The sequence below is a fragment of the Stenotrophomonas lacuserhaii genome, assembly GCF_039674585.1.
GTDB classification, from domain to species: Bacteria; Pseudomonadota; Gammaproteobacteria; order Xanthomonadales; family Xanthomonadaceae; genus Stenotrophomonas; species Stenotrophomonas pennii_A.
This window is the reverse complement of sequence record NZ_JBDJNU010000018.1, coordinates 1-57,486: the sequence shown is the minus strand read 5'-3', so window position 1 is coordinate 57,486 and position 57,486 is coordinate 1. Positions and strand designations below refer to the sequence as shown.

Below are 57,486 nucleotides of genomic sequence, written 5' to 3'. Positions count from 1 at the left end.
CGCTACCAGGTCACGCCACATCGGGAACCCCGCGCCATGCGGGCGGACGCCGCACCGCCTCCGGTAGCGCCGAGCCATGCTCGGCGGCACTGCACGCGGCGCGCGTTATAGCCTCAGCTATGAAAACCAGCTTCGCCTGCGCAAATCGCGCGGTGACGCCACACGCCGCAACCCCGGTGCTAAGCTTCGCGTCCCCTTGGGGAGTAGCCTGTTTCCTGCAGAAGGAAACGCCCGTATCAACATGCTCGGCCAGTGCGCCGTGGTGCGGGCAGCCATCCTGGTTGGCGAGACCAGCGGTCCGCGTGCGCAACGACAGGTTGGGCGCGAACGTGGGCCGTCGTGTCCGTCCTCGCCCGACCTCCCGTGATCCTGATGTCCCCTGTTTCGATTCTGTTGATCGGCTTTGCCATGTCCACCGACGCCTTCGCCGCAGCAATCGGCAAGGGCGCCGCCATGCGCAGGCCGGTGTTCCGCGATGCGCTGCGTGCCGGCCTCATCTTCGGCGCCATCGAAGCCATCACCCCGGTGATCGGCTGGCTGCTCGGCCGCGCCGCACTGGACTACGTGGAGGCCTTCGACCACTGGATCGCGTTTGGCCTGCTGGTTGCGCTCGGCCTGCACATGATCGTCAACGGCGTGCGTCCGCAGGCCGATGAAACCGACGAGAATCCCGCACGCCACCACGGCTTCTGGCACCTGGCGGCCACCGCCTTCGCCACCAGCATCGATGCGATGGCGGTCGGGGTCGGACTGGCCTTCATGGATGTCCATATCGGGGTGATGGCAGCGGTCATCGGACTGTGCACGCTGACCATGGTCACCGCCGGCATCATGCTCGGGCGCGCCCTCGGCAACCTGGCCGGCAAGCGCGCGGAAATCATCGGTGGCATCATCCTGATGGTCATCGGTACCACCATCCTGTACGAACACCTAAGCGGCGCAGCCTGACCGCTAAGCCTCCACGCGGTCTTCCCACCAGCGTTGTGGCCGACGCGTGGTATCCACGCGCAGATTGCTTGTACGCCGATGGCGGATGATCACCATGGAATCAACGGAGGGTCGGTAACAGTCGGCCAACGCGATGGACGTTCGATCCGGGGCGGGCAGCGCGGCCAGCGGTCGGCACATCGGTGATGCGGGAGGATCCAGCCGGGGCGACGACCCGGCCGGCCGGGCCACCGCCACCAGTTCCCTGCTCATGAAGACGCAACCACGCCGGCGGAATGCCGCGCGCGCGGGCTGGCCCTCCCTGAGCTCGCGGGTGAGCGCATCGCAGGATTCATCGTCGATCGCGGCCAGGTAGAAAAGCTTGTTGTGCGGCTGAAGCGCCATGAACGGTCCGCGCTCCACGCACTCTCCCGTGCAGAAGCGGATGATCGCTTCGACGGCCTGTGGATCGCAGACCATTCCGTGGTCCATGCAGTAGCCCAGGTAGTGATCCACCATGCCCTGCGCCACCGCCTGCACGCTGTCATGCACATGCTCCACCCGCTTCCGGTCGACGTAGCGGATACCCTCTTCCTGCAGCCAGGCGCGCATCTTCGGCACGTCGTTCAACACGTCCCAGCGGCGGCCGTGCGCGGCCTCATCAAGATGGCGGCCGCGTGCGAACTGATGCGATACCACCCCCAGTACGCTCCCGACCAGTGCATCCCCGAGCAGCCTGCTGGTGCCGTTGCAGAGCAGCGAGAGGCCGGCACCTGCGCCGCCCCCCACCGCAACCGCCAGCAGGGGGGCGAGCGGCGCATCCACGGGGACGTTGAGCACGCCGTGCAGCGCGCCGCGCAGCGCTGATGCGCGTGCCGGCGCGTGCCGGGTGACGTTCGGCGGCTGTGGGGTGGAGTCGGGTGAAGCGACCTGCATGGGCGGGCATCCGCAGTAAAGACATCTGGTATACCGGCGCGCCCGTGCGGGTGCCACCAGCGAACGCGCATCGACGCGCCGAGCGCGGATCAGTCCCGCGGCGTAGCGTAGGCCGCCAGGAACGCACGCAGCGACGCAGGCTTGATCGGTTTGGTCAGCAGGCGATAGCCACGGTCGCGGGCCATGCGCTTCAGTTCGTCGCGGCCATCGGCGGTCAACAGGGCACCGGGCAGGTCGCTGCCGGCCGCCTCGCGCAGCGCCACCAGCGTATCCAGTCCGTCCAGTCGATCATGCAGGTGGTAGTCCACCAGCATCACGTCCGGATGCTCGGCGATCTTCTCCAGGGCCTGGTCCACGGTACTGGCCGTGATCACCCGCACCTGCCAGCGGCCGAGCAGCGCGCGCATGCCATCGAGGATCTCTTCGTCGTTGTCCACGCACAGCACGCGCATCCCCGCCAGCGAATCCGGGCGCGCGGGAAGCGCCGTCGCCGTCGGCTCCTGTTCGCCGGCTCCGGCTGTCGCCACCACGCGCGGCAGGAGGATCGAGAACATCGACCCGCTGCCAACCCGGCTGCGGGCATTCAGGCGATGGTCGAGCAGGCGCGAGATGCGCTGGCAGATCGACAGCCCCAGCCCCAGGCCCTGTTCGCCCCAGTCGAACGGCTGCTGGTAGCGGTGGAATTCATCGAAGATCTGCTGCATGTGGTGTTCGGGAATGCCGGGGCCGGTATCCCATACCTGCAGCTCCACCTCGTCGCCGCGCAGGCGCACCGCCAGCACGATCCGGCCCTGCCGGGTGTAGCGCAGCGCATTGGCCAGGAAGTTCTGCATCACCCGCCGCAGCAGGCGGCGGTCACTGCGCACCCAGGCCGGTCGTGCGAACAGGTCCAGGCGCAATCCGCGGCCCGCGGCAACCGGCGAGTACTGCCCCGCCAGTTCGCGCATCAGTGCGCTGGCATCGAACTCGCCGATCACCGGATGCAGCCCGCCGGCGTCCAGGCGCGAGACATCCAGCAGGCCATCCAGCAGCTCCTCGGCGGCGCGCAGCGAAGCGTCCACGCGCTCGGCCAGGTGGCGCTGCTCTTCATTGTTGGCATGGCTTTCGCGCAGTGCCGAAGCGAACAACCGGGCGGCGTTGAGCGGCTGCAGCACGTCGTGGCTGATCGCCGCCAGGAAGCGCGTCTTGGACTGCTGTGCGGCCTCGGCGGCATTGGAGCGTTCGGCCACGCGCTGTTCCAGCGTTTCGTTGGCTTCCAGCAGGGCCTTCTCTGCGTGTTTGTAATCGGTGATGTCGTTGTAGCTGGTGACATAGCCACCGCCCGGCAGGGCCTGGCCGCGCATCTCGATCACCTTGCCATCGCTGCGCGTGCGTTCGAACACATGCGGCGAACCGGCGCGCATGTAACGGATGCGGCGGCTGATCTGGCGTTCGATATCGCCTTCGCCGAGTTCACCGCGCTCGGCGTTGTAGCGGATCAGGTCGGCTACCGGGCGGCCCACGTACAGCATGCCGTCGGGGTAACCGAACATGTCCTGGTAGCGGCGGTTCCAGGCGGTCAGGCGCATGTCCGGGTCGACCACGCTGACCCCGGCGCTGATGTTTTCCAGCGTGGTCGACAGGATCTCGCGGTTGAAGCGCAGCTCCTGTCCTGCTTCGTCCAGCACCGCCACCACTTCACCCAGGTCCATGCCCGAGCCGCGCAGCAGGCTGGTAAGCAGCAGGCGCGCGGAGGCCGCGCCGATGGAGGCGGCCAGCAGGCGCTCGGTGAACTGCACCCATGGCCGGTCCGCTGGCACCTGGGTCTGCAGTTCGCGCCCCAGCGACTGCGCCTGTTCGAAGAACGAACGCCGCGCGTGGCGTTCGCCCACCACCCGCGATGCCAGCGCCAGCAGGTCGCCAACATGCACGTGGCCCGGCCAGCCGCTGGCGACCGAGGGTCGCTGCGCGTACGGGTCCAGGAACGGTGCCGCGCGCAGGCGCTCGTCCACACTGGGCCGCCAGCGCGCCGACACCAGCATCATCGTTGCCGCGTTGACCAGCAGCGACCAGAACGTGCCGTGGGTCAACGGATCCCAGCCGTTCATGCCGAACAGCTGCTGCGGACGCATCCAGGCCACGCCGAACGGCCCGTCGTTCAACCAGCCCGCATCGATCAACCCGGACTGGGTGAGCGCAGGCAGCAGCAGGGTGTAGATCCAGGTGGCGAAGCCGAGCACGATGCCGGTTTCCACGCCGCGCCGGCTGGCCCCGCGCCAGTACAGTCCGCCGATCAGGCCGGGCGCGAACTGCGCCACCGCCGCGAACGCCATCAGGCCATAGGACGCCAGCGAGTTGTCGTTGCCACTGCTGCGGTAGTACGTGTAGGCGATCAGCGCCAGGAACAGGATCGCCAGGCGCCGGATCCACAACACCCGCGATGCCACGTCCGCGGCCTCGCCGGTGCCGCCACTGCGCCGCAGCAGCACCGGCATCACCAGGTCGTTGCTGATCATGGTGGCCAGCGCGATGGACGACACGATCACCATGCCGGTGGCCGCCGAGAACCCGCCGACATAGGCGATCAGCGCCAGCGCGTTGCGTCCTTCATGCAGCGGCAGCGCCAGCACCATCGCATCGTCGGCCACCGTGCCGCCGGTGCCGAACAGGGTGACGCCGGCGGTGGCGATGGGAACCACCATCGCCGAGATCACCACCAGGTAGCCGCCGAACATCCAGCGCGCGCGGCGCACGTCGCGCACGTCCCCGCACTCCACTACCGCCACGTGGAACTGCCGCGGCAGGCACACGATGGCCAGGAAGCTGAGCAGCGTCTGCGAGATGAACCCCACCGGCGGCAGCGAGGTGAACAGCGTATGCGCCGACTGCACCACCGCATCGGTGCGCTCGCTCAACCACAGGTAGGCGAACACGCCCACCGCCACCATCGCCAGCAGCTTGATCACCGACTCCAGCGCGATGGCCAGCATCATGCCGTGGTGGTGTTCGGTGGCATCCACCTGGCGGGTGCCGAACAGGGTGGCGAACAGCGCCATCAGCAGCGCCACGTACAACGCCGGATCGCTGAAATAGCCGGTGGCTCCGCTGTCGCCGGTCAGCACCTGCAGGCTCATGGCGACGGCTTTGTACTGCAGCGCCAGGTAGGGGACCACGCCGATCAGGGCAATGATCGCCACCAACGCGGCCAACCGCCGCGAGCGGCCGAAGCGTGATGAGATGAAGTCGGCGATGGAGACCACGTTCTGGCTGCGCGCCACCAGCGCCAGGCGCTCGATGATGCGCCAGCCGAACAGCATCATCAGCAGCGGGCCGACATAGATCGACAGATAGCCGACCCCGCTGCGCACGGCGGTGCCGACCGCCCCGTAGAACGTCCACGACGAGCAGTACACCGCCAGCGCCAGGCTGTAGACCACCGGCCGCAGCCAGGGCCGGTCCGGATACAGCGGGCGTCGGTCACCCCACCACGCTACGCCGAACAGCAGCGCAGCATAGGCAACGGACACCAGCAGCAGGATCCAGCTCGACACTCAGGCCCGTTCCGTGGTCAGCAGATGGCGACAGTGTAGAGGGTTCCGTCGCCGCCCCCCTATCGCGGGTCTATTCCGCCGGCACGCCCATTTCCTGCAGCAGTGCCGGCGCCGGATACACCTTGGCCAGCAGCCAGCGCAGGTAGCGCATGTCGACGTGGACGGCGCGTTTGAAGCGTGGATCGAACCACCAGCTGGCGCTGACCGACTCCCAGTTGCTGTCGAAGTTCAGGCCGATCAGTTCGCCCTTGGCATTCAGCACGGGGGAGCCGGAGTTGCCGCCGGTGGTGTCCAGGTTGGTCAGGAAGTTGACGGTCTGGGTCTTCAGTGCCGGGTCGGCGGTGCTGCCGAAATCACCCTTGGCGATCGCCGCCAGCAGGGGCCTGGGCGCATCGAACGGATAGGCGTCGGTGTTCTTTTCGACGATGCCGGCCACGGTGGTCACCGGGTCGAAATGCACGCCATCGCGCGGGCTCAGCGCTTCCACTTTGCCGTAGCTGACGCGCAGGCTGCGGTTGGCGTCGGGATAGAGCGCACGGCCCTGCTTGCCGCGCCAGGCGAACAAGGCCTGCATGTAGGCCGGGCGCAGGCGCAGGCCCTCGCCCTCGCGGGTTTTCTTCTCGTCTTCGATGCGCAGCTGCGCCGCCACCAGCGGGCCGGCCAGGGCCAGCAACGGGTCCGGCGCCAGCGCCCTGCCCTCGCGCGCCGCGGCAAACCGCGACAGCCGCTGCGCTTCATCGCCAAGCGTGGTGCGCGCGTACAGGCCATCCAGCGCCGTCGCCAGCGACTGCGGCGTACGCCCGAAGGCGGCATCGAATTCGGGCAGGCGCTGGGCGTCGGGCAGCTGCTGGTAGCGCACCAGCAGCGCGCTCAACAAGGCCTTCTCCACAGCCGGGTCGTAGCGGCGCTGCGCCTGCTTCAACACTCCTTCGATCAGCGCCTGGTCGCGCTGCTGGAAGCCGGTTTCGCGCTGCGCGTCCGGCTTGGCCGATTCGATCCGCAGCCGTTCCAGCAGCAGCGCCGAGCGCAGCAACTGGGTCTGGTTGGCGACCAGGTCCAGCAGCAGGTCACGCTCGCCCACCGCCGCACCCTGCGACAGGGTGCCCAGCAGGGCCTGGATATCGCCGCGATAGCGCGGATCGGCGTCGGCCAGCATCGCCTGTTCGTCGGCGGCGCGCTGGGTCTTCGCATCGCTGCGCAGCAGACCCTCCAGTTCGCCGGCGGCGCGCTTGCGGTTGTTCTTCAGCGACTGCAGCTGCGATGCGTAGCGCGTGCGCGCCTGCGCGTCGTCCCGGGTCGCCGCTTCGATGGTATCGATCATCTGCTGGAACAGCGCGACACGGCGCGGCAGCACGGCGTCGATCTGGCTGGCGAACTCGGCTGCCGTGCGGTGGCGGTAGGTGATGCCCGGGTAACCGGCGAGCATCGCGAAATCGCCCTCCTTCGGTCCCTGCAGCGACATCTGCAGGTGGGCCGGCGGCTGGTACGGCACGTTGTCGGCGCTGTAGGCGGCCGGCTTGCCGTCCTTGCCCACGTAGGCCCGCAACAGGGTGAAGTCACCGGTGTGCCGCGGCCACATGAAGTTGTCGATCTCGTCGCCGTAGTTGCCGATCGCCCGCGGCGGTGCGTACACCAGCCGCACGTCGCTGAGCTCCAGCTGCGAAATCCGGTAGAAATCGGTGCCGTAGTACATGTCGGCCACGCTGCAGCGCACGTTCCCTGCGCGTTCGCAGTCCGCCACGATCTGTTTGCTGGCCGCATCCACGGCATCGAAATACGCGCGGCCGGTCTTGCCCTTGGCCTGCGCCAGCACCTGGTCGGTCACTTTGTCGAAGCCCACCGTGACCAGCACCCGGAAATCCGGATTGGAAGGACGCTCATCGGCGCGGTCACGCGCGATGAAGCCATCGTCGATCAGGTTGTGCCCGGCGCTGCTGTTGTACTGGATGACCCCCATCGCCACGTGATGGTTGGTCAACAGCAGGCCATCGGAGGACACGAACGAGCCGGTACCGCCACCCGCGCGCACCACCGCGCTGAGCGGGGGCGCAGTGACCGTCGCCAGCGCGCCCGGATCGCCCTTGAAGCCGGCCGCCTTCAGCGGCTTGGCCAGCTCGGGCAGCTGGGACGGCATCCACATGCCTTCATCGGCATGTGCGCCTGCCGCCATGGACAGGCCCAGGGCCAGGGAGACGGGAAGGGTTCTGCGGAGGGACATGCGGGCATCCGGCGGATCAGGTGAGCCAGTGACCTTAGCCGCTGTGTGCCCCACACGACAACCGCCGGAGGTTGGGCCGCGGGTCGTCAGTCGGGCTGCCCAGACAGCTGCACGGTGCTCGCGCCATCGCCGGGGTCGGTCACCTGCAGCGTCCATGCCGCCTCCCGCCACCAGACCAGCGCGCGCAGCCGGCTTACATCGAAGACACCATCGTCCTCGGCACGGTCCACTTTCAGCACCACCATGTCCGGCGCAAGGGTCTGGGCATCAGCGGCACACGGCAGCAGCGGCGACGGCTGCGGATCGGGGCCCAGGTAGAGCGCATCACCGTCAACGGCGGCGGTCAGCTGCAGCCAGTTTTCGCCCCACTGCCCGCTCGGGTCGATCTGCGCCATATCGAAGCGTTCGGGCGGCGGAGCGCTCGTCGAAGCCAGCAGGTCACGCAGTTCGGCGATGCCGTCGGCGTCGAGCAGCTGGTCGTTTTCCCATTGCGCGATGCAGCTTTCGATGGCGGCGCGATGAGCCGCCAGCGGCCCTGCCTGCCCCGGGTTCTGGTCAGGAAGGCGTTGTGGCGGCGACGGGGGAGGTGTGGAGCCGATGGAGGGCATGGGATGGACCGGATGGGTGAGCGGAGTAGCGTAAGGCCATGGGTCGGGGCCTGGCGGCACCGACGATGCCGATGAGCGATACCTGTCATCGCGCAGGCTCAGGCTCATGGGAGCGGGAACAGGCGCGGCGGGTTCCGGTGTGGCCGGATGGCGCCGCCATGGCCCGGGGGGTCGCCGTAGCCCATCTTGATATCCACGCCCGGCAATGTCTCCGCTGCCGAGCGCATCAGCAACTGGCAGTTGTTCAGGCAGGGCACCCGGTCCGAGAAAAGCGCCACCGAGCCGGTCACGCGGTCCAGCATTTCCGGCTTCTGCCACACGCCCGGCAGCTCCGCCTCCACCGCGTCGGCGACTTCGTTGAGGAACTGCGATTCGGTGCAGCGCCGCACCGATGAAAGATAGACATGATCGCCTACATGCAGCTCCGTACCCCCTACGTTGACGTGGGTGCGCAGCAGGCGTTGCAGTTCGGCCTCGCTGCGGATCCAGCGCAGTTCGGTGTCCGGGGCGCCCCGGGTCGCGCTGCCCGGCAGCTGGACGCGCGGTTCCACCACGTAGCGCCCGAAAGGATGGTCCTCGGTCATGACCCGGTGCAGCAACGCCTGCGGAGCTTCAAAATCGGCCTCTCCCGGTGTGGTGACGCCTTCGTGGCCCGGTCGCAGGCGCGCAGGCACCATCACCTTCTGCACCTTGACCCCCTCCACCTTCGAAAACCCGTGCCTGCCCCCCAACTGAGCGTTGGAGACGAACGCCTGCTGGTCCCAGGCGAGGGGACGTCCGTCGATCTGCAACGCGACGTCGGCCACCAGGATGTTGGCGGTGCCCAATGCCTCGCGCGCAGAGAATGCCTGCACGAAGACCGAGAGCTCCCTGGGTGCACTACGGGACTTCCAATGTGCCTTGATGAAATCGCGCAGACGCGCATCGTCGCTGGCATGGCTGCCGGGTGGATGGTTTCCCCCCCAGTAACTCGCCACCGTGCGTGAAGTGTCCTTTTCCAACCAGCCACGCGCGTCGGCACGTGCCTGTGCGAGCGCGTGGTCCAGCGCGGCTACAGCGTCCCGTCGCAGGGAAACGGCCGTGTCGCGAAGGGTCGACTGCCGCTCCAGGTCGTTCTGGTCAGGACGGCGCGCGCTGGCCGGGCAGGTTGCCGCGGTCGGGCAGGCGGGCTGGGCTGCGGCCTCCAGCAGGGCGCGGCGGTGCGGTTCGATGCGTGCCGTCGGCGCGGCCGTTTCAAGCGAGCGCAGCCGCTCGGCTACCGCGCTTCCCAGTCCCTTGGCGTTGCGCAGATCCATCGCCGATTCAGTGCCGACCACCGCACTCACCGCCTGCTGCCATTTCGCGTAAGGCTGCGCGTGACCGCGGACCTGCACGCCTTCGGCGTGGAACACCAGGGTATGCGTTCGCCCCCCATCGGCCAGCGCCATGTGCAACTGCGGACTGCCATGGGTATGCAGGACGCTGACCAGTTTCCACTTGGGCAACAGGGCGCCAAGCACGTCCTGCAACAGCGTCAGCGCTTCCACGGAGACTACCCGCCCCTCCAGCAGCGCCTGCCGCAGCGTGCGCTCGCCCAGCCGTGCCGATGCGTCGGCGATGGCATCAACCAGCGGCTGCGGCCGTTGATAGCGCAGGATGGCATCGGTGTGGTCGGGCAGGCCCTGGCGCACCTCTTCGGCCAGGCCGCGATCAAGGCCGAACTGCAGTTGCAGGGCGGCAACTTCCGGCCTTGCCACGTCCATGTCATCGGTCAACGTTCGCAACGCCGCCTGTACGTCGGTGCGCTGGCGCTTCACCGTCTGCTGCAGGTGCGCGGTGACCGGGGCGACCAGCGCTGCAGCCCCGGCACCCGCAGGCTGCTTCAGCGCCGCCGCGACGGCGTCCGGGTTGAGCAGCGCGATCACCTGCTCCAGCGTCGGCAGTTCCGCCTCGAGCTGAAGCCGGAGCAGCGGCTCGGCGCCCGTGCCGATCACGATGCGCCGCTGGCCGGTGTCCGCCGAGCCGGAATACAGCTCGATACGCCGACCCTGCCCCAGCACGGGGTCGTGGGCGAGTGCGCAGAGCATGGCCATGCGTCCCATGTCGCCGAGATCCGGTTCATCAAAGGAGACCTTGCCCGCCCCGATGCGACCCAGCACCATCTGCTGCGCGCTGTCACGCAGGTCGCGGCGCAGCGTGGCACTGACCTGCCCGCCGACCGGGCCATGCACGCTCAGCGCGCGATTGATCGCTGTGTCGTCAAGCAACCGCGTCGCCGGCACCGCAAGCCGCAGCACGGCCAGATCGGTCGTGTCCGCGGCGACCACGCCGCCGCCGCGCAATGCTCCGCGCGGACGCTGCGTCACGTGCCACGCGTCGTCCGCACGGGCCAGCAGCAGATCACTGCGGACGCGGCCACCGGGCGCCATCAGGTAGCGGCCGCCCCCGAGTTCGGACCGCACCTCGCTGCGGAACCAGCGTCCGTCGATGTGGACGAACTGCGCACCCTCCAGGTCGTACACGCCATTGCCCTGGGTGCTCAGGTGGCGGAGCTTCGGGTCGTCGAGATGCTCTGCCAGGTGCGCGTAGTCCGCGCTGCGGCTGGGCTGCGCCGGTTCGACCCGCCACTGCAGGGTGGTGCGGTCGTAACGCGCCATGCCCCCTGCGGGCTGGCCGCTGGCAGGATCCAGCAGCACCGCCTGGCCCGAGGCGCGGATGTCGCCACCTGCGGGGATGCGGTAATCGGCCTGCCGGGTCTGGATGTATCCCGGGCGGGTCGCACTGGCCTGCTGACGCAACGATCGCGGAACGCCGGCAGCCAGCAGCGGCCGCTTCATCGCAACCGCCAGTGCCGTGCCGGGGGCTGCATAGCTGAACAAGCGCAGCAGCGCGGTTTCCGCTGCCAGCTTGGCGGCCTGGCCGGAAACGCCCCTCGGGGAAAGCAGCGGCGCCAGTGTCCGGGCCGTCATCGACAACGCTTCAAGACGCAGCGGCAGCAGATTCTCGGCGAACTCGTACACCCCGCTCAGCACGGCGAGGATGTCTTTGCCGCGTTGCTCCCGGTCTGAGACCACCAGGTCATCGGCTTCGCGCTGCAGGTGGTCGACCCAACGCCGGTAGCAGGCATCAAGGGCATCGCCCTGATCCGGGGTTACCGAAAGTTCCGACCAGGTGTCCGGGGCATCCACGTCGTGGCGGTGGCTGGCGTCCGGCAGATGGGTTTTCAGCCAGTCGCGCATCGCCTCGCCGGCCAACAGGGCGTTGAGCTCGGCCTCGTTGTCGGCGGACAGGAACGGGCTCGGGCGCAGGCCGGCCACGTAGGCCTCCACGTGGCCATCTTCGGTACGTACGGCCAGGCTGCCGGGCAGTGCGGATGTCCGGTCGAACACATACATGTCATCGATCACGGCATGGGTGGTCCGCGTGAGCGGCCCAACCTGCGCCTGCTGCACCCTGCCCTGGTGCTCCGCCGCCCGGGATCCCGGGTGCATCAGCATCTGCCGCAGCACGGACGGACCCTGCAGGCGGTGATGGGCGAACGCCAGCTGTTCCTCCAGCGCGATCCGCGCCGGGAAGGTGTGGTGGAAGGCGCGCAAACGGAGGTCGCCCGGGCTGCCGCGCCGGCTGCTGTCGAACTGCTGCTGCAAGTGCCGCCGGTACGATCCATCCAGGTCCAGTCCGCGGATCCATTCGCGCATCAGCGCGGGCGTCAGAGAGGGAAGCGCCTTTCCCTGGGCATCGAACGCCTGCGCCCCCGCCCCGAACGGGATGTCGACGAAGCCGATGTTGCGGGTGGCCAGCTCGGCCAGGCTCAGATCATGCGGGATCGGCGGCAGCTGCCTCGCTCCGGCCGGGTTGTGCGGCAGGCCGACCGGCTCCGGTCGGAAGCGGACCTCCTGCCAGCGCACGCGGATATCGGCGGGCGTGGCGTGGATGCCGATACCATCCAGGTGCGCCCGCAGGCGCTCATCGATATGCCGCTGCAGCTGGTCGCCCGTGACGTAGTCCTGGGGCGACTGCAGGCCCGGCACCGCCGGCGCATCGACCAGCGCGTTCAGATAATCGATCCACGCCGTGGCCAGGCCGAGTGTGCGCGCGGCGTCCTGCACCGGTGCCTGCAGCAGGCCGTGGGCGGCCAGCTGTGCCAATGCATGTTCCACTACGCCGGCCCCGCCCAGGTAGGGGCTGACCAGCTCCACCAGCGACCGCACCGGTTGCGCCCGCTGCGCGCCCGCACGTCGGATGTCGATGCCGCCCTGCAGGACACGTTCAAGGACTTCTTCGCCGGTACGATCCGCGTCCAGTGCGGTGAACCCAAGCGTGACCGCGCCCCGGCCACCGCGTGCCGGCTGCAGGCGCTCCAGTGGGATCAATCCATACAACGCCGCACGCAGCACGGGATGGGCGTCCATGTCGCGCACCAGGGTGTCCAATCCGCCGGCGGTGTACTCAAGCAGGCCGATCCCGGGCAGCATCACCACGATAGGCCCGGTCGCGCTGCGCGGCGAGGTGTCGGTGGCATTGCCGGTGATCACCACCGCACCGGGTACGGCAACCCCGCTGCTGCCGTCCACCAGCAGTCGCATGCCGAAGCGACCGACTGCATGCGCGGCGGCGGGCGTGCCGTGGCGGTCCTGCTCCACCAGCTGCGTCACCAGGTCGGCCGCGGCCGCACTGAGGGTATTCCGGGCTCTCCCTGACTCTGCCTGCTCCTGCAGGTGATCGCCCCAGGCCCGTGCCAGTTCGGCGCGAACGGTGCAGGGCTGCCCGCCGCGCGCCGTTGCCTGCAGGTCCAGGTAGTCGGCGATCGCCGATTCCTGGCCGTCGCCTGCGGTCTCCGGCATCAGGCCCAGCCACAGCCGCAGCCGCGCCTGCGCCATGGCCGGCGCGTTGGAAGCCGGCGACACAACGGCCGTCAGCGCCTGCGGCTCGCCAGCGCCGCCCGCGACCGGTGCGGCTGCGTCCGCGCGCAACGGCATGGCGATCGCTGCCATGCCGCCGGAGAAACCGGCGAGGTCCACAGGCGCCACTGCCAGCGAGCCCGGTTCAGTAAGCGCACCGGTGCGTGCCTTCCGCGGCAGGTCCGGCGCGAAGGCGTGTCCGGCACTGCCCGCCGTCGCGCCCGGATGCTCCGTAGCGACGCGGTTGAGCGCCATCGCCTGCTGGACCTTCCCTGCCCGCGCCTGCGCGATCAGCGGTGCCGGATTACGCAGGTTGTCCACGCGTGCGCGCGCGATCGCGATGGCATCCACACGCCCGGGCCCGGGCGCAATCGAGCGCGCATGCAGCAGGCGCAGGCCGGCCTTGGCGCAACGACGCTGGTACGTACTGCGGGTGTCTGCCGGGCCTGCACCGATCTGGTCGATCTGTCGCTCCACGATGGCGCGGTAGTCCGCCCGTGCGATGTGCTGCGCCAGTTCGAACAAGCCCACCGAGGCCGGACGCAGCGGCGGGGCCCGGTCGGCCGGGAACGCTCCGCGCAATGGCCCGCGATCGGCTGGCGCGGTACCGGCCGCCACCGTCGACTGCGGCGGCGACAAGCCAACGAACAGCCGTGCCAGCGCTTCGGCCACGGCCGCGCGGTCGCCTGCCGGGGGCATGGCGAGCGGCGGCAAGGGAGCCGTCCGCAGCCCCTCCAGCGACGTGTCGATGCAGCCCTCGGCTTCCAGCAGCGCCTGCGTTGCCTGCCGGGTCACCGCCAGCAACGAGCGGTCGTTCGGTCGGTCCGCCCATATCGCGTACAGGGCACCCCGTTGCGCGCCGCTCCACGCCGGCAGCAACGTCTGCAGCAACGTATCGGCACGCTGACGCAGCCCATCGGACTGCACCTCACCGGTCTGCGGCGCGGTGGCATCGGACACTGCAGCCTGTGCGGTGATACCCAGGAATCCCGCGCTGCCCGCCAGCATCGCGGGCACCGCGACCGCCGGCATGAGCGTGGACAGCACGGCCGCCGTGCCCAGTGCCGCGGTCGCCAGGCCGACCTGCGCCAGGCCGCTGCCCGGCACGGGGGAAGCAATCAACTCCGTACGCAGCGCCGCCCATTGCCCGGCGTCGTGCAGCGCGCGCAGGCGGATTTCGCCACCCTGCCCATCACGCGGCAGGGCCAGTGCGCGCACCCACGTGGCAAGCGGCAGATCCTGCGCATGCAGGCGGATATCAGCGGTCAGTTGCTGGCGTTGCGCGTCCTGCAGGGTGGGAAACAGTGCCAGCAGCAGCTGATCCAGCACGTAGGGCACCAGCGCGCGCGACGCGCTTCCGTAGGCCGCGGCCAACGCATCGCCGAACGGCGCATGCAGCCATTGCAGTGCTTCGCGCAGCTGGTGTTCGTCATGCCCCGCCTGCGCGCCATGCTGCGCACAGGCGCACAGATGCTGTTGCAACGAGAGACCGGAAGAGGTCAGCGGCAGTGCCAGCAGCTCAGCGGCCAGCCACGCCTGGTGCAGCGAGGCGGGCGCGGGTGCTCCGCTCGCGGTAGGCCGCGGCAGGTTGGTTACCCGCTGCGGCAAGCAACGCAGTTGCGCGCGAGCGGCTGATGCGATCGGGTCGCTGGGTTTGGCGCTTTGCGGAACGCGCGGCGATGAGAATGCAGACGGGCGCTGGGAGATGACGGAATTCATGGAACGATCCGATGGGAAAGGCGCAGGCCATAGCCGGAGCGCGAGTCTCAACGTCGCCGCTCTTTCCGCCTTTCAATTCCCGCCCATCGAACGCATTGCCCGGTTTGACCCCGGGCGGCCGTTCACCTTGAACGCGGCGCCGCTACTTTTCGCGGCGCCAGTTCAATGAACCGCGGTTTTCCACCGTGCTCGATTCCACTTCGATATCGAAGCCACGACTGAGCAGGTACTTCAGCGTCAGCACCGAACCGCTGCCCACCAGCGAAACGCCGTAGCCGACATACAACTTCGGCGAAATGAACTTGCCCACCCCCAGCACCGACCCGCCCAGCGCGCGCGACTGGCTGACGCCGGCATCGTCCAGGCCCAGCTTCGCCCCCAGCTGCGAAGCCAGCAGGCCGCTTCCTGCCGACAGCGCAGCGGACGCGGCGTTGACCTGCTGGGTCTGGTCGCTGGTGGCACCGGTCAGGCTGCGGCCCAGCACCAGGTAACCGAGCGCCTCGGACTGCGACATGGAGGGATCCGACCACACCTGTGCACGGGGTTGCATGGCGCGCCCGGTGACATCGATGCCGGCGGTGATATCACCGATCCGGCGTTCGGCACGCAGGTTGATGCGCGGGTCGGACACCGGGTTGTAATTCCAGGTCAGCTGGCCGCGGGTGATGGTCAGGTCCTGGCCGTAGGCCTTGTAGCGACCGCTCACTTCCAGCCCGCCATTGGCGGTCATTTCACGGCCCGGCTTGGCCCACACCTGCATCCTGCCGGTCAGGGCGCCCTTCAGCCCGAAGCCGGCCATCTTGACGTTGTCACCAAGGCTCACGGTCAGGTCCATGTCCAGCGGCGAGGTCGCTGTTTCTTCGGGGTCCACCGGATCGAGCACCACCACGTCTGCCGATACGGACGTGCCGCGGTCAAGGCGTTCCAGGTCGATGTCCGCTTCCGGCACCCGCACTTCGCCCTTCAGCTGCATCGTGGTGCCGGCCAGGCTGAAGTCGAGGTTCGGGTTCGCCACCACGCGCAGTTCGCTGGTGTTGGACAGCAGCACGTTCTCGCCGTGGATATGCAGCTGCAGCGGCTGCGCATCACCGAACCACGACAGGCCGCCATCGACATACAGCGTGCCCTTGCCGGAATTGGCCTGCGCGGTGATCTTCGCCGAGCCATCCGGTTGTGCGGTGAAGTTGCCCTTGCCCTGTTCGAAGGTCAGGCCCAGCGCCGGGAACTCGCCCTTGAAGTCGCTCAGCGTGGCTTCGCCGCCGAGCAGGGGCTGGCTGCGGGTGCCGCGCAGGCTCACGTGTCCTTCGATCAGGCCGGTGGGCCGCACGATGTCCGGCGAGAACAGTTCCAGCCAGTACAGGCGCGCCATGTTGAGGTACAACTCGCCGTTCAATGGCGCGCTGGCATCCCAGCCGGTCTGCACCTTGGCATTGACGAAGCCATTGCCCTGGAAGCCCATGCCGAGGAAGCCATCGATCCGCGCCGGGGTCATGTCCAGCTTGACCGAGAACTGGTCGTACTTCAGCAGTTCACCGCGTGCGTTGTCGCCCAGGCGCACGCCGCCTTCGGCCGATCGCACCTCCACGTTGCCTTCCCAGGCGTTGCCACGCGGACGGATCTGCGCGTCCATCGTCACTTCGCCGCGCAGGTAGATGCGACGACCGGAGGTCGGCGGCAGCCACGGCTGTACCAGGGTCAGCGGCAGCGCATCACCGCGTACCACCAGCCCTTCGCGCGGCCAGTTGGCATGCACGCACAGCGCGCCGCCGGTGGCCGGCGCCAGGCAGGTTTCGCTCAGGCTGTAGTTGCTGCCGTTCACCGCGAAATCCGACGCGCTGCGCAGCACCCAGGGATCGCCCTTCTGTGGCGCCAGCCGCAATGATTCCAGCGTGCCGCGCCATTGCTGGCCCTGTTGGCGCACGCTGCCCTGCAGGTCCAGCGCGCCCATCTCGTTGCGGCCCTGCGCGGTCAGCCGCAGGTTGCTGACACTGCCCTGCGCATCCACGTTGACGCTTTCCAGCAACATGCCGGCATTGACGCTGCGGCCCTGCAGCGCCAGCGTGCCGCTGTCGCCGCTCCACGGCAGGCGTCCCTTCAGGCTGATCGCCTCCGCCGCGTAGTCGCCCCAGCGCAGGGTGCTGCCCACCAGGTCGGCGGTGATGTCCGGTGCGTCGCGACGCCCGTTGACCTGCACCGTGCCGCGCAGCCCGCCGTCGGCGCCGGGCAGCAGGTCGCTGAGCTGCAGCGGCTCGAAGCGCGCGTCGATGTCCAGGCGGTCGCCGACCTTGCCCGATGCCGTCACCCGGCTCGCCCCGATCGCCAGCTTCAGCTGGCCTTCGCCCTGGCTGCCCTGCAGTGCGAACCGGCCCTGTGCATCCAGTGCGCGCTGGCGCAGGGTGCCCTTCAACGAGGGCAGGTCGACGGTCGCTTCAATGATCCCGGTGGTGTCCGGCGCCGCATTGGCCGGCACCGGCAGCTGGCGGCCGGTGCTGGCGAAGTTGCCGGACAGACGACCGTCCCAACCCGGCAGGAAGTAGCCGGGATCGAACCCGTCGAGCGTCGCGTTGGCATCCCATTGCAGCTGCGGGGCCCACGCCACGTTGCCTTCAACGCCCAGCGTGCCGCCCGGCGTACGCGCCTGCAGCTGCTCGATGCGTGCCGCGTTTTCATTGCCGCGCACGTCGAACTGCAACGCCGCCTGCTGGCCATCGCGCGTGATGTCGGCGGTGCCGACCGCCGCCCACGCCTGCAGCGTCCCGGCCAGGCCCATGCGCGCTTCCTTCAGCGTCACCGGCACCGCGACGCTGCCGGCGGTGTTGGGATCCGTCGCTGGCGTATAGGTCAGGTCAGTGGCGACGATCGAGAAATGGAGTTTCTGGTTGTTCTGCTCGCGGAAGTCGGCGCTGCCCTTCAGGCGCACCTGCCCGCCGAACGCCTTGACCACCAGCGGTGAAACGTTCAGCACCTGGTCTTCCAGCTGCACGTTGGAGGGCGCCAGTTCGATCCGCTGGTCGCCGAGCTGCGCGACGCCCTGCAGGTCGGCATTGCCGCCCTTGCCGGCGGCGCGGACGTCCAGCGTGAGCGGTTCCAGGGTGGAGGCTGCGAGCGCTGGATTCAGCAGGCGCACGTCCAGCGCGTCGGTGCGCACACTGGCCTTCCAGGTCGGGTCGCTGCGCCCATCGAAGACCAGCGTCGCGTGCAGCGGGTCCGGCGCGCGTCCGGCCACCGCCACTTCCATATGGCCCAGGTCACCGCGGGCCACCAGTCCCAGGCTGGCCGGGGTACGGCCGCGTGGCGCCGGCAGGATGGCGGTGACACCGAGGTCGGTGTCGTAGTCGTTGGCCGGAATGTAATGCCCGTTGATGCGGACATTGCCCATGTCGCTGTCGACAAGCAGCTGATTGGCCTTGAACTCGCCATTGGCGATTTCGAGCCCACCACCGATGCGCGCGATGTCGATGGTCGGCTCCCCCCCGGTGGTGACGCGCAGGCCGTTGACCTGGATGACGTCGGCCTGGATGGCCAACGGCATTTCGATCTGCGGCAACGAACCGGGCCAGGAGGGAAGTTCGAACGGCTCCTCGCTCCTGGCCAGGTTCAGCGTGGCGTTGTCCAGCTCCAGCCGGTCCAGCAGCAGCTTGCGGCCCAGCAGCGGGCGCAGGTCCGGTTCCAGGTGCGCGCGCTCGGCATGGAAGTGGATGTCGTTGTAGCGGAAATCGACGTTGTGCAGGGTCAATGGCCCTGCCACCGGGCCCTCGGCCTTGTCCCAGGTGAAACTGGCCCCTGCCGGCAGGCGGGCGATCACCTGGGCCAGCAGTACGTCACGGCCGGCCACGGTCTGCAGCAGCCAGTAGAGCGCCAGCAGCGCGACCAGCACCAGGCCGAGCACCCCCACGCCGGACCACGCCCAGAAACGGCGGCGGCGATAGAAGCGCCGCCGCGGCACTGGCGGGTGTGCGTCGGGTGCGCTCGGCGGGGTCGGGTTCGGCGTGCTCACAGGTCAGCTCCGATGTTCAGGTAGATCTGGAACTGTGAATCCGGATCGTTCAGGCCATGCGCGATGTCCACCCGTACCGGGCCGACCGGTGACTTCCAACGCACGCCGAATCCGACACCGGTATGCAGATCGAGGGTGTTGTCGAACGCGCTGCCGGTGTCGACGAACACCGCGGCGCCCCACGGCCCGTCGTTGAAATAGTGTTCGTATTCGGCCGAGCCGACCACCAGGTGCTTGGCACCGAGCGCGAACTTGTCTGGTTCAGGCGTGCGCGGGCCCACTTCACGCCAGGCATAGCCGCGGATGCTGCGGTCACCGCCGGCGAAGTAGCGCAGGCTGGGCGGCATCGCGACCAGGTCGCTGGTCCAGGTGGTGCCGCCTTCGCCGCGCAGGATCAGGCGGTTGGTCTCGCCCAGCGGCACGTACCAGCGCAGCACCATGTTGGCCTGCACGAAACTGGTATCCGATCCGGCCCCTTCAACGCCGCCGCGCATCGTGGCACTGCCACTGATGCCGCTGCGAGGGAACAGGCGGTCATCGACATTGACGTAATCCGCCGCGATCTGCGGGTAGACCAGAGTGGAATATTGATAGACCGCATCGGTGAACTCGGTACCGGATGCGTAGCCCCAGCGTTCGCGCAGCGCGTTCATCGACGCGGTGGCGGTCCAGAACTCATTGATCTGGCCACTGCGGCTGGCAATCAGTTTCAGGTTGCGCAGGTCGATGTAATCGGTCTGCTCGTCGTAGGCGCTGGCAGCGAACGTGTACCAGCCATCAAGCCAGCGGAATGCGGGGATCCGGTAGCTGGTGGTCAGGCTTTTCCGCTTCTGCGCATAGTCGAGCTGCGTGTTCATCTTGTGCCCGCGGCTGTTGAGCCAGCGCCGCTCCAGCCCGCCGCGCACACCGGCGCCGCTTTCGCTGCCATAGCTGAGGCCGGTGGTGTAGATGCTCCGTTTGGCCCGCGTCAGGTTGACGTCCACTGGCACGTTGCCGTTCTCGTCGGCGTCCTCCGGTTTGGGCTGTATGTCGATGGTGCTGAAGTAGTCCAGCTTGGTCAGCGACTCGCGCAGCCGGTCCAGCTTGCCTTCGTGGAAATAGCTGCCCTCTTCCCAATACACCAGCGGATCGAACAGCTTGTCGACGAAATAGTTCTGCTTGAAGGTGATCGGCCCCATGTTGTAGCGGCGCCCGCTGTCCCACGCCAGGTCGATGTCGGCGGCGTTTTCGGCCCGCGTGACCTGGACCTGATGCTGGGTGTAATCGGCGTCGAAATAGCCGCGCTCGGCCAGGCGACGGGTCACCGTGATCTTGCTCGCTTCGTACAAGGTATGTTCGAAGGCGTCACCCTTGCTTGGCTTGAACGCGTCCAGATCATCCTGCAGGTAACGGTCGTACATGGCCGGGCCGGTAATTTCGATGTGCTCCTTGCGGACCCGTACCGGCTCGCCTTTCACGACATTGATGACCACCCTCAGTTTCTCACCCTCGCGCGGCGCTTCCACGGTGATGGTCGGGTTGTAGAACCCGAACGGCTCAAGCGCTTCGCGGGTTTGCCGCTCCGCCTGCGACAGCAGATACTCCAACCGGGATTCTCCCTGCACCTTGCCGATCGTGTCGAAAAGCGTCAGCGAGACCTCGATGTTCTCGATGATCTCGGCGTCGTCACCTTTATCCAGGCCGTGGATGTCCACCTTTTCAATCGTGCCGCGCGCATGCGCCAAGGGGCTGGCCAGCAGGGCAAGGCAGATCAGGGGAAGGGCGATTTTCGGTAGCTGCATCGTCACAGCATAGCCGGGGGCGGCGGCATCGGGAATGAAGAGAACAACCTCGCCGCGCCCGGCCCGGGCCTGGCGGTCAGATGTCGATGCTGAGGGGGGGGACCCCGGTCTCTTCCTCGTCGCCCAGCATGAGCCGATCCTTGAACGCCACCCACGCCCAGCCCGCGATGGCGGCCTGCATGTCCGTGATCGGTTGCGGCAACGGAGTGAGCGCTCCTTCCCCTGCCCCGGTATCGTCAGGAACACTGATATCGGCGTCAGCGGTGCCCCGGCCCTGGGCCAGCACGCGCTCGGCAAGCGACAGGGGACCACCCGTTTCCTGCGACGGCATCGAAGCGGGGGACCTTGCAGCAGCGATCGGGTTCATTGCGATTCCTTGAAGTGAGTGAAACGGCGTGTCTGGTTGGCGGCATCCAGCGCCTCCAGCACATCGGCGCTGTAGTTGCTGGCGAGGAGGTTCAGGCGGTCCTGCACACCAGGCAGCGCCTGGCCCAGAGCAAGCTCCACGTCTTCCAGCAGGCTGCCCTGCAGGTCCAGCTCCCATGCCAGCGCGCCCAGTTCCAGCAGCGGCAGCTGACGGTCCGCCGGCCGGACATCGAGCGCATGCAGGCGCGGATCGGCGCGCAGTGCCTGCAGCAGGATTTCGTGCTGCTGCGGAACATGCAGCACGGCCTGGGTGGCGTCGTCGGCCTGCGCCGACCGGTGGATGAATGCACTGCAGATCGGCTCGATGACGACATCCGGTGCGGCGTTCATCGCGTGCAAGGTGGCATGGACGTGGTCGCGCACCGCCGCGGCGAGCGTCAGCTGCTCCCGCCGCACGCCTTCGATGACGTGCTGCAGGGCGCCCAGTGCATGCAGCACGCCGTCCCGGTAGCCTTCGAAGGCAGCGGCAGCGCGCAGCTCACGCCCTTCCAACCGGGCCTGTTCACGCTCGCGCGTCACTTGTCGACGCGAAAACGCCTCGACGCGGGCAAGGTCGATGCCCTGCTGGACGCTGGCCGCCTGGATGACATTGTCGACGGCGCGTTCCAGCAGGCTGTCAGGATAGGTCTTCAGCATGGTTCCAGGCACTCAGGAAGCAGGTCATGTCAAACGGATGATTGGCGCCGGCGGCTGCCTCCGGCAGCGCCGGCAGGCCTTCGAACCACAGGGCGATACGCGCATGCAGCCAGTCTGGAAGCTGGCTGCGCAGCCCTTGCTGCAGCTGCTGCCCGCCCCAGGCCAGCAGCATGTCCGGTGGCGGCGGATACGGCCAACGGACAGAGGCTTCGGGAAATCCCAGCCGCAGGAAGGCGTGCAGTGCGGGCGGCTGGCTCGCCAGCCAACGGGCTCCCAGCACCTGTCGCCGCTGCCCGGCGCACGCCAGCAGCCAGGCCGCCGTGGGGATCCGCCACCAACCGCGGATCACGCGGTCCACCAGCGGTGCAACCGTGCCCACATCCGCGGGCGCGGGTGGCAAGCGATGGACGTGGCAGAGCCAACGGTTCAAGGCGCTGCGCTGCGAAGCGGACAACGGCGCCTGCGCGGCCTGCCAGGGCCGGTAGTAGGCGAGCGGATCATGCAGGATGCGCAGGCGATCATGCATGGGTTGGTCCGGACGCATCCCGGCGACGGCGGCGGAGGCGATCCACCACGTCACGGGCGCGTGGGTCGCCACGCTTCAACAGCCAGCCGCCAGCGGCGGCCAACAGCAGCAATCCGATCGACGGCAGCAGCAGCCACATCCACACCGGCGGCGGCGCGTCGGCCGGCGTCACTGCCAGGCTGCGCGGCTCGGCAGCCGGGGTCAGCACCACCGACACGTTATCGTAGGCAACATCGACGAAGGCATTGCGCAGGAAGCGCTTGGCCGTGGCCAGCAGCACCGCCTGGTCCATGTCGGCCGAATGGGCAAGCACCGCGGCGACATGCATCGCCGGCGGCCTGCGCTGCTGCAGGCTGCCCTCGACCGGGCCGGCATCGTAGCTCACGTGCACGCGCGCGCGCTTCACTCCGACCAGCGTGGTCAGCGATTCCTCCAGCCGCTGTTCGATGGCAGACAGCAGGCGTGCACGCTCTGCCAGTGGCGTACTGACCATCGCATCGGCGGGAAACAACGCGGAGATCTGGGTGCGGGGTGCGGAGGGAAGGCCTTTCAGCTGCACCAGGTCGATGGCCTCGGCCAGGTCGTCCGCACCGACGCGCACCACGAAGCCGGCCTTGCCCTGCAGGCGCTTTTCGGCGGGAATGTTGTGGTGGAGCAGCGCCGCCACCACTTCATTGGCCTGGCGCTCGTCCAGGGCCTGCAGCAGTTCGGAGCGCGCGCAGCCGGCCAGCAGCAGGCACAGCAGCGCGGTCAGCATGCGACGCGTCGTGAAACCGATCATGGCTCAGCTCTTCACCAGCGTTTCGATGCCCTTGGTCGCGTGGCTGACCAACGATGAACTCAATGCGATCTGTTTGGTGTAGGCATCCAGCTGCAGCTGCAGCGCATGGATCCGGGCCGGGTCGCTGGCGACCGCCGGATCATTGGCCGCGGCCAGGATGGCGTCGCGTTCGCGGCCCGCCCACACATAGCTTTCGGCGAAGGCCTGGTTGAAGCGGCTGGAAAGCGGAACGGGCACGCCGTCCACTTCTGCAATATCGAAGTCGCCGGCGGGTGCGGTGGCGATGATACTCATGGGGGATTTCCTCGTCGCGAAGGACGGCCCACGCTACGCGCAGGCCGCAGGGCTCAGGGCTCAGGGCTCAGGCCAGGTTGCGGATGACCGACTTGCTCTGGTCACTCAGGCTCTTGGTCGAATTCGACTGCAGCATCCGGTACATGTTGTATTCGGACAGCGCGGCCTGGTATTGGGCGAGCATCGCGGGGTTGCTGGCGTTGCCGTCATCGCCCAGCTCTTTCATTATCTCCTCCATCCTCGTCTTCAGGTCGTTCACACCGTCGTCGAACATCTTGGAGTGGTTGGACATCCATCCCTTCCAGTTGTCCGAATTGCCGGTCCCGTCGCCCGGGTCTTCCCATCCGCTCGTGGTGATGGGCAGTGTGCTGTTCATGGTGATCTCCAGTCTGGGTAGTGATTCAAGGCGCCGCCTGGGATGCGGCAGCGCGGGCGTAGTCCCAGCGGCCGCTGCCCACCGACAGCAGCTGGCCCGGGGAATAGCGGTAGGAACGGCCCTGCAGCAGGTCGTCCCACAGCTGGGGTGCCAGGCGGATGCGGCGCGTCCCCCACTGCTGGTGGAACGTACGCGCGGCGCCGGCCATGGCGTTCAATCCGGCATCGTCGAGGAACACGTCATTGACGATGCTGACCCGCTCTCCGCGTGGTTCGCTGCGGGTGCTGATGCCCAGTACACGCATCTGCTGTCGCGCCAGGGCGATCAACTGCTGGTCGCTGATGGCCGACACCCGCGCCTGCTTGAGATACGGCGCGTGGGGTGCCAGCACGGCACCGACCTGCGCGGTGCGTGCGGCGGTCAAGCGGCCGCTCAGCACCACGTCCGGGCGTGCCGGGTCATCCAGCCTCACTACCACCGGCTCCATGCCGGCGGCGATCAGCGCGCGTTCCAGGCGCAGGGCCTCTTCGCGGCGCAGCAGATGCGTGTCACTGCGCCGCTGCGCGCGGCGGCTGGCACGCTCGCCCCAGCTGCGCGCCGAAGCGCTGTCACTGAAGGCATACAGGTGTCCATCGTTGCCAGCGGCAATCGTATAGTCCGCCGGTGCATTGGACAGCACACTGGCCAGGCCGCGCACGCGTGCTTCCGGCTGGTGCTGCCAATGGAACCATGCGGCCCCTGCCCCTGCGGCGAGCAGCGCACCGATGCCAAGCAGCAGTGCCGGACGACGGCGGACGGGACGCGCGACGGTATCCGCTGCCGCAGCGACGGGAAACTCCATCGGCAGCGCGGGTGGCACGAACGCAAGCACCTGCGCCGACCACTCGCCCGGTTGTTCGCGTACGGCGAAATGGATGCCGGCCACCTGGATCGGTTGCTGCAGCGGCAGCGCACGCCATGTCCAGCCGGCGTGTTCGTCCGCGCGCTCGCCCAACTGCAGCCCGCCCTGCGTGCCCGCTGCCTGCAGCGCGAAGGCGGCAGCCGGCAGGTCCGCAGGGATGAAATAGGCGCGGTCATCGGCATCGAGCAGCTGTGCGGCACGGCCATTGGCCAGGTCGTCCTGCGGGCCCACATGGAATACGGTTGCACCGTCGGCTATGGAATATTCGACGCCGCTCAAGCTGCCCGCAAGGATTCTCAGTACATGCAACATGGGATGATCAACAGAGGGTGACGTGCCGTGGTTGGCGCTGGCTATGCTGCGGGCGCATACGCGGCGGCGATATAAGCCGAGTTGTAAATACCGCCACCGTGAGGTGTCGAATCAGTGCGCGTAGCGTCGCCGCACGGCGCGGACGTAGGCCTGCGTTTCGGCAAACGGCGGGACCCGGTTCCCATGCCGACGTACGCTGCCTTCGCCGGCGTTGTAGCCCGCCAGGGCCAGGTCGAGGTCCTGGTCGAAGTGGTCCAGCAGCCATGCCAGGTAGCGCGCGCCACCGCGCAGGTTCTGCGCGGGATCAAGCCGGTCACGCACGCCGAAGCGCGTGGCGGTTGCCGGCATCAACTGCATCAGGCCTGCCGCGCCGGCAGGCGAAACGGCGAGCGGGTCGAAGCCGGATTCCTGCTGGACCACCGCCTGCAGCAGCGCCGGCTCGATGCCGACCTCTGCGGCGACCTGCCACAGCAGCGGCTGCCATCGCGAGGCGTCCGCGCGGTCCCCCGGTGGACGTCCCAGCGCCTTGCGGGGGGTGGACGGCTGAAAGGCAAGCAGCCCGCGCACGGGTTCATCGGCCACCACCAAACGGCCGTCGGCGGACACCCCCGCGTAGAAGGATGCCGCCTGCACGGAAGAGGCGCCGGCAGCGAGCAGAACGCCCGCGGCCAGGCGCCCCGCCCGGGTCACCCGGCGACGCACTGCAGCCGGCGCACGGTCGCCTCCAGTTCGGCCACCGTGCGCGCGCCGGCCAGTGCATCGGCAGTGATGACCACGTCGAACCGCTCTTCGATCGTCACCAGCAGATCGGCCATTTCCAACGAATCCATGCGCAGATCTTCCACCCGTCGGTCTCCGCGATGTATATCCATCGCGGAGACCGAGCCGGTGACCAGGGCGATCAACTGCCGCACGCCCGTGCTGGTTTCATCGGACCCGCTCATGCGCGTCTACGAAGTGCGATGCGGATGGCTGTTTACCTGGCTCGAAGGCCGTTGCCAGCCGGCCGAACGCTGAGGCGCGATCAGACTTGTCCATGTTGAACCCGCGCGCACTGCTTGCAACGGTCTCCTCCTCGTCTTCATCCTGTTCAACAGAGCGAGCCGAAACGAGATTGTCCGGTATGGGGTGAGCACCACCATTGGCGACGTGCTGGTAGCGCGCGTTCTGCCTGAGGTCGCTCAGCAGGCTCCCCAACAGTGGATGGACAGGCGCTCCAAAGCGCCCCGTGCCGCTGCTGCGCTCGTTGCGCGGCGGGTCCTCGCGCGCTGTTTCGTCCTCCTCAACCTGCTTCTCGACTTCCAGATCTTCAACCTGCATTTCTTCGGTCTCCGAGTCGACTTCGATCATATCAATACCCTCGTCCAGCGCTTGTTCCTCCAGATCATCCACCTCCGGCAGCGCCTTGATCGTCAGTGGCACCGCGTCTGCTGTCTTTTCCGGACGCGGGTCCTTGTTGCCCTGGAAATTCCAGCCATCCTGGTGGACGGTCTGCTTTGCGTTGTTCTCGATGTGGATGTTGGGCGGCTTGATCGCGCCCAGTACGCTGACCAGATGCTTGACGAAGTCATTGACCGGCTCCGCAGGCTTGCCTGCCGGCGGAGGCTTCGGCTCTTCGGCGCTCTCCACGAACTGCGGCAACAGCGGCGCGTCCTGCAACAGGCCACTCGCATTTGCGTTGTTCATCCTATGGGTGAGTGCCGAGAACCCTTGGGCGTTGATGAGCTCCGGCAACCGGGCCCGCAGCGCCTCAGACGACATCCCGGGATTCTTCCGCTCCAGGGCGTGCACCAGCGCGGGGGCCAGATCGGCCAACAGCCGGTCCTTGACGACTGAATAGCCTATGGCAGCGACCGTCGTCTCGATGCCATCCTTCAGCTTCTTGATTTCCCTGCTCGAATGATGTGCGAAGGCGCGATAAACGCCGGAATAATCACCTCTTGCCGCCTTCAGATAGCCCTTCAGCTGCTTCTGCAGTGTTGCGTGGGCCTTCGGGTCGCCTATCAGTTCCGGCATGGTCAGCAGGCGGCAGGCATCGAGGATGGCCGTGCCACCTTCCGACCTGGCGTGATTTCTCAGCAGGGTTTCCACCTCGGGCGGCGTAACGCCCAGCCCGGCAAGCACGGTCCGCGCGCAGTGCTCACGCGACATGCTCGATTCATCTATCTGCGCCCTGCTGAACAACGCGTCGGGCGGCGTTGCCCCCTGCGGTGTGCGAAGCCCGTCGATCGCGCCAGCCCGCTGGTCCCACTGCTGTATCAGCGGCGAAAGTTCGCGCGCGATATCCTGGCCGTGTTGCCCCTGGTAGCGGGGCGATTGCTGGCCCAGGTCAAGCGGGTGGCTTCGCTCCATCTGCTTCGCGTAGTCCGCACGATGCAGGCCATCGCCGCCATCGCTGTCGCCCATGCCAAGGTCGCCGTCGAAGCCCGAAGCGTCATGCATTTGCCCGAGTTCATGGAGACTGTTCAGGCTGTCGAGCGATGGGGCGTACCGCAGCTGGAAGCCCGCTGCTTCCCCATGGGACTGCGGCGATCGTGCCGCACCAGGCGTGGGTGGCATGGAGCCATTTCCGACGCCGACGTTGTCGAACCCATCTGCCGCGCTCTGGCGCGCGTGACTGAAATTAGGGGTCCGCAGGGGCGAGGATGAAACTTGATTTTGGTAGGGCATATCTAATCTCCTGTCAGCCGGCCAATGCCTGTATGAACGCCCGATCCGCTTCAGTGACGGCGTCGATGGTGCTGCTGAGGATCTTCACCAGCGAGTCCCACATCTGCAGCTGCCGCTGGTATTTTTCAGGCATCGCGCGATTGATGAAGTTGAAGCGCTCCATCATCACTTCCTTCTGAGCCATCAGTTCATTCAGCGCACTCGCGCTGATCGGGCCGACGTCGGCAGGAAACACGTTCTGCAGTGAGTTGATCAGGTCCGGATCGATGCTGATCTGCCAGCCGCCGCCAGGCTGCACCTCGACCACGCTCAGGCCTTCGATACCCAACTCCGCGAGAAACTGCCTGGCGGCCGCTTCGGTGCCAAATACTTCACCGAACCCCTTGGTGGCCCACGTCGTCCTCAGCTTGTCGAACTCCCCGCGCAAGGCAGTGAAGTCGACGTGGACCATGCCGTCTTTGTCCGGCTTTCCAAGCTGGTCCCTGAGGTCGGCCAGGATATTGGTCAGTTCCTTGTAGAAGGCGACATACCCCGCCAGCAGCCCGCTGTATTTGCTGATCCAGTCGCGCTCAAGGCGGGCTATCAGATCGGCGATTTCCTTGAAGAAGTCGCTGTGCGATCCGTCCGCCGCTTGTTCCGCGTCCTCGATCTGCTCGGATGGAAGTACGCCATGCAGAGCCTGTCGGGCGTCCTGCATGATCTGCCGGGCCTGCAGATCGTCCGGGTCGGCGTCGGCCATGGCGGGCCACGGCGAATGGCGCACCGCGTCGACAACCAACGCGCGCTTCCTGTGCTGGAACAGCGCCTCCTGGTGGGTTGCCAGCTGAAGCAGCGATTGCTCATCGTCGGCCGGCACGCTGCTGCCCGCACCGTACGTGGCGAGGTGCAGCAGCAGCGGCGAGGCGGGAATGCGTGGCGAGGATGTCGCACGCTCGGTGGCGGTTTCGATGGGCGCCTCGCGTCCACCGCGGAAGGCGGGCGGCGGCGCGATGCCGACGGACGTGGAACTTGGCTCGGTTCTCATGGGATGCTCCGTGACAGGGAGGCCGGGGCGCAGCGGCGCCACCGGTCAGGGAAAGGACGGCGTGCGGTCAACGGCGCATGTTGCCGATGACATGCTTGGCCGCGTCCTGGTTGTCCTGGGCCAGGGTGACCAGGGTGTTGAACATCGCCTGCTGGCTTTCGCTGCTCTTGTTGGCGTCCTGGTTGATCTTGCTGCCGAGGTCGACTTCGATGTCCTTGTTGATGCGGTCACGCTCGGAATCAACCGTATGGCCCGTGGCCTCCAGTTCCAACGGGGTTCCCGCGGCGTTGCCTACGCCGACGCTGGTCTGGGTGACGGCCTGGCCTGCGTTGGCCACTACGCCGGTCTTGGTATTGCTGACGGCGAGTTTTGTTTCGCGTACCGCGGACGTTTCCTGCAGCGTCTGCGGACGCTGCCGCAGCGTTTCTACCTGGGGCGGACGCGCGGTGGCACCGGCCGGCGCGTTGTTCATGCCCACCGCAGTGTTGCTGTTGGCATGGCTGGCATCGGCCGTCGTTGCGTCGGCCGTTGTCTTGTTGCCGCGAAGGTTCTGCACACCCTTGTAGGCCGCAGCCGCGCCCAGGCCAACGCCACCGGCGGCGACCAGCCCGCCCACCACGGCGGTGACGATCTTGGCGGACTGGGTGGCTTTCGCCGATGCCACCATGCTGTCGGTCATCGCGCCCAGCGACTGCACGGCCAGTTCGACCATCGCCACCGCCTGTTCGCGCTGGCTGGCGCTCATCTTCATCAACAACGCCACCAGCAGGAGGACGAAATCGGTGCGCGCATTACCGCCCCGCCCCAGCTTCAGTTCCTCGTCGGGCCGCTGGGCCAGTGCGTCCAGCACGTCGCGCGCGGCCGGTGCATCGCTCAGCAGGGCGTGCAGCGCTTCCATGCCCGGCGGCACGCCGTCGGCGGTGCCGGCCAGTGCGCGCACCTCGGCAGGGGTCGGCAGCACCAGCTGTCCATCGGCCGTGGCCAGGTTGATCAGCGTCTTCGCCTGCTCGACCAGCAGCGCAGGCGGGAGGGTGTCAGCGCCGGCAACGGCAATCGCGGCGCTCCGGTGCAGCACGGCGAATGCTTCCGCGGTCGCGCCGGGTACCATCGCCGGATGCTGGCCGGCAATCAACGGCAGCAGCGCTCCCAGCCCGGCAAACCCGGCCGCCGACGCAGCCGGCGCAGCGAGATCGGGGGCGGCGCGGCGTGCGGGATCCTGCCGCGATCGTTCGTTCTTCCGGGCCACGCTGTCGGCAGCGCGTCGGGCCTGCGCTTCGTCCTGCGATGACGGCACCGGGGCCGAATCCAGCGCGGGCGCGAATCGCTGCGCTACCTGCTGCAGCACCGGCTGCGGGAGGGAGGAGATCTGTGACATGGAAAGTTTTCCTGTAGAGGGTGAAAGAAAAGGGCGCGCTCAGGCGCGGTGGCGCATATGGCCGATGACGTGGGCAGCGGTGTCCGCGCGGTCCTGTTGGACCTCGCTCATCTGCGCCACCAGTTCAAGCGCGAGGCGATGGGTCCGGCTGCCTGCCTCGGCGATCATCCGCATCATGTCCTGCAGGACCTGATCACCGAACAGGCTCTCCTGGATCATCTTCAGCAGCTTCTTGACCTCGATCATGATGCCGGCGACGACGATCTGTCCGACGTTGTGCACCGTCTGTCCGATGGCGCCTGCCGCCTGGGCCACGAACTGCATCACCTTTGACGCCTGTTCGATCATCCGCGCCGCCGCCGTCGCGGTGGTTTCCACCACGCCCTTGGCTGCGAGTGCTGCCGTCCTGCTTGCGGCCGCCAGGTTGCCGGTGACCAACATCGCCGCGATGATCGCGACCATGACAACCACGGTGGCGAGGATCGACCCGATCTGCCTGGCCAGTGCCTCAGCAACACCGAATGCGATCAGCGCACTGGCTATCACCTTGCCAACCTGTTCCACCGCCTTGCCGACAACAGAGAAACCCGTGGTCATGCCCACGATGCTGTCGATGGTGAGCATCATGCCCATCACACCGCCGGCGATCAGCGCCACGTTGCCGTGCAACGCGCCCACCACGATGGCGCCGATGCTGGCGATCGCGCCGACCGCAGCGCCGATCCAGCCGAAGATCTTGCCGGCGCAGCCGGTCTTCTTCTCGGCATCGCGTGCCCGCTGCAGTTCTTCTTCATGCTGGCGGATGCGTTCCTGCTCCTTCGCCTGGCGCGCCTTGATGGTCTGGATGGTGAATGCGCTCATGTCCTTCATGGTGCTGTCGGCGTGATTGCCCATCAGCTTGCTGATGATCGCCATCAGCATGGTGAGCGTGTCGGCGGCGTTCAACTTCCGCTCCGTCTCACCGCCAACCATCGGCTGCCCGTGATTGAAGCCGCGCAGTCGAGCCTCCTGCTCATCCAGCTCGCCGAGGGTGGCGTCGAGCAACGCGACGGCGTCATTCAGCGCCTTCGAAGCGGCGTCGAAACGACCCTGCGCCTGCTGCAGGACCTCGCGTGCGGAAGCGAGCTCGGCCTGCTTGGCCGCATGAGCCGGGTCGGCCGGGTCCAGGGCATCCAGCTCGGCCTGCAACCGCTGGACGTTCTCATGCGCCAGTTCCAGTGCGCCCTGCTGGGCACCGGCCTCGCCCGCCGCGGCCTCCGCCGCCGTCTGCGCCGCCAGGGCGGCATCCAGCGCCGCCTGCATCTCGGCCGACAAGTAGCCCGCCTGCTGCGCACGTGCCTGCAGGTTCGAGCGGTAAGCCTGCAGCCGCTGCTCGATCCGATCGAAGCGCTGATCGCCAAGGGCTTGCTGCAGATGGCCCAGCCACAGGGTCAGCAGGCTCTCCGGCGGCAGGCGCCGGCCCTCATCGCCGGCCGCCTGGTGCAGCCGGGCCAGGTCCGGCGCGCGCAGCGCCACCGCGTCGTTGTGGGGCGGGGTGGCGTCCGGGCCCTGCGGGGCCCGGGCGGCGAAGGTTGCGAATACCTCTGCGGTCACCCGCTCCAGTTGCGCGACGGGCAGACGGACACCGAAACCTCGGGCCGCCTCGATGGCCGATTCGTGGCCGCTACGACGGAGCACCAGCGGCAGGGGCGGCGCAGGCGCGAGGGAAAGGGATGCGGTCATGGACGTTCCTCGTGGGATTGTGCCGGCCGGAGCCGGGGGCCCGGCCCGCTGGGCGGGGCGGTGGGCCAGTGGGTGGTTCAGCCGGGCCAGTATCCCGATCGATGACCACCCCAACTTTCAATTTCCGCCCCTGTGCGCGCGCCCCCGGCGCTTGGCAGCCCAAGGCCTGACAGGCATCGCTCAGGCTTCGGTGTCAGTGGGCGGCGGGGTTTCTTCCAGGAGCACCAGATAGGCCTGCGAACGCGTACCCAGATCGTTGCCACCGGCCCGGCCCGCCACGGCTTCGAAGCAGTCCCGCGCCTTGCCGAGCCGCCCCAGCGCGAGATGGCATTGGCCGACGTGGAACATCGGACGGTCATCGGTCAGGTTCAGCGCCTGTGCCACCGCGTACATGCCGATGGCCTTCTCGTACTCACGCTTGAGGTGCAGCACCGCCCCCATGCCAAGGGCGTAGTCAGCGTTGTAGAAGTCGTACAGGCACAGGAAGCGGAAGAAGGCTTCGGCTTCGTCCAGCTGCCCGTTCTCGTAGTAGCGATGCGCGATGGCATACACCCCTTCCAGGGTGTCGCGGCTCACGCCCTTGAGGTCGGCAACCGTGGCACCCTCGCGCAATCCCTCCAGGATCAGCCGGGTGATGTCTTCTTCTTCGGCAGGTGAAGCGGGGGAGCGGGTCGGATCGTTGTCAATGCTCATGCAGTGCTCCAGTGATGGGACAGGGATGGTTCAATCGGGCGGATCGGACGGCCCGGCGTCGGTGTCTCCGCCGGGCTTGCCGGCGCGCTCCACGTCGCGCAGCCAGCGGACGATCTGCATCACCGGATCCACGCTGCGGTCGGGCACGAAGCGATAGCGGGGGGTACTGGCGTAGATGGCGCGTGCCAGCTTGATGTCGCGTACCACCGGCACCCCGGTGGCCTCGGCCAGCGCGATCACCTTGCGGGCCCGGGCGCCGCGCTCGCGCACCGAAACGAAGGGCATGGGCGTGTCGTCGTCCATCAGGAAAATACCGATGGCGATATGGGTGGGATTGGCCAGCACCACGGTGGAACCGCGGGTGTCGGCCTGTACCTGCGCCGACAGCTCTTCGTTGACCTGCTGCCGGCGCTGCTTGATCTCCGGTTTGACTTCGTTGTCCTTCCGCTCGCGTTTGACCTCGTGCTTCTCCATCTTCATTTCCCGGATGAAGAGGAAATGGTCCAGCCAGCCTGCGAGCAGGTACACCGGGGCCATCGCCAGCAGCAGACCCAGGCCGAACACCAGCGCCACGTGCCGCCAGACGCCGGCGAGCTGCGCATCGCTGGCCTGCACCTGGCCGAACAGATCGGTGCCCCAGATGCCCAGCGCCAGCCAGGCGAACACTCCGCAGCACAGCATGTACAGCACGGTGCGCAGCAGGTCCTTCAGCACGCGGGCGGAAAACAGGTTCTTGAAGCCGTTGACGGGGTTGAGCTTGTTCAGGTCAAAGCGGATCGCTTCGGTGGCGATGCGTCCCTTGCTCATGCCCAGCGAACACGCCACCACGCCCAGCACGGCGGCCAACAGCACCGGTGCCAGCGCCAACAGCAACCCCTGCAACGCGGCCAGCGTCGCGGCGGTAGGGGTGATGGAGAACCCCCCCCGCACGATGTCCACGTACAGCTGCGCCAACGGCGACAACGAGCTGAACAGCGCGATCGCCGGCAGTCCCAGCCACAGCACCGTGGCGGCCACCAGGTCACGGCTGTTGAACGACTTGCCCTTCCTGCCCTCTTTCTCCAGTCGCTGCGCGGTCGGCTTCTCGGTTTTTTCGCTGGCACCCGAACTCATCCCGGTGCCCCGGGCAGCAGGCCGCGCAGCGCCGGATACTGCCGCCACAAGGCGGGTACCTGGTCCGTCATGGACAGCATGAAATAGAGCAGCATCGCGGCGAAGGCGAGCATGGACTTGACCGCCAGCGATACCGAAAATGCGTTGAGCTGCTGGGCGAAGCGGGAGATCACGCCCAGCAGGATTTCCACCAGCAGCAAGAGCAGCAGTACGGGCGCGGCCATGCGCATCGCCGCCGACAGCACGATATCCACGAACGCGTGGAGGCTGGCCAGCTCCGGCAGGAAGCTGCCTCCCATCGGCACCAGCACATAGCTGCCGTGGATCGCCTCCAGCAACGGCACCAGTCCGCCCGCCACCAGGAACACCACCGCGCTCATCATCTGCAGCAGGTTGGCCATCTCGGTGGCCTCCACCCCGGTGAGCGGGTCGAGCATCGCGCCGACGCCAGCGCCGCGCTGGGTGTCGATCACCGAACCGATGGCATGGAACACGTGGTAAGGCAGCGCAAGCAACAGCCCCAGCACGCTGCCAGCCATGGCTTCACGCAGTGCGGCCAGCGCCAGCGACGGCATGTCCGCCGGGCGCTGCAGCGCTTCGGTCACCGGCCAGACACCGATCAGCACCGCCATGGCCAGCACCGTCCTGACCATGCGCGACGGAACCGCGCCACTGGACAGGTACGGCAACCACGCAAAGCACGCCAACAGCCGGGCCAACCCGAGCGTGGCAGGCACGGCGTACTCGCCGAGCGCCTGCAGCAACGCACCATCCAGCGGGGTCATGCCGATCTGCATCAAACCCCCAGCGCGCGGCCGAACACCAGGCTGCCGAAGTCGATCAGCGTGCGTGCCATCCAACCCAGCATCACCAGCACCGTCACCACCACGGCCAGCATCTTGGCGCCGAACGGGAGGGTCTGCTCCTGCAGCTGGGTAACGGTCTGGAACAGGCCGATGAGCAGGCCCACCACGGTCGCCACCATCACCGGGCCCGCCGACAGCATCAGCACCAGCATCAGCGTCTTGTTGCCGATGGCCATCAATTCGTTCATGGCCGTGCACCCTGGCCGCGGCCCGCCGATGGACGCCCCCGGATCATGCCGGCACATCCAGGTATTGCAGCACCAGTCCCTGCGACAGCAGGCTCCAGCCATCCAGTACCACGAACAGGATCAGTTTGATCGGCGCGGAGATGGTGACCGGACTCATCATCATCATGCCCAGCGCAAGCAGGATGCTGGACACCACCAGATCCACCACGACGAAGGGCAGGTACAGGTAGAAGCCCATCAGGAACGCGTCTTTCAGCTCGCTCAGCGCGTAGGCCGGCAACAGCGCGAACAGCGAGCGCTCCTCGGCGGCGAGGTCGGCCGGCGGAACGTCCGCGCCGTCGGTGACCTGCGCGCGCTCGAAGAAGCGCAGCAGTTCCGGGTCGGCATGCCGGGCGAGGTAGGCACGGTATTCGCCCAGGCTGCCGTCAAGGAAATCCGCGGTTTCCTGCACCGTGGTCAGCGGCTGGCCGAGCTCCTGGTACGCCGTCTGCACGGAGTTGACGATCGGATGCATGACATAGAAGGCAAGGATCAGCGACAGCGCATTGATGACCATGTTGGACGGCACCTGCTGCAGGCCCAGTGCGTTGCGGATCAGGGTGAACACCACGCTGAACTTGATGTAGCAGGTACCCACCGCCACCAGGAAGGGCAGCATCGCGGCCGCTGCAAGCATTGCGATCAACGACACATCGTTGTTGATGTGCACGACGCTCATGTCAGCCTCGGGACCTGCGCAAGCTTCACGCCCAGGCGGTCGCCCACCTGCACCAGCTCACCGGTCACCAGCGGGCGACCGTTGTGCAGAAGCTGGACACGCTCGATGGCCTGCTCAGGCAGGGTCACCACACTGCCTTCCTGCAGCCCGGCCAGCTCGCCCAGCGACAGCTCGAGGCGGCACAGCAGCACCTGCAGTTCCAGTGGCAGATCCTGCAGGTCGGCCACGTCCAGCATGGGATCGTCTGACTGCAGCGGGGACCCGGGCGTAGCAAGGCCGGCATGGGGAGGGGAATGGACAGTCGTCACGAGCAGGGAATCCGTCTGGAGGTGGAAATCGAACAGCGGGCGGCGGCCTCGCCACGCACGCGCTGCAGGGTCGGAGAGCAGAACGATGTCGCCGCCACGCAGGCGCCGCAGCTGCCGCAGCGTCACGGCGGTCGCGCCCAGTTGCAGGCGGAGGGGTAACGCCAGCGCGGCGGGTAACCGCGGCGCCTGGGTCGGCCGCGGCAGCGGTGCAGTCCAGGATTCGATCCACACCGCGCCTTCCGCTGCAGGCACGGTCGGCAAGGCACGGACTTCGGGCGCTGCGGTAGACGCCGGCAGCCCATGCGCGCGGTCGTAGCGAAGGGCGCCATGCGCGAACTGCAGCGGGTGCTGCACGCCGGTCAGGCCGGCCAGTGCCAGCGGATCCATCGCGGTCCAGTCCAGTCCGACAAGGCCCGGCAGGTGCACGGCCGCCCAGGCGTTTGCATCGACGTGGCAGACCATCGCCCCTCTGGCCGATACCAGCTGGAAGCGCAGGCAGGGCGAGGACGGCAGCGGGCTGATGTGCGCATCCGCGCCGCAACCGCACAACGCCTGCTGCAGCTGCTGCATGCGCAGCGTCTGCGGGTCGATCCGGGCCAGCAGCGCAAGCGGCCGGCTCATTCTTCGTCTTCCGGCACGTAATCGGCCTGGCGGCGTCCGGACGTGCCATCGTCCGCGCTGTCTGCGGCAGTGAGCTGCAGGCTGCCCGGCGCCAATGGGTCGCTGGCGGCCAATGCGCTGCCGATGGCGCGCTGCGCGGACTCACTGCTGCTGCGCAGGGTCATCGGTGGCAGTTGGCCAGGCACTGCGGCGGGGATCCAGCTGGCGGTGACCTGGTGGCCCGGCCCCCAGCTGCTGAACGGCACGCTGACCGTCGCCATGCGCTGCGCCGGGGCGGCTGCCGGCAGCTCGGCCCGTGCAGGATCGGGCTGCGCCGCCGCCGGGCCGTTGCCCTGCCGGCGGACCGGGCCGGTGTGGACCTGGGCGGTCGCGGGCCCTGCAGCGTGCAACAGCGGCATCGGCTGTTCGGGCGCAGTCCGCGGCTTTTCAGGTTGCAGTGACGTTGCGGCGGCGGCGCGGTCGGCGCGGTCGGCGATGAAGGGCGCGTCGGAGGGTGGCGGTGTTGAAGGCGTTGGCGTGGCGGGCGCCGTGCCGCTTGCCGGAAGACGGCCATCCACCAGCGCGGGAAGCACGTCCTTGATGGCAGGCGGAGACGCCGGGGACCGCAGCGGAAGCACATCCGCCGGCCCAGCGGTGTCCTCGACCAGAAGCACGTCGCGCGACGGCGACCGCGACGCCTCCGCCGTCCGCTTGCCAGCCAGGCGATGGCTGTCGGCCCTCGCGGCCGGCGGCATTGCCGATGGCCGCACTGGTCGTTCCTGCCCCGCTCCGGCTGAGTCGTCGACGCGGGACACGTCGGGTGCCGGCATCGCCGGCAATCGCACCGAAAGGTCGTGCCGACCCGATGCGAGGCCACCGGCGCCTGCTGCTGCATCGGCAACGCGCGTGGCCGCATCCAGCGGAAGTCCCTTGCCATGGCGCACCAGTTGCGGTGCGGCGTCGACCCTGCCGACCACGGCGAACGGATTGCCGTCCGGCGTGGGAAGGTCGTCCCGCAGGTCATGCGGGGTGCCGGTGCCCTCCGGCTGCCGCGCCCTTCGTTCGGCGGACGCCCCGGCCAGCGGGTCGGTGTCCTGTTGCGCACGGCGCGACAACGGCACCAGCGCTGCGACCGCGGTGGGGTGATCGTGGGAGCGCGCCGGGCTCAGCGCGGGGATCGGCGACGACATGTGAGCTCATCCAGTTGTAGGGTGTAAAGGCGAAGCTCGCGACGCCGGCTGGCCTCGCGATGCTGGCGGTGGTGCCAGTGCTCGAGCTTCTTCTGCTTGCGGAACTGCAACGCGGCGCGCTGGCGTTGCTGCACCTCTGCGGCTTCGCACTGCGCGGCGTCGGCCTCCAGGTCGCCGGCGGCGTGTCCGGTTTCCAGCGCATGCGCGCGCGCGACCGCGAGGATGCGCAGGCGATCGAACAGCAGGCTGCGGCTCAGGCCGGTTTCCGGTTGCAGCACGGCGCGGTCCAGGGTCTCGCTGGCCGACGCACGAAGCCCTGCCGCTTCTTCGCGCCGTGCGGCGGCGGCCTGCTGCTGCGACTGCGCAGACAGCAGTGACAACTGCCGTTGCGCCTGCTTCAATCTGACCAGTTGCCGTCCACGCAGCTCAGCGGGCGAGTTCATGCAGCGCCTCCAGCGTGCGCGGCAAGGCGCTCCGCTCCTGCTGTCCCTGGCGCAGGAACGCCATCAATGCAGCTTCGCTGGCCACCGCCTTGTCGTAGACCGCGCTGACCCCCGGGGTGTACTCGCCCAGGTCGCGCATCAGCTGCAGGTCCTCCAGGGTGCCCAGCAGCCCGCGTATCCGGGCGGCGGCCTGCTGCTGCGCCGGCGCTGCCAGGCTGGCGAACAGCCGGCTTCCGCTGCGCAGCACGTCCAGCGCCGGCAGGTGCCCGCGACCGGCCAGGCGGCTGCTCAGGTAAAGGTGGCCGTCCAGCAGGGACTTCACTTCTTCGCCGATCGGATCGGCATCCTGTTCGTCTTCCAGCAACACGGTGTAGAAGGCGGTGATGCAGCCCGTTTCCGTGCGCCCACTGCGTTCCAGCAGGCGCGGCAAGGCCTCGAATACCGATGCCGGAAAACCGCGCCGCGCGGGGGGCTCGCCCGCGCCGAGTGCCAGTTCGCGCAGCGCGCGCGCGTAGCGGGTCACCGAGTCCATCACCAGCAGGACCCGCAGGCCCTGGTCGCGGAAATGTTCGGCGATGGTGGTGGCGATCAACGGCGCCTGGCTGCGCAGCGCTGGCGCGGTATCCGAGGTGGCCTGGACGATCACCGTCCGTGCCGCCCGGGGCGAGTGCCGAAGCCGCTCGACCAGCGCGGCCACTTCACGACCACGCTCGCCGACCAGCGCAACGACGCTGACATCCGCGTCGGCGTTCTCCAGCAGCATTTCGGCCAGCGTGGTCTTGCCCGCGCCGGCGCCCGCGAAGATACCCACCCGCTGCCCTTCGCCGCAGGTGAGCAGGCTGTCCACGGCGCGGATGCCGGTGCACAGCGGGGTGTCGATCGGCCGCCGGCGCCGGTAGTCCACCCCACGCGCATCGATGCGCCGCGTCACCGCCTGCGAGACAACAGCTGCGGACAGCCGCTCGACCTCCACCCCCTGGCCATCCAGCACACTGCCCAGCAGCGCGTCGGAGGCGGTGATCGTCGGTCCGTGTCCGGTCGGGATCACCAGGCACTGTGATGACAGGCCCGCGCTGTCGCGCAGCAGGCCGATCGATGCCATGCCGTGATCCAGGGCCACGACGGTTCCCGAGCCGGCAGGCGCATCGTCGTGGGCCGCCGTCTGCAGCCGACACACGTCGCCGATCGCCACCTGTGGCAATGGCGCGCGCAGCATCGATCCGATGATCGCGGTGGGGTGCGCGGCAGGTCGCCAGAGGGACCGCAGCCGGGTCATCGAAGGGCCTGCAACCGCGCAAGGCACTGGTGGAAGTCCTGCAGCGCTTCGGCAAGCCGGGTCGGCTGCTGCACATGGTCCGGGTGCAGCAGTCCGCCGACCCTGCCGTCTTCGCGCAGGACCATCGCGCCAGCATCCCAATGGGCCACCGGACGCATGACTTCCGCGAGCAACGGCTCGGCCAGCACGCCGCTCGCGCGCGCGCCGACTTCGTCAATCGCCCCCCACATCCAGACCTGCTCGCCGTCGCGCGGGTCGAGATAAATATCGCCCACATCGTCGAAAGACATGACGATGGTGGAATGGTCATCGAACTGATAATCGCCGGAGTTGGCGCCCAGTTGATCGAGTGCCTCGCAGAGGGTTTCTTTCAGCGTCATAGTGATCTCACGACATCAAGGGATACGGCATCGGAAACTTCCGAGAAGGAGAGCACTGCGAGCCCCGGCAGTCGGGTTTCGACGAAGCGCTTGACGAAGCGGCGCACATCCGGAGCGACCAGCAGCACGGCCTCTGGTCGACTTGCCAGCAGCGGCTCGAAGACGATCACGATGCGATCCAGCAACTGCTCGGATTGAGCGGGATCCAGATTGAGGAACGCCGCACCCTGGCTCTGGCGTATGCCGGAACGCACCAGCTGTTCGGTATCCGGCGCCAGCAGCACGGCTGCTATACGGTCATTGCGGGCATGCTGGGAAGAGATGTAGCGCGCCAGCCCGCCGCGCACGTGTTCCACCAGCAGGATCACGTCCTTTTCGCGCTGGCCCCACTGCGCCAGCGTTTCAAGGATGATCTTCATGTTGCGGATGGAAACACCCTCGCGTTGCAGGCGCTGCAGCACCTCCGATACGCGCTGCACCGGGATGTGCCGATGTACTTCTTTCAGCAGCTCCGGGAAGCGTTTCTCGGTGTCGTCGAGCAGATGCTTGGTCTCCTGGATGCCGAACAGCTCGCCGATGTTGCGCATCAGCGCCTCGTGCACCAGCTGCTGCAGCTCCTGCTGGTCGCTGCGGGTGCCCATGCCCATTGCATGCAGCTGGTCCCGCATGGCGGCGGGCATCCAGTACCGCGGCGGTGCCTCGTTGATGCCGGGCAGCTCGATGGCGCTGTCCAGCATGGCCAGTTCATCGCTGTCGGCCAGCACGCGTACGTGGTCCAGTACGATATCGGCGCTTGCAGCGGTGATTTCATTGATCATCACCACCACGCGATGGCTGCCGTCGTCATGCTCACGCATCAGCATGTAGGGCAGCTGCATGCCCACGCGCAGGTGCAGGTCTTCGCGCAGTTGGCGCTCCAGTCCTGCGCTGCGCCACTTCGCGTGGTGGGCGGGCGGCAGCAGCAGCAGCAGCGGAACCGTCTCGTTGACCTGCCTGCTTTCATTGGCCAGCTGCGCCGGAGCGCCCGGCGGCAGCGGCTTGCCATCATGGCCGATCACGCGGCCGGCGCTGTCGGTGGCAGGCTGTGACGTCGCCTCGTCCACGCGCACGCGCCAGGCTGCCAGCGCGAACAGTCCGGCCGCCAGGGCGAGGAAGATCGGCAACGGGAAGCCCGGCAGCAGGCCCAGCAGCAGCAGCAGGATGCCGGTGATGAACAGCACTTTCTGGCTGCTGAAGAGTTCCTTGATGATGCTGGAGCCCAGGTTGCCTTCTTCGCCGCCTACGCGGGTCACCACGAAGCCGGCGCTGATGCAGATCAGCAGCGCGGGAATCTGCGCCACCAGGCCATCGCCGATGGTCAGCAGGGTGAACACCCGCATCGCTTCCTGGAAGGACATGCCATGCTGCAGCATGCCCACCGCGATGCCACCGAACAGGTTGACGAAGACGATCACGATGCCCGCGATGGCGTCGCCCTTGACGAACTTCATCGCGCCGTCGTACGAGCCGTACAACTGGCTTTCCTTCTCCACCTCGCGTCGGCGCAGCTTGGCCCCGGCGGCGTCGATGGATTCGGCGCGCAGGTCGGCATCGATGCCCATCTGCTTGCCCGGCATGCCGTCCAGCGAGAAGCGCGCCACCACCTCGCCGATACGTTCGGAGCCCTTGGTGATGACGATGAACTGCACGATGGTCACGATCGCGAAGATCACGAACCCGACCACCAGGTTGTCGGCCACCACGAACTCGCCGAACGCCGACACGATATGCCCGGCATCAGCGTCCACCAGGATCAGCCGGCTGGTGCTCACCGACAGGGCAAGACGCATCAGCGTGGTGAACAGCAGCACCGAAGGGAACGTGGAGAAGTTGAGGATCCGTTCGACGTAGAACGAGCTGAGGAAGATCACGATGGCGATCAGCAGGTTGACGCCGATCAACAGGTCTACCAGGAAGGTCGGCAGCGGAACGATCAGCATGCCGATGATCACCGCCATCAACACCACCAGCGCCAGCTCCGGACGCAGCAGGGTCCGCGCCACCTGGCCGAGGTTGTGTGCGGGCTTGGTCATCGTGGCCATCAGACGGCCATCCAGTGGCGTGCGCCGGCCTGCTGGCGCTCCACTTCCATCGCCGCCGAAATCAGCGCATCCAGTTCCTGCTGGGCCTCCACCTGCTGTTCAACGGCCTGCCACAGCCCGTGCGGTACCGCCTTCAGGAACCGCCGCATGTTCTGTGCGAAGCGCACTTTGTCGGCCGCACCCAAGGCATAGGTGACCTGCAGGAATACGGAATCGAACAGCTGCCGCAGCCCACCGCCCTGCCGTACCAGCGCGAACAGGGCCGCCAGCAGGGCCGGCTGCGTGACGCCGATGCGCGGCATCATCTCTGCGTCCCAGCAGCACGCCAGCAGCAGGTGGTCGGCGGAACGGATCGTGGTGAGTTGCCGCACGCGCTGCAGCAACTGGCCGAACTCGATGCGGCTGCAGGAAGGGTCCAACGCAGACATGTCCGCGGCCATGGCATGTTCGATGAAGTCGACCACCCGGGTGCGGCGCTCGAAGCCGTACAGGGCGATCCATTCCTCGTAGCTGTCCAGCGGTTCGCCGCTGCCCAGGAACTGGCGATAGGACTGCCGCAGCTGGACCGGACTGGCGGCCAGCCGGCCGGCGTGCAGCCGCGCCTTCAGCGCGACGTTGAGCCCCGCCCGCACCGCCTGGCGCTGCGCGGGGCTGCCATCCATCAACTCCTGTTCCAGCTCGTCCAGGATATCTGCAAGTTCTTCCAGCTCGCCGCTGGAGCGCAGCGTGCGCAGTACGGCCACCGCGTCGCTGGGATCAATGAACAGCGCAGCCAACAGGCCCCGCAGGGTCACAAGGTCGACCGAGGACAGCTGCTTCAGCTGCAGCCGCAGCGCCGCCACCTTCTCCGGCCCCTTCGGGTCCAGCACATGGTCGAGCCAGGCCTGCGGGAGGTGGCTGCCTTCGTCGGCGTCACGCGCACGGTTGCGCCGCATGCTCGATACCAGCCCGGCCAGGTCATCGCTCATCGCCAGCGCCTGCTGCAGGACGCCCGGCTGGTGCAGCCCGGTGCGGCGCATGGCCGCGGTGGACGAGGCGGGCTCGTCTTCCGCGAACGCCGTGCTGATGGCAGGGGGTAGCGACCGCTGTGGCGGCAGCGCGGGACGGGCGACGCTTGCCTCAATGCTGGCCATCCATCGCCTCCCGGATGCTGTCGCTGACGTGCTGGTACTGCGCCGGCAGCGGCAGCGCCAGGTCGTCGACGCTGTCGAAGCCATCCCTTGGCGACAGTTCGCCCCGGGCACGCACCCGCGGCTGGATCAGGAACACGCGGACCGTTTCCTGATGCCGGCGGCTGCGGTGGCCGAAGATGTTGCCCAGCAACGGGATCCTTGCCAGACCGGGGATGGTGGCGCGGTCGCGGGCCTCTTCATGGCGGGTGTAGCCGCCCACCAGCAGGCTGAGCCGATGTGGCACGCGCGCCACGGTATCAATGGTGGTGCGGTTGATCACCGGCAGCCCCTCTACGTCGGCGCCACTGGAGGCGCCGTCTTCGATCTTCAGCTGCATCTCCACTTCCTCGTCGGCAGAGACGCGTGGCAGCACGCTGATCATCGTGCCGTAGGTCACCGCCTCCAGCGAGGTGGCGCGCTCGGCCTGCAGGCGCGCGTAGAACGTGCTGTTGCTGTCGAAGTGGGCGAGCACGTTTTCCTGGGTCAGCAGCACCGGCCGCGACACCACGCTGGCGTGGCCCTGTTCGGACAGGGCCGTGACCGAAGCCAGGAAGCGTTCGCCATCCAGCGTGGACGTCGCCCCGTTGAAGCCGATCCCGAGGCGGCCGCTGATGCCGACCTGCCCACTCCATTTGACACCGATCGCATCCAGCTGCTTTTTATGGACGTCGATGATCCACAGGGACAGTTCGACCTGCTTCCGCGGCAGGTCGAGTTCGGCCACCAGCTGCTTGACCTTCTGGATACCCGCCAGCGTGCCGCGCACGATCAGGCTGTTGGTCTCCGGATAGGCGACCACGATGGTGGGGGGCTGCGCCTCCGCGGACGCGGCACGCGCCGCGCTGCGGATATCCTGGCGTTCCGGTGCGTTGCCCTGGCGCGCTGCCGCGGCGGCATCAGAAGCGGGATCTTCGGCGGCGGTGTCGGACGATGGCCGGCGTACGATGATGCCGCTCACGCCCGAATCGGTCAGCACCCTGGCCAGGGTTTCGGCCATGCCGGGCAGGGTACTGTCCTGCCCGCGCATGCCATAGCGCCGTCCCTGCGCGAAGCTGTTGCGCAGGGCGATCACTTCCACGTGTTCGGCACGCGCGTCGGCGTGGCGGTAGAGCTCGTCCAGGTAGCGGGCGGCATCCAGCACGATGCCCACGTAGATCGGCGAACCGGACACGTAGAATGTGCCGTCACTGCCGGCACCGCGCAAGGCGTGACGCGCGTCGGCCAGCCGGGTGCGGCGAAGGAAGTCTTCCAGCACCGCGACCGATGCATGTTGCATGTGCCCGATGGCGCTGCGTGTCTCGCTGGCGTCGTGTATGTACAGCGTCTGCCCGTCGCTGTACCAGATCAGGCCGACATCGCGCGCTACCTGGTCCAGGACCGCGCGCGGATCGCGCAGCGGGAAGCTGCCCTGCACGCGCTTTTTCTGCGCCTTGGTGCTGACGATGACCGGCTGGCCCATCTGGGCGGCGACCGATTGCAGCAGCAGCGACACCCCGTCGCCGCGCGAGACGAAGGCCGTCTCCGCGGAGAGTTCACTGCGATGGCGGATCGCGGTGTTTTCAAGCGGTACGTCGTCATTGCGGGCCGACTGGGCGAGCGTCGGCAGCGGGAGCGAGCCGGCCGCCAGCAGCGCAAGCAGGCAGAGGGAAGAGCGTATGGATTTCACAGGGAATGAACTGATTGATAGATGGAACTGGGCGACCTGCCCAACAGCGATTTGATCTCGCTGCAGAAATGCGACGGCGACGAGAAGCCGAAGTCCGACGACAGGCGGGTGAAGGTGTGTCCGGTGTCGGCGTAGCGATGCAGCACGCGGCCTGCGCGCAGCAGCCGGAGTTGTTCTTTCAGCGAACGGCCGAAGGCGCGTCGACCGATACGCCGGAACTGCGCGACGGAGAGACCATAGCGGTCAGCGAGTTTCTGGACCCCGTGATCCGGGTTTTCCAGTACGAAGCGCACCAGCTGGTAGACCTCGCGCCGCGCCCAGCGTGCCGCGACGGCTTGGAACGCCGACGTTTCGCCCAGCAGTTCGCCCAGCAGCCAGTGCTGCGGCGCCTGTGGCTGGTCCAGCATGCTGCGGAGCGGCAGGATGGCGGCACTGCGACGGTCGCCTTCGAGCGTGCGCTGCAGGCCCTTGGCGTGGTCATGGAAGGCAAGCAGGCGCGTGGCGCTGTCCGGAAACGGCAGCACCTGGACGTTGCAGCCCTGCAGCACGAGCTGGCGTTCGCCAGTGGCCAGCAGCAGGCTGCCGCCGGGTTCGATCACCCTGCGATGAGGGCCATCGACCGAACCGCGCGGTGCGCCGAGTTCGACATACGCCGCCTCGCAGCCAGCGACCAGCAGCACGGATTCAGCGCGGGGCACCACGTGGGGAACGGGGAGAGCCTGCGCTTGCGACAGCGGGGAGAGGCGGGAGTACGACATGACGCACATGGTGTTGCGTCATGCCGCAGACGGCTATGAGCCGAATTGCGCTTTTACGTGGGGGCTGCAGGGCGGCCCCCCACGTTGGCCGGGATCCGGCTGTATCCGGGTTACAGCTGGGCCAGCGAGGCCACCGCATCGAAGCGGTCGGACAGCCGCTTCAACAGCGCCAGGCGATTACCCCGCACGGCCAGGTCGTCGGCATTGACCATGACCTGATCGAAGAATGCGTCCACCTGCGGGCGCAGGCGTGCCAGCCGTTCCAGCACGCTGACATAGTCCTTGTGCTGCAGGCTGGCACCGGTATCGTCGATGGCGGCGGCGACGGCTTCGGCCAGCGCGCGCTCGGCATCTTCCTGCAGCAGGGACGGATCGACCTGCCCCGGGATGTCGATGTCGGCCTTGCGCAGGATGTTGCCGATGCGCTTGTTCGCCGCCGCCAGTGCCGGCGCCTCCGGCAAGGCTGCAAACGTGCGGATTGCGTCAATACGCCGGTCGAAGTCATACAGCGACGCGGGCTTCAGTTCGGCCACCGCGTTGAACTGCGACGCCGGAACGCCCTTGTCGGCGTAATAGCCACGCAGGCGTTCGATGATGAAGTCGTACAGTTCAGCCACGTCGGCCTGTACGTTGCGCGCGGCGAGCGCCGTGTTGGCCTGCGCCAGCAGCGCGCGCAGGTCCAGTTCGAAGCCGCTCTCGATGACCGTACGCGCCAGGCCCAGCGCGTTGCGGCGCAGCGCGAAGGGATCCTTGTTGCCGGTCGGCTTGAGGCCTGCGGCAAAGCCACCGGCCAGGGTGTCCAGGCGCTCGGCGATCGCCAGTACCTTGCCCAGCGGCGACAGCGCTATATCGTCACCGCCGAAGCGCGGCTGGTAGGACTCATCGATGGCCAGCGCGACCTCCGGCGACTCGCCCCCGGTCAGCGCGTAATGGCGGCCGGCGATACCCTGCAGTTCGGGGAATTCATTGACCATGCGCGACTGCAGGTCGTTCTTGGCCAGCTGCGCGGCGCGCCGGGCCAGCACGGGATCGGCACCGACCTGCGGGGCGATGGCATCGGCCAGCGCGACCACGCGCGCGACCTTGTCGGCCACGCTGCCCAGCCTGGCCTGGTAGGTCACGGTCTTCAGGCCATCGCCCATCGACTCCAGCCCCTGCTTGAGGTCTTCGTCGAAGAAGAACTTGGCATCGGCGAAGCGCGGACGGATCACCCGCTCGTAGCCCTTGGCGACCTCGGCCACGTCCTTGGATTCGATGTTGGCGATGCCGATGAATTTTTCGGTCAGCTTGCCTGCGTCATCCAGCACCGGGAAGAATTTCTGGTTGATCTCCATCGTTTCGATCAACGCTTCCTGCGGCACCGCCAGGAACGCACGTTCGAAGCTGCACAGCACCGCCGACGGCCACTCCACCAGGTTGACCACCTGGCCGAGATTGTCCTCGGTGATGCGCGCACTGCCTCCCGCTTCCGCAGCGGCGGCCTGCACCTGCGCGGCGATGCGTTCGCGGCGTTCCTGCGGATCGACCAGCACGAAGGCCGAGCGCAGCGATTCGATGTAATCCAGCGGCTGGGTCAGCCACACGGTCTTGTCATGGTGGAAGCGATGGCCGCGGGTCATGCGGTCGGCCTTCAGCCCGAACAGTTCGGCGTCGACGATGTCCGGGCCGTGCAGCAGCACCAGCCAGTGCACCGGGCGGGCGAAGCCCCACGCATGGTCACCCCAGCGCATCGGCTTGGGGATCGGCATGCCGGCGATTGCCTCGCGCAGCACCTCCGGCAGCAGGTCGGCGGTGCGCGCACCCGGCTTCACCGCGCGGTGCACGAAGCGCTCGCCCTTGGCGTCACTGGTTTTTTCCAGCGCGCTCCAGTCGATCCCGGCCTTGGCCGCGAAACCCTGCAGCGCCTTGGTCGGCTGGCCGTCGGCATCCAGTGCGATGTTCAGGTACGGGCCCAGCACTTCGCTGTGCTGTTCGGGCTGTTCGGTGCCCACGCCCGGCAGCAGCACGGCGAGGCGGCGTGGCGTGGACAGCGGGCGCGCATCGGCCAGGTCCAGTTCGACGCCGCGCTTGCGCAGGCCCTCGACGATGCCGTCGAAGAACGCCTGGGACAGGCCCGGCAGCGCCTTGACCGGCAGCTCTTCGGTGCCCAGTTCGATCAGCAGGGGAGACAGGTGGCTCATCGGTTCAATCCAGTTGGGGGCGCAGCGCGCGACGCGGCCGGCGCCCGGTGGTTCGGGAAGGTGCGGGACTCAGGCCTGCGCTTTGGCGCCGGGGAAGCCCAGCTTCTCGCGCTGTTCGTAGTACGCCTGGGCAACGCCCTGGGCCAGCGCGCGCACGCGCAGGATGTAACGCTGGCGCTCGGTCACGCTGATCGCACGGCGCGCATCAAGCAGGTTGAAGGCATGGCTGGCCTTGGTCACCTGCTCGTACGCCGGCAGCGGCAGGCCCAGTTCGACCAGCTTCTTCGCTTCGCGTTCGCAGGCATCGAAACGGTGGAACATTTCGTCGACGTCGGCGTGTTCGAAGTTGTAGGTGCTCTGCTCCACTTCGTTCTGGTGGTAGACATCGCCGTAGGTCACCGGGGTGCCGTCCGGACCATAGGTCCACACCAGGTCGTAGACGTTGTCGCAGTTCTGCAGGTACATGCACAGGCGCTCGAGACCATAGGTGATCTCGCCCAGCACCGGGCGGCATTCCAGGCCACCGGCCTGCTGGAAGTAGGTGAACTGGGTCACTTCCATGCCGTTGAGCCAGACTTCCCAGCCCAGGCCCCACGCGCCCAGGGTCGGCGATTCCCAGTTGTCTTCGACGAAACGCAGGTCATGCACCAGCGGATCGATGCCCAGCGCCTTCAGCGAATCCAGGTACAGCTGCTGGATGTTGTCCGGCGCCGGCTTCATCGCCACCTGGTACTGGTAGTAGCGCTGCAGGCGGTTCGGGTTGTCGCCGTAGCGGCCATCGGTGGGACGCCGCGAAGGCTGCACGTAGGCGGCATTCCAGGTCTCCGGGCCGATCGCGCGCAGGAAGGTCGCCGGGTGGAACGTGCCGGCGCCCACTTCCAGGTCGAGCGGCTGGATCAGCACGCAGCCCTGCTGCGCCCAGAACTGGTTCAGGGTCTGGATCAGGCCCTGGAAGGTGATCGGAACGGTCGGGGTCGCGGACATGCGGTCGTTTCTTGGCCGGGCAGAGGGGTGCGCTAGTATAACGAGCGACCACCGCCGGGCGCTGGACGCGATCCAGACCACGCGGCGGCGGCGTTCAACGCACCAGGTGGCAACCAAGGACACAGGACGATGGAGCAGCACCCGATGGCGTCGTCCCCGTATCCGGCAGCGGTATTGCCGCCCGGCCGGCTGCTGTTCGAACAGGTCGCCACCGCGCTGGTAGCCGACGGACTGGTCGCCGACAGCGACCTGGAGCGCGTGCGCTTTTCCGCCCAGGGCGCGAAGAATGCCAGCGAAGTGCATCCGCTGGTGCTGCTGGCCAACCTGAAACTGGCCGCCAGTGGTGGCGGCGAACTCGGCCTGGAGCGGCTCACCGACTGGCTGGCCAAGCGCACCGGCACCCGCTACCTGCGCATCGACCCGACCCGGGTGGACGTGGCCAGCGTGACCGCGCTGGTGTCCCACGCCTATGCGCGCCGGCATCGTTTCCTGCCCCTGGCGGTGGACAGCGAGCGCGTGCTGGTGGCCACCAGCGAACCGCTGGCACAGGAATGGCGGCGCGACCTGCAGCACCTGACCCGGCGCACGATCGAACTGGCGCTGGTCAATCCGCTGGACCTGCACCGCTACACCATGGAGTTCTACGGGGTCACCCGTTCGGTGCGTGGGGCCCGCGGCGATGCCCGTTCGGAAACCAGCAGCACCCTGCCCAGTTTCGAGCAGCTGGTGGAGCTGGGCCGTGCCGGCGACGTCAATGCCGACGACCAGCACATCGTGCACATCGTCGACTGGCTGCTGCAGTACGCCTACGAACAGCGCGCCTCGGACATCCACCTGGAGCCGCGGCGCGACATGGGGCGCATGCGGTTCCGCATCGATGGCGTGCTGCACAAGGTGTTCGAAGTACCGCCGGCGGTGATGACCGCCGTGGTCAGCCGGATCAAGGTGCTCGGCCGGATGGACCTGGGCGAACGCCGACGCCCGCAGGACGGCCGGATCAAGACCCGCTCGCCGGGCGGCCGCGAAGTGGAAATGCGTATTTCCACCATGCCCACCGCGTTCGGCGAGAAGTGCGTGATGCGCATCTTCGACCCCGACGCGGCCTTCAAGAGCATCGACCAGCTGGGTTTCAGCGCGCAGGAAGCAGCCGGCTGGAACACGCTGGTCGAACAGCCACACGGCATCGTGCTGGTTACCGGTCCAACCGGCTCGGGCAAGACCACCACGCTGTATTCCACGCTGAAACGGCTGGCCACGCCCGACGTGAACGTGTGCACGGTGGAAGACCCGATCGAAATGATCGCGCCGGAGTTCAACCAGATGCAGGTGCAGACCAACATCGACCTGGATTTCGCCAGCGGCGTGCGCACCCTGCTGCGGCAGGATCCGGACATCATCATGATCGGCGAGATCCGCGACCTGGAAACCGCGCAGATGGCGGTGCAGGCTTCGCTGACCGGGCATCTGGTGTTGTCCACCCTGCACACCAACGATGCGCCCTCGGCGATCACCCGCCTGCTCGACCTGGGGGTGCCGCATTACCTGCTGGCCTCCACCCTGAACGGCATCCTGGCCCAGCGGCTGGTGCGCACCCTGTGCACGCACTGCAAGGTGCCGCACGTGCTGGACGCGGCCGACTGGGCGGTGCTGGCTGATGGCCAGATGGCATATCCAGATGCCGCCACGCCGTACCGGCCGGTCGGCTGCCTGGAGTGCCGGCGCACCGGATTCATGGGACGGATCGGGCTGTATGAGCTGCTGCCATTGGGCTCGCGGCTGCGCGGGCGGATCCGCGCGGACATGGACCTGGGCGCGTTTTCGCGTGAAGCACGCGGTGCAGGACTGCGCACCCTGCGCCAGGCAGGGCTTGAAAAGGTGGCCCTTGGGCTGACTACAATCGAGGAAGTCCTGTCAGTCGTGCCGCCTGCCGATGAACCGCCTTCCCTTCCTGATCGTTGAAACCGGCCGACCGCTCGCTTCGCTGCGGCGCTACGGCCGTTTTCCGCACTGGATCCGGGTCGCGGCCGGGCTGCAAGAACAGGAAACCGTGGTGGTCGATGCCGAACACGGCGCCCCCCTGCCGGACGTGCGCGGCTATGCCGGGGTGCTGGTGACCGGCTCGGCCGCCTATGTCACCGACCGGGCCGAGTGGAGCGAACGCAGCGCGGCCTGGTTGCGTGAGGCGGTGCACGGCGGCAGTCCGGTGTTCGGCATCTGCTACGGCCACCAGCTGCTGGCGCACGCGCTGGGCGGGCAGGTGGACTACAACCCGGCCGGTCGCGAATCGGGCACGATCGAGTTGTCGCTGGATCCCGCCGCCGACCAGGACCCCTTGTTCAGCGGCCTGCCCGCGCGCTTCCCCGCCCATGCCACGCACATGCAGACGGTGCTGCGCGCACCGGAAGGCGCCTCCGTGCTGGCGCGTTCCACGCTGGACGGCTGCCATGCCTTCCGCTGGGGTGACCGCGCCTGGGGGGTGCAGTTCCATCCGGAATTCGCCACCCACCACATGCGCGGCTACGTGCGGGCGCGTGCCCAGTGCATCCGCCAGCACGGCGGCTGCGCACGCAGCATCGAGCGTGCCATCACCGCCGCCCCGCTGGCCCGGCAACTGCTGCGCCGTTTCGTGCGGCAGGCCCGCCACGCTTCAGGTCACGGCGTCGTAAAACAGGGATAATCACCGGATGCAGGGCACGCGCCCTGCCCCTCCCCTGTTCTTCGGATTGGTATGAGCGAGATGCGCAAGCTACCGGCTTCGGCTGGTGCGGAATGGCTGGTGTCCGGGTTCACCCTGCTGCGCAAGGCGCCGCTGGGTCTGGGCATCCTTGGCATGATCTGGGCGCTGGCCGCGCTGCTGGTGACGGCATTGGCGACGATGGTGCCCGTGCTCGCGCTGCCCGCGCAGTTGGTGATGGCCTTGGCCGGCCCGCTGATCTTCGGCGGCCTGGTATGGGCCGTGCGCGAAGTCGACCACGGTCGCCCCGCGCAGCCGGCGCACCTGTTGCAGGGCCTGCACGACGGCCGTGCGCCGCACCTTCTGGTCTCGCTGCTGCCGCAGCTGGTGGCCGGCCTGGTGCTGGGCATCCTGTTGCTGCTGCTGATCGGCAGCTCTGGCCTGGGCCAGCTCAGCGAAGTGATGACCAAGCTCAACGAACTGAGCCAGTCCGGTGCACAGCCGAGCCCGGCGGAAATGGAGGCGCTGGCCGCCAGCCTGCCCGCCGGCCGCATCCTGCTGTGGCTGCTGTGCGTGCTGGTGGTGTTCATCGCGGTGGCGCTGGCGCTGTTCACGCTCTCCCCGCAGGTGATGTTCGAACAGCGCAACGGGCTGCAGGCGCTGCGCCTGAGCCTGCGCGCCTGCGTGCACAACCTGCTGCCGATGGCGGTGTTCTTCCTGCTCGCCTTCGTGGCGGTGTTCGCCGTCTACTTCCTGGTGATGATCGTGGCGATGGTGGCCCAGCTGGTGGGCGGGGCGATGCTGGCCCTGTTCGCCGCGCAGCTGTTGCTGATGGGCGTGATCATGCCGGTGTTCGCCGGCGCGGTGTACAGCGCCTGGAAGCAGATGTTCGGCGAGGCAGGTGAACCGCCGGCGCTGCCGGACAGCGGACCGTCGAACGTGTTCCACGCCTGAGGCTTTGGGTGCCGCTGCGCTCGCCGGGCGTGGCTCGGCGCTGCCGGGTCAGGGTTCGGTCTGGCGGGCGCTGGAGGGCACCAGCCACTTCGAAGCGTGGATGCCCAGTTCGTAGAGCAGGCACATCGGGATGGCCAGCATCAGCTGTGACACCACGTCAGGCGGCGTCAGTACCGCCGCCAGCACGAAGATGCCGACCACCGCATAGCCGCGTCCTTCCTTGAACTGCTGCGGCGTGACCCAACCGAGCAGCGTCAGGATGACCATCGCCACCGGCAGCTCGAAGCTGCCACCGAAGGCGAAGAAGATCGCCAGTACGAAATCCAGGTAGGCATTTGCATCCGGCGTGATCGCGATCACGTCCGGGCGGAAGGTGGTCAGGAAGTGGAAGACTGCCGGCAGCACCAGGAAATACGCGAACGCACAGCCGATGTAGAACAGCAGCACCGACGAGCCGAGGATCGGCACCGCCAACCGTTTTTCGCGTGCGTACAGACCGGGCGCGACGAAGGCCCACAGCTGGTACAACAACCACGGCATCGCCACGAACAGGGCGAGGAAGAAGGTCAGCTTCAGGGGCGCGAAAAAGGCACCGGCCGGGTTGATCGCGATCATCGACTGCCCATTGGGCAGCTGCGAGATCAGCGGCTCGGCGACGAGGGTGTAGAGGGTGCGCGAGAAGGGCAGCAGGCCCAGCAGTACAACCCCCAGGCCCAGCAGCGCGCGTACCAGCCGTGCGCGGAGTTCGACGAGATGCTCCACCAGCGAACTTTCACCGAACTCGTGCTCGCTCATGGGGTGTTCTCCTTCGCATTGGCAGGCGCAGGCGCATCGGCCGGCAGGCCAGCCGTTGCAGGTGCCTGGCTGGAACCGGGCAGCACGGCCGGTGCGGATGATGGCGGATCCAGCGCGATGGTTTCAGGCGTGGGGCGCACTTCGCCCATCGAAGCGGTAGCGCGTGGCGTGCCGCGCACTTCATCGGCGATCACCCGACCCTGGTCATCCACATCCTGCATCTGCCGGCGCGCGGCTTCGCCGCTGGCACGCAGTTCGCTCTCGGTGTCCTGCATGGACTGGCGCACGTCCTGCATCTGCCGCTTGATGTCCTCGGCCTGCAGCTCACGCTCCAGTTCCTGCTTCACCGAATCCCACTGGTTGCGCGCACGGCGCACCCACAGCCCGGCAAAGCGCGCCGCCTTCGGCAGCCGTTCCGGGCCAAGGACCACCAATGCCACGATCGCAACGACCAGCAGCTCACTGAAGCCGATATCAAACACCGCTACCCCTCCGGATCAACGCGGGTCGCGGTCGCGCTCGTCCTGCACCGTGCTGCTGCGCGAGGCATCGCTACGTGATTCGTCACCGAGCTGTGCGCCCGGCTTGTCTTCGTCACGCATGCCTTTCTTGAATTCCTTCACGGCCGAGCCGAGGTCCTTGGCGCCGCTGGTCAACCGCTTGGTGCCGAACACCAGCAGGACCACGGCCAGCACGATCAACCAGTGCCAGATGCTGAAACTGCCCATAAAGACGCTCGCAAATATTTTCAGGGATCAGGACCCCGAGCATAGCGCACCGGCAGGGGGCCGGCGCGCATGCTGGAAGTCAGTTGCCGTCCAGTGACTCGGTACGGATTTCACCTTCGGTGACCGGCTGGAAGCCCTGTTGCGGCGGCGGCGTGGCAGGTACGTTCTGCAGTGGCACGGTGGTCGCTTCGGCGGCCGGCGGCGGAGCCACCTGCGGCGCCGGGGCGGCGGAAGCGGCCCGCGGGGCAGGCGCCGGGCCACTGGAGCCACGGTTGTTGCGGGCGGCGTAGGTGGCCTCTTCAAGGCGATCCCGGAAGGCGACTACGTCCATCGACGGGGCACCTGCGGCACGCCCTTCGAAAATCATCCGCGGCGTGGTGCCGCTGCCATAGGCATCCAGGTTGGCGGCGTCGTCGATCTGCAGCACGGCACCGTCCAGGGCCACCCCGGCGAACAGCCCGCGCGCGCGCGACCACGACCAGATCTCCGCCTTCAGCTGGCCGTCCGTTGCGGCGGCCGCATTGCGACCGACCGGGCCGGCCGCCACGCCGGCGTCCGCGCCCAGGGTGAACTTGCCATTGACCAGGTTGTCCAGGCTGCGTTCGTTGCGGAACACCAGCACCACGTCGGAGGACTGCACGCCGGCCTGGAAGCCGATGCTGCCACCGGTGAGCTTCATGAATACCGGATTGGACCAGCTGCCATCGGGCATCTTCACCGACATCAGGCCATGCCCGCGGCGGCCGCCGATGACCAGCCCGGCCTTGATGGTGTCCGGAATGACGACGACGGCATGGCCTTCATCGAGCAGCTTGTCCGGGATCCCCTGCTCGGGAATTTCCTGGATTTCGGCCAGCACGCGTACCGCGTTGCGCGCACGCTGGTCTTCCTGGGGGCCGGCCAGCGCGGCCTGGCTGGACAACATCAAGCCAGCGGTGATCAACAGGGTAAGGCGAAGGCGACGCATGATGGACTCCGTATCAGTTCACGAAGAAGATATAGCAAGCAGCTGAAAGTAGGGCTGTTCAGATGAATCAGCAATGAGTTTTCCGGCTATTCATTCACTCTTTCGATCCATCTCATTGATCGATCTCATCCCGCCTTCGGACGCGATCAGCGACAATGGCGCATGCTCAACGCACCCCATTCCGCCGTGCTGGCGGTGAACCTAGGCACGCCCGAAGCGCCAACTGCCCCTGCAGTGCGGCGCTATCTGGCTGAATTTCTTTCCGATCCGCGTGTGGTGGCGATTCCGGCGTTGTTCTGGAAGCCGTTGCTGTACGGCGTCATCCTGCCGCTGCGCAGTGGGCGTTCGGCGGAAAAGTACGCGCAGGTATGGCTGCCGGGCGGCTCACCGCTGATGGTGCACACCCGTAACCTGGCCGAGGCCATGCAGCGGCTGATGCCCGACCGTCGGGTCCGCCATGCGATGCGCTACGGCGCGCCCGCGCTCGGCAGCGAGCTGGATGCGGCCAAAGCCGCAGGGATCCGTCGGATCGTGGTATTGCCGCTGTATCCGCAGTATTCGACCACCACCACCGCGTCGGTGGAGGACCTGGTGGAACGCTGGCGGCAGAACAATCGCGACGTGCAGGTCACGCTGATCCGCGACTATCCAGTGGATCCCGCCTGGGTCGAAGCGGTTGCCGCGTCGATCCGCCGCTGGTGGGAGCAGAACGGACGGGGCGAGATCCTGATGTTCTCCTTCCATGGCATCCCGCAGCGGGTCGCCGATGCAGGCGATCCCTATCCTCGGCAGTGCGAGGCGAGCGCGGCGGCGATCGCGGCGGCGCTGGGTCTATCGGCCGGGGAATGGCAGATGGGCTATCAATCCCGCTTCGGCCGCGAAAAGTGGCTGCAGCCTTACGCTGAGCCCAGCCTGTGGGCGCTGGCCGAGCGCGGCGTGAAGCAGATCGACGTGGTCTGCCCGGGGTTTGCCACCGACTGCCTGGAAACGCTTGAAGAAGTCGCGCTTGGCTTCACCCACACCTTGGCCGAGCGCGGCGCGCAGATGCGTTACATCCCCTGCCTGAATGATGATCCTGCGCACGCAGGCGCCCTGGCGCAGTTGGCGGAGGACGCGCTGAAGTGACGTTGCAGGCGTTTTCGCTGCAACGGGGCGGCCAGACCGTCAGTGGACTGCGGCGGCCAGGGACGGGGCGTCAGGTACTGGCGCTGCACGGCTGGCTGGATAACGCCGCCAGCTTCGTGCCGCTGCTTGCGCATCTGCCGGAGCTGGACATCGTCATGCTGGACCTGCCCGGACATGGCTTCAGCAGCCACCTGCCGGCAGGTGCCAGCTACACCACGCCGGCCGCCATCTGCCATGTCCTGGATGTGGCCGACGCGCTGGGCTGGGAGCACTTCACCCTGCTGGGCCACTCGATGGGCGCCGGCATTGCCAGCCTGACAGCCGCCGTATCCGACCGCGTCGAGCGATTGGTGGCAATCGAGGCATTGGGCGGTCTGCGTGGCCCCGAATCTGAAACGGCGCAGCGGCTGCGCGAGCACGTCGATGCCAGCCGCAGGACCGACAACCGGCCGCTGCGGGTCTTCCCGACACTTGCCGCCCCGATCCGCGCCAGGATGATGGCCAACCAGCTGAGCGAGCCCAATGCACGATTGCTGGTCGAGCGCGGCGTCTGCGAGGTGCCGGGCGGTTACAGCTGGCGCACCGATCAGCGGCTGATGCTGCCCACCGCGATCCGCCTGACCGAGGGCCAGATCGACGATCTGCTGCAATCCATCAGCTGCCCGGTGCAGGTGATCTACGCCACGCCGGCGCAGGCCTATTACCCCGAGCCCTTGCGTAGTGACCGGCTCAAGCACCTGCGCCATGGGCAGCTGGCGCTGTTGCCAGGCACCCACCATGTGCATATGGAACGGCCTGAAGACGTCGCTGGAATCATCCAACGGTTTTGCTGCTGAGCGGTTTTTGAAAGTGGCGTCGCCGTCGCAGCGGCTATTCATGGGGGTACCGATGCGCAGCATCGTCTTCGTGTCTCGGCTATGCCACAGCCACTCGCCACCGCGCCCCCTCGTTCGTCCATCCTGAGCATCCAGCGCGTCGCGGCGGCCCCGCGCACGGGATCGGCAACGCAGCAGCCGCAGAACCGCCGCATGCCCTACACCCAACCGATCGCATCGGCTGGACCCGTCTCGAATCCGTCCCGGGTCGTGGGCCAACGCGATCGCCTCGAACTGGTCACGCCGCCATTCCCACTGACCGGTATGGTCAACCAGACGCCGCAACCGGCCCCCGAGCCGATGGACTTCGGCGGACGGGTGCCCGACGCCGCAAGGCATTCGTCGCTAGTGACCGTATCCTGCGGCACCCGTGTGCAGGTGATAGGTGTTGCCTACAGGCCCACACCCAGTGTTACACCGTCGCCGAGTCGTCCCCGCCACACGGATACATCGCAGACCGCGACCGTCCTAGGGTTCAGTCCGGACGAAGACACGGTTCTTGCGGCAGCGTACGAGAAACTGAGGACTGAGTGGATGGCCTACAGACTCGCTTTGGTGGAGGGCGCGGTAGGACAGCACCGCGCGAGTTTCCGCTACCCGCCGGGTCAGCCTCGTCCGCAGGCGTTGGCGAGCGCGGAATCATCGATCCGCGAAGCCGCGTCGCTGCCATTGGCCGGACTTCTTGATTATGTCCCCTACGCTCAGCGGCTCGCTGCACCGGGTACGCTGGCCGCGCTGAGGGTACCGCTGCTTGAAATGCTGCGCACGCATGAGCAGGCGTTCTCCAGGGCATGGGCAGCAGAAGCGCCCAGTCCGCCAGAGGCCATGCACCAGGCCGCTGCCGCAGACAAGGCCATCCAGAACTTCCTGGAACAGCGGCCCGACATGGCGTTCAGGGAAATGGTCGCCCAGCCTACCCTGCGCGTGCTGTTCGAACACCTGCAGGGCAGCCACGTTACCGGATCGGAACAAAAGAAAAACCCCGCTGCGTGAGCAGCGGGGTTTTGGGTATAAACCCTGGCGATGACCTACTCTCGCATGGCTTGAGCCACACTACCATCGGCGCAGCTGCGTTTCACTTCCGAGTTCGGGATGGGATCGGGTGGTTCCACA

General features: G+C 67.6%; 47 protein-coding genes and 1 rRNA gene. 7 read left to right on the top strand and 41 right to left on the bottom strand.

The annotated features are described in order from the left end of the window. Nucleotides 1-372 precede the first annotated feature (372 nt). The gene (locus ABE522_RS09195; protein WP_346591444.1) at nt 373-948 is read left to right on the top strand and encodes a manganese efflux pump MntP; all 576 of its coding nucleotides are present in this window, start codon (nt 373-375) and stop codon (nt 946-948) included. A 3-nt stretch (nt 949-951) separates the two neighbouring features. Here the strand turns inward: ABE522_RS09195 and ABE522_RS09190 are convergent, their stop codons facing one another. From ABE522_RS09190 to glyQ, 36 genes are all read right to left on the bottom strand, one after another. After that, complete coding sequence (locus ABE522_RS09190; protein ID WP_346591443.1) at nt 952-1,863, bottom strand: hypothetical protein; 912 nt, start codon at nt 1,861-1,863, stop codon at nt 952-954. Between the two features lie 89 nt (nt 1,864-1,952). Continuing rightward, nucleotides 1,953-5,393 (bottom strand): PAS domain-containing hybrid sensor histidine kinase/response regulator, encoded by a 3,441-nt coding sequence (locus ABE522_RS09185; RefSeq protein ID WP_346591442.1) that lies wholly within the window; start codon nt 5,391-5,393, stop codon nt 1,953-1,955. A 70-nt stretch (nt 5,394-5,463) separates the two neighbouring features. Beyond that, on the bottom strand, nt 5,464-7,611 hold the full coding sequence (locus ABE522_RS09180) for a S46 family peptidase (RefSeq protein WP_346591441.1): 2,148 nt from the start codon (nt 7,609-7,611) through the stop codon (nt 5,464-5,466). A gap of 86 nt (nt 7,612-7,697) precedes the next feature. Beyond that, complete coding sequence (locus ABE522_RS09175; RefSeq protein WP_346591440.1) at nt 7,698-8,219, bottom strand: hypothetical protein; 522 nt, start codon at nt 8,217-8,219, stop codon at nt 7,698-7,700. A 104-nt stretch (nt 8,220-8,323) separates the two neighbouring features. Next, nucleotides 8,324-14,818 (bottom strand): hypothetical protein, encoded by a 6,495-nt coding sequence (locus ABE522_RS09170; protein WP_346591439.1) that lies wholly within the window; start codon nt 14,816-14,818, stop codon nt 8,324-8,326. 142 nt (nt 14,819-14,960) lie between these two features. Continuing rightward, nucleotides 14,961-18,815: a translocation/assembly module TamB domain-containing protein gene (locus ABE522_RS09165; protein WP_346591438.1), complete on the bottom strand. Its 3,855-nt coding sequence runs from the start codon at nt 18,813-18,815 to the stop codon at nt 14,961-14,963. Next, nucleotides 18,812-20,596, bottom strand: a complete 1,785-nt coding sequence (locus ABE522_RS09160; RefSeq protein WP_346591437.1) for an autotransporter assembly complex protein TamA — start codon at nt 20,594-20,596, stop codon at nt 18,812-18,814. Before ABE522_RS09160 ends, ABE522_RS09165 begins: the two co-directional genes overlap by 4 nt. Before the next feature lie 76 nt (nt 20,597-20,672). Then, nucleotides 20,673-20,963 carry a hypothetical protein gene (locus tag ABE522_RS09155; protein ID WP_346591436.1) on the bottom strand — a complete coding sequence of 97 codons (291 nt, stop codon included), beginning with the start codon at nt 20,961-20,963 and terminating at the stop codon, nt 20,673-20,675. Further along, nucleotides 20,960-21,658 (bottom strand): hypothetical protein, encoded by a 699-nt coding sequence (locus ABE522_RS09150; RefSeq protein WP_346591435.1) that lies wholly within the window; start codon nt 21,656-21,658, stop codon nt 20,960-20,962. Before ABE522_RS09150 ends, ABE522_RS09155 begins: the two co-directional genes overlap by 4 nt. Continuing rightward, on the bottom strand, nt 21,639-22,184 hold the full coding sequence (locus ABE522_RS09145; RefSeq protein ID WP_346591434.1) for a hypothetical protein: 546 nt from the start codon (nt 22,182-22,184) through the stop codon (nt 21,639-21,641). Before ABE522_RS09145 ends, ABE522_RS09150 begins: the two co-directional genes overlap by 20 nt. After that, nucleotides 22,177-22,965, bottom strand: a complete 789-nt coding sequence (sctJ, locus tag ABE522_RS09140; RefSeq protein ID WP_346591433.1) for a type III secretion system inner membrane ring lipoprotein SctJ — start codon at nt 22,963-22,965, stop codon at nt 22,177-22,179. The genes ABE522_RS09145 and sctJ overlap by 8 nt, the downstream gene beginning before the upstream one ends. 3 nt (nt 22,966-22,968) lie before the next feature. Continuing rightward, nucleotides 22,969-23,259, bottom strand: a complete 291-nt coding sequence (gene sctI, locus ABE522_RS09135) for a type III secretion system inner rod subunit SctI (protein WP_346591432.1) — start codon at nt 23,257-23,259, stop codon at nt 22,969-22,971. A 67-nt stretch (nt 23,260-23,326) separates the two neighbouring features. Then, nucleotides 23,327-23,635: an EscF/YscF/HrpA family type III secretion system needle major subunit gene (locus ABE522_RS09130; RefSeq protein ID WP_346591431.1), complete on the bottom strand. Its 309-nt coding sequence runs from the start codon at nt 23,633-23,635 to the stop codon at nt 23,327-23,329. A gap of 25 nt (nt 23,636-23,660) precedes the next feature. Next, nucleotides 23,661-24,848, bottom strand: a complete 1,188-nt coding sequence (locus ABE522_RS09125) for a PrgH/EprH family type III secretion apparatus protein (RefSeq protein ID WP_346591430.1) — start codon at nt 24,846-24,848, stop codon at nt 23,661-23,663. Nucleotides 24,849-24,959: 111 nt separating this feature from the next. Further along, a complete protein-coding gene (locus tag ABE522_RS09120; protein WP_406846329.1) occupies nt 24,960-25,481 on the bottom strand; it encodes a lytic transglycosylase domain-containing protein in 522 nt (173 codons plus the stop codon). A 53-nt stretch (nt 25,482-25,534) separates the two neighbouring features. Further along, a complete protein-coding gene (locus ABE522_RS09115; RefSeq protein WP_346591429.1) occupies nt 25,535-25,792 on the bottom strand; it encodes an acyl carrier protein in 258 nt (85 codons plus the stop codon). Beyond that, nucleotides 25,776-27,518: a hypothetical protein gene (locus ABE522_RS09110; protein WP_346591428.1), complete on the bottom strand. Its 1,743-nt coding sequence runs from the start codon at nt 27,516-27,518 to the stop codon at nt 25,776-25,778. The genes ABE522_RS09115 and ABE522_RS09110 overlap by 17 nt, the downstream gene beginning before the upstream one ends. A 13-nt stretch (nt 27,519-27,531) precedes the next feature. After that, nucleotides 27,532-28,542, bottom strand: coding sequence for an IpaD/SipD/SspD family type III secretion system needle tip protein (locus ABE522_RS09105; RefSeq protein WP_346591427.1), 1,011 nt, complete (start codon nt 28,540-28,542; stop codon nt 27,532-27,534). A gap of 67 nt (nt 28,543-28,609) precedes the next feature. Next, the gene (locus ABE522_RS09100) at nt 28,610-29,917 is read right to left on the bottom strand and encodes a hypothetical protein (protein ID WP_346591426.1); all 1,308 of its coding nucleotides are present in this window, start codon (nt 29,915-29,917) and stop codon (nt 28,610-28,612) included. A gap of 39 nt (nt 29,918-29,956) precedes the next feature. Continuing rightward, on the bottom strand, nt 29,957-31,639 hold the full coding sequence (sctE, locus tag ABE522_RS09095) for a type III secretion system translocon subunit SseC family protein (protein ID WP_346591425.1): 1,683 nt from the start codon (nt 31,637-31,639) through the stop codon (nt 29,957-29,959). A gap of 180 nt (nt 31,640-31,819) precedes the next feature. Next, on the bottom strand, nt 31,820-32,332 hold the full coding sequence (locus ABE522_RS09090; protein ID WP_346591424.1) for a SycD/LcrH family type III secretion system chaperone: 513 nt from the start codon (nt 32,330-32,332) through the stop codon (nt 31,820-31,822). Between the two features lie 30 nt (nt 32,333-32,362). Beyond that, nucleotides 32,363-33,445 carry an EscU/YscU/HrcU family type III secretion system export apparatus switch protein gene (locus ABE522_RS09085; RefSeq protein ID WP_346591423.1) on the bottom strand — a complete coding sequence of 361 codons (1,083 nt, stop codon included), beginning with the start codon at nt 33,443-33,445 and terminating at the stop codon, nt 32,363-32,365. Then, nucleotides 33,442-34,230, bottom strand: a complete 789-nt coding sequence (gene sctT, locus ABE522_RS09080) for a type III secretion system export apparatus subunit SctT (protein WP_346591422.1) — start codon at nt 34,228-34,230, stop codon at nt 33,442-33,444. The genes ABE522_RS09085 and sctT overlap by 4 nt, the downstream gene beginning before the upstream one ends. Before the next feature lie 11 nt (nt 34,231-34,241). Then, the gene (sctS, locus tag ABE522_RS09075; RefSeq protein WP_346591421.1) at nt 34,242-34,499 is read right to left on the bottom strand and encodes a type III secretion system export apparatus subunit SctS; all 258 of its coding nucleotides are present in this window, start codon (nt 34,497-34,499) and stop codon (nt 34,242-34,244) included. A gap of 43 nt (nt 34,500-34,542) precedes the next feature. Continuing rightward, a complete protein-coding gene (locus tag ABE522_RS09070; protein ID WP_346591420.1) occupies nt 34,543-35,217 on the bottom strand; it encodes an EscR/YscR/HrcR family type III secretion system export apparatus protein in 675 nt (224 codons plus the stop codon). Beyond that, nucleotides 35,214-36,146: a type III secretion system cytoplasmic ring protein SctQ gene (sctQ, locus tag ABE522_RS09065; RefSeq protein WP_346591419.1), complete on the bottom strand. Its 933-nt coding sequence runs from the start codon at nt 36,144-36,146 to the stop codon at nt 35,214-35,216. Before sctQ ends, ABE522_RS09070 begins: the two co-directional genes overlap by 4 nt. Further along, complete coding sequence (locus ABE522_RS09060; protein WP_346591418.1) at nt 36,143-37,315, bottom strand: hypothetical protein; 1,173 nt, start codon at nt 37,313-37,315, stop codon at nt 36,143-36,145. Before ABE522_RS09060 ends, sctQ begins: the two co-directional genes overlap by 4 nt. Further along, a complete protein-coding gene (locus ABE522_RS09055; RefSeq protein ID WP_346591417.1) occupies nt 37,291-37,758 on the bottom strand; it encodes a hypothetical protein in 468 nt (155 codons plus the stop codon). Before ABE522_RS09055 ends, ABE522_RS09060 begins: the two co-directional genes overlap by 25 nt. Further along, nucleotides 37,742-39,034, bottom strand: a complete 1,293-nt coding sequence (locus tag ABE522_RS09050) for a FliI/YscN family ATPase (RefSeq protein ID WP_346591416.1) — start codon at nt 39,032-39,034, stop codon at nt 37,742-37,744. The genes ABE522_RS09055 and ABE522_RS09050 overlap by 17 nt, the downstream gene beginning before the upstream one ends. After that, nucleotides 39,031-39,414: an InvB/SpaK family type III secretion system chaperone gene (locus ABE522_RS09045; protein ID WP_346591415.1), complete on the bottom strand. Its 384-nt coding sequence runs from the start codon at nt 39,412-39,414 to the stop codon at nt 39,031-39,033. Before ABE522_RS09045 ends, ABE522_RS09050 begins: the two co-directional genes overlap by 4 nt. After that, entirely contained in the window at nt 39,411-41,495 is a 2,085-nt protein-coding gene (locus tag ABE522_RS09040) for an EscV/YscV/HrcV family type III secretion system export apparatus protein (RefSeq protein ID WP_346591414.1), read from the bottom strand. Before ABE522_RS09040 ends, ABE522_RS09045 begins: the two co-directional genes overlap by 4 nt. Continuing rightward, the gene (gene sctW / locus ABE522_RS09035; protein WP_346591413.1) at nt 41,495-42,628 is read right to left on the bottom strand and encodes a type III secretion system gatekeeper subunit SctW; all 1,134 of its coding nucleotides are present in this window, start codon (nt 42,626-42,628) and stop codon (nt 41,495-41,497) included. The genes ABE522_RS09040 and sctW overlap by 1 nt, the downstream gene beginning before the upstream one ends. Next, nucleotides 42,615-44,333: a type III secretion system outer membrane ring subunit SctC gene (sctC, locus tag ABE522_RS09030; protein WP_346591412.1), complete on the bottom strand. Its 1,719-nt coding sequence runs from the start codon at nt 44,331-44,333 to the stop codon at nt 42,615-42,617. Before sctC ends, sctW begins: the two co-directional genes overlap by 14 nt. Then, entirely contained in the window at nt 44,330-45,091 is a 762-nt protein-coding gene (locus ABE522_RS09025; RefSeq protein ID WP_346591411.1) for a helix-turn-helix domain-containing protein, read from the bottom strand. Before ABE522_RS09025 ends, sctC begins: the two co-directional genes overlap by 4 nt. A gap of 110 nt (nt 45,092-45,201) precedes the next feature. Next, a complete protein-coding gene (glyS, locus tag ABE522_RS09020; protein WP_346591410.1) occupies nt 45,202-47,271 on the bottom strand; it encodes a glycine--tRNA ligase subunit beta in 2,070 nt (689 codons plus the stop codon). Between the two features lie 69 nt (nt 47,272-47,340). Beyond that, nucleotides 47,341-48,255: a glycine--tRNA ligase subunit alpha gene (gene glyQ, locus ABE522_RS09015; RefSeq protein ID WP_346591409.1), complete on the bottom strand. Its 915-nt coding sequence runs from the start codon at nt 48,253-48,255 to the stop codon at nt 47,341-47,343. A 129-nt stretch (nt 48,256-48,384) separates the two neighbouring features. On the opposite strand from glyQ, the gene ABE522_RS09010 reads away from it, so the two are divergent. From ABE522_RS09010 to ABE522_RS09000, 3 genes are read left to right on the top strand one after another with little or no spacing between them, the layout of a single operon-like run. Beyond that, on the top strand, nt 48,385-50,214 hold the full coding sequence (locus ABE522_RS09010; protein ID WP_346591408.1) for a GspE/PulE family protein: 1,830 nt from the start codon (nt 48,385-48,387) through the stop codon (nt 50,212-50,214). After that, complete coding sequence (locus ABE522_RS09005) at nt 50,186-50,932, top strand: glutamine amidotransferase (protein ID WP_346591407.1); 747 nt, start codon at nt 50,186-50,188, stop codon at nt 50,930-50,932. The genes ABE522_RS09010 and ABE522_RS09005 overlap by 29 nt, the downstream gene beginning before the upstream one ends. A gap of 51 nt (nt 50,933-50,983) precedes the next feature. Then, nucleotides 50,984-51,883: a BPSS1780 family membrane protein gene (locus ABE522_RS09000; RefSeq protein ID WP_182656394.1), complete on the top strand. Its 900-nt coding sequence runs from the start codon at nt 50,984-50,986 to the stop codon at nt 51,881-51,883. Nucleotides 51,884-51,931: 48 nt separating this feature from the next. Here the strand turns inward: ABE522_RS09000 and tatC are convergent, their stop codons facing one another. From tatC to ABE522_RS08980, 4 genes are all read right to left on the bottom strand, one after another. Then, the gene (gene tatC / locus ABE522_RS08995) at nt 51,932-52,678 is read right to left on the bottom strand and encodes a twin-arginine translocase subunit TatC (RefSeq protein ID WP_346591406.1); all 747 of its coding nucleotides are present in this window, start codon (nt 52,676-52,678) and stop codon (nt 51,932-51,934) included. Continuing rightward, nucleotides 52,675-53,160 carry a Sec-independent protein translocase protein TatB gene (tatB, locus tag ABE522_RS08990; RefSeq protein ID WP_346591405.1) on the bottom strand — a complete coding sequence of 162 codons (486 nt, stop codon included), beginning with the start codon at nt 53,158-53,160 and terminating at the stop codon, nt 52,675-52,677. The genes tatC and tatB overlap by 4 nt, the downstream gene beginning before the upstream one ends. 15 nt (nt 53,161-53,175) lie before the next feature. Continuing rightward, complete coding sequence (gene tatA / locus ABE522_RS08985) at nt 53,176-53,406, bottom strand: Sec-independent protein translocase subunit TatA (RefSeq protein ID WP_346591404.1); 231 nt, start codon at nt 53,404-53,406, stop codon at nt 53,176-53,178. A 79-nt stretch (nt 53,407-53,485) separates the two neighbouring features. Continuing rightward, nucleotides 53,486-54,373 (bottom strand): lipid-binding SYLF domain-containing protein, encoded by an 888-nt coding sequence (locus tag ABE522_RS08980; RefSeq protein WP_346591403.1) that lies wholly within the window; start codon nt 54,371-54,373, stop codon nt 53,486-53,488. 162 nt (nt 54,374-54,535) lie between these two features. Here ABE522_RS08980 and hemH point away from each other — a divergent pair, with 162 nt between their 5' ends. From hemH to ABE522_RS08965, 3 genes are all read left to right on the top strand, one after another. After that, on the top strand, nt 54,536-55,498 hold the full coding sequence (hemH, locus tag ABE522_RS08975; RefSeq protein WP_346591402.1) for a ferrochelatase: 963 nt from the start codon (nt 54,536-54,538) through the stop codon (nt 55,496-55,498). Next, a complete protein-coding gene (locus ABE522_RS08970) occupies nt 55,495-56,334 on the top strand; it encodes an alpha/beta fold hydrolase (protein WP_346591401.1) in 840 nt (279 codons plus the stop codon). Before hemH ends, ABE522_RS08970 begins: the two co-directional genes overlap by 4 nt. A 573-nt stretch (nt 56,335-56,907) precedes the next feature. After that, nucleotides 56,908-57,366, top strand: coding sequence for a hypothetical protein (locus ABE522_RS08965; RefSeq protein ID WP_346591400.1), 459 nt, complete (start codon nt 56,908-56,910; stop codon nt 57,364-57,366). Between the two features lie 22 nt (nt 57,367-57,388). Here the strand turns inward: ABE522_RS08965 and rrf are convergent. Further along, nucleotides 57,389-57,486: ribosomal RNA gene (rrf, locus tag ABE522_RS08960) — 5S ribosomal RNA — on the bottom strand; the annotation flags it as partial.

Excerpts from the sequence above, each read along its gene's own strand:
- ABE522_RS09170 (WP_346591439.1), bottom strand. The coding sequence starts at position 14,818 with ATGAATTCCGTCATCTCCCAGCGCCCGTCTGCATTCTCATCGCCGCGC.
- glyQ (WP_346591409.1), bottom strand. The coding sequence starts at position 48,255 with ATGTCCGCGACCCCGACCGTTCCGATCACCTTCCAGGGCCTGATCCAG.
- ABE522_RS09090 (WP_346591424.1), bottom strand. The coding sequence starts at position 32,332 with ATGAGCATTGACAACGATCCGACCCGCTCCCCCGCTTCACCTGCCGAA.
- ABE522_RS09175 (WP_346591440.1), bottom strand. The coding sequence starts at position 8,219 with ATGCCCTCCATCGGCTCCACACCTCCCCCGTCGCCGCCACAACGCCTT.
- ABE522_RS09150 (WP_346591435.1), bottom strand. The coding sequence starts at position 21,658 with ATGCTGAAGACCTATCCTGACAGCCTGCTGGAACGCGCCGTCGACAAT.
- ABE522_RS09125 (WP_346591430.1), bottom strand. The coding sequence starts at position 24,848 with ATGTTGCATGTACTGAGAATCCTTGCGGGCAGCTTGAGCGGCGTCGAA.
- ABE522_RS09110 (WP_346591428.1), bottom strand. The coding sequence starts at position 27,518 with ATGCCCTACCAAAATCAAGTTTCATCCTCGCCCCTGCGGACCCCTAAT.
- sctJ (WP_346591433.1), bottom strand. The coding sequence starts at position 22,965 with ATGATCGGTTTCACGACGCGTCGCATGCTGACCGCGCTGCTGTGCCTG.
- ABE522_RS09085 (WP_346591423.1), bottom strand. The coding sequence starts at position 33,445 with ATGAGTTCGGGTGCCAGCGAAAAAACCGAGAAGCCGACCGCGCAGCGA.
- ABE522_RS09180 (WP_346591441.1), bottom strand. The coding sequence starts at position 7,611 with ATGTCCCTCCGCAGAACCCTTCCCGTCTCCCTGGCCCTGGGCCTGTCC.
- ABE522_RS09000 (WP_182656394.1), top strand. The coding sequence starts at position 50,984 with ATGAGCGAGATGCGCAAGCTACCGGCTTCGGCTGGTGCGGAATGGCTG.
- ABE522_RS09105 (WP_346591427.1), bottom strand. The coding sequence starts at position 28,542 with ATGAGAACCGAGCCAAGTTCCACGTCCGTCGGCATCGCGCCGCCGCCC.
- ABE522_RS09190 (WP_346591443.1), bottom strand. The coding sequence starts at position 1,863 with ATGCAGGTCGCTTCACCCGACTCCACCCCACAGCCGCCGAACGTCACC.
- sctT (WP_346591422.1), bottom strand. The coding sequence starts at position 34,230 with ATGACCCCGCTGGATGGTGCGTTGCTGCAGGCGCTCGGCGAGTACGCC.
- ABE522_RS09130 (WP_346591431.1), bottom strand. The coding sequence starts at position 23,635 with ATGAACAGCACACTGCCCATCACCACGAGCGGATGGGAAGACCCGGGC.
- ABE522_RS09050 (WP_346591416.1), bottom strand. The coding sequence starts at position 39,034 with ATGACCCGGCTGCGGTCCCTCTGGCGACCTGCCGCGCACCCCACCGCG.
- sctI (WP_346591432.1), bottom strand. The coding sequence starts at position 23,259 with ATGAGTATCATCGCCACCGCACCCGCCGGCGACTTCGATATTGCAGAA.
- ABE522_RS09055 (WP_346591417.1), bottom strand. The coding sequence starts at position 37,758 with ATGAACTCGCCCGCTGAGCTGCGTGGACGGCAACTGGTCAGATTGAAG.
- ABE522_RS09025 (WP_346591411.1), bottom strand. The coding sequence starts at position 45,091 with ATGTCGTACTCCCGCCTCTCCCCGCTGTCGCAAGCGCAGGCTCTCCCC.
- ABE522_RS08980 (WP_346591403.1), bottom strand. The coding sequence starts at position 54,373 with ATGCGTCGCCTTCGCCTTACCCTGTTGATCACCGCTGGCTTGATGTTG.
- sctS (WP_346591421.1), bottom strand. The coding sequence starts at position 34,499 with ATGAACGAATTGATGGCCATCGGCAACAAGACGCTGATGCTGGTGCTG.
- ABE522_RS09005 (WP_346591407.1), top strand. The coding sequence starts at position 50,186 with ATGAACCGCCTTCCCTTCCTGATCGTTGAAACCGGCCGACCGCTCGCT.
- ABE522_RS09145 (WP_346591434.1), bottom strand. The coding sequence starts at position 22,184 with ATGCATGATCGCCTGCGCATCCTGCATGATCCGCTCGCCTACTACCGG.
- ABE522_RS09100 (WP_346591426.1), bottom strand. The coding sequence starts at position 29,917 with ATGTCACAGATCTCCTCCCTCCCGCAGCCGGTGCTGCAGCAGGTAGCG.
- tatC (WP_346591406.1), bottom strand. The coding sequence starts at position 52,678 with ATGAGCGAGCACGAGTTCGGTGAAAGTTCGCTGGTGGAGCATCTCGTC.
- ABE522_RS09160 (WP_346591437.1), bottom strand. The coding sequence starts at position 20,596 with ATGCAGCTACCGAAAATCGCCCTTCCCCTGATCTGCCTTGCCCTGCTG.
- sctW (WP_346591413.1), bottom strand. The coding sequence starts at position 42,628 with ATGGCCAGCATTGAGGCAAGCGTCGCCCGTCCCGCGCTGCCGCCACAG.
- ABE522_RS09070 (WP_346591420.1), bottom strand. The coding sequence starts at position 35,217 with ATGAGCGTCGTGCACATCAACAACGATGTGTCGTTGATCGCAATGCTT.
- ABE522_RS09155 (WP_346591436.1), bottom strand. The coding sequence starts at position 20,963 with ATGAACCCGATCGCTGCTGCAAGGTCCCCCGCTTCGATGCCGTCGCAG.
- tatA (WP_346591404.1), bottom strand. The coding sequence starts at position 53,406 with ATGGGCAGTTTCAGCATCTGGCACTGGTTGATCGTGCTGGCCGTGGTC.
- sctE (WP_346591425.1), bottom strand. The coding sequence starts at position 31,639 with ATGACCGCATCCCTTTCCCTCGCGCCTGCGCCGCCCCTGCCGCTGGTG.
- ABE522_RS08965 (WP_346591400.1), top strand. The coding sequence starts at position 56,908 with ATGGCCTACAGACTCGCTTTGGTGGAGGGCGCGGTAGGACAGCACCGC.
- ABE522_RS09060 (WP_346591418.1), bottom strand. The coding sequence starts at position 37,315 with ATGTCGTCGCCGATCCCCGCGCTGAGCCCGGCGCGCTCCCACGATCAC.
- glyS (WP_346591410.1), bottom strand. The coding sequence starts at position 47,271 with ATGAGCCACCTGTCTCCCCTGCTGATCGAACTGGGCACCGAAGAGCTG.
- ABE522_RS09195 (WP_346591444.1), top strand. The coding sequence starts at position 373 with ATGTCCCCTGTTTCGATTCTGTTGATCGGCTTTGCCATGTCCACCGAC.
- ABE522_RS09010 (WP_346591408.1), top strand. The coding sequence starts at position 48,385 with ATGGAGCAGCACCCGATGGCGTCGTCCCCGTATCCGGCAGCGGTATTG.
- ABE522_RS09115 (WP_346591429.1), bottom strand. The coding sequence starts at position 25,792 with ATGAGCGGGTCCGATGAAACCAGCACGGGCGTGCGGCAGTTGATCGCC.
- ABE522_RS09045 (WP_346591415.1), bottom strand. The coding sequence starts at position 39,414 with ATGACGCTGAAAGAAACCCTCTGCGAGGCACTCGATCAACTGGGCGCC.
- ABE522_RS09040 (WP_346591414.1), bottom strand. The coding sequence starts at position 41,495 with ATGGCCACGATGACCAAGCCCGCACACAACCTCGGCCAGGTGGCGCGG.
- hemH (WP_346591402.1), top strand. The coding sequence starts at position 54,536 with ATGCTCAACGCACCCCATTCCGCCGTGCTGGCGGTGAACCTAGGCACG.
- sctQ (WP_346591419.1), bottom strand. The coding sequence starts at position 36,146 with ATGAGCCGGCCGCTTGCGCTGCTGGCCCGGATCGACCCGCAGACGCTG.